This window comes from Methylobacterium sp. WL12 (assembly GCF_008039475.1).
Lineage (GTDB): Bacteria > Pseudomonadota > Alphaproteobacteria > Rhizobiales > Beijerinckiaceae > Methylobacterium > Methylobacterium cerastii.
On sequence record NZ_VRUW01000036.1, the window covers coordinates 1 to 46,088 of the forward strand.

The following is a 46,088-nucleotide window of genomic DNA, read 5'->3' on the forward strand; positions in this document are numbered from 1 at the left end:
GGGCGGGCGCCGGCGCGGCGGGGGCAGGCTTGCCCTGCGCCCGAACGGACCGGGGAAGCAGAAGGAACGCGGCACTTCCCAGAAAGAGCGCTCGACGCGACGCGCCGGATCGCAATTCGGTCGGCGGCGCGGATCGGGCTGGCGGCATGGAACCTCGTGACGACGGGGCGATCGCGCGGCATCCACGCGGGAATTCAGGGCCGCCGGTTGTAGCCGCCGCCCTCGCGCGGCGCCACCGTTTCGGGCCCGCAAGTTTTTTGCTGCGGCCTGTGCCCCGCATGCTATAGACCCGCCCTCCGGTGGCCGGACACGCGCCGGGCATCGGCGCTCGCGGGCGTGGCGGAACTGGTAGACGCGCTGGTTTTAGGTACCAGTGTCGCAAGACGTGGGGGTTCGAGCCCCTCCGCCCGCACCAGCACCGCCTTCGGAAACGGTAACGGCCGATCCCTGCGCGGACGCGGTCGGCCGGCTCCTCCAGCGGATGCCGTTCGCCTTGCGCGCGGGTCCCGCTTCCCCGTACCAAACCCGCGGCTCCGTCAGGCCTCCGATGAGGCCGCGCCCGGATTCTCGCGCACACGATCACACGGACTTTGAGAGCGACGACGATGCAGGTGACCGAGACACACTCCGAGGGGCTGAAGCGCACGTTTCAGGTGTCCCTCGCCGCGAGCGAGCTCGAGGATCGCCTGAACACCGAGCTGTCGGGCATGAAGGACAAGGTCCAGCTAAAGGGCTTCCGTCCGGGCAAGGTGCCAGTGGCGCACCTGCGCAAGGTCTACGGCCGCTCGGTGATGGCCGACGTGGTGCAGAACGCCGTCAACGAGGCGAACCAGAAGATCGTCGCCGACAACGGCCTCAAGCTCGCCCTCGAGCCGCAGATCGAGTTCCCCTCCGACCAGTCGATCGTCGAGAAGGCGCTCGACGCCAAGGCCGACCTCTCGTTCAAGGTCGCCCTCGAGGTCCTGCCGAGCTTCGAACTCGCCGACCTTTCCGACGTCAGCCTGACCAAGCAGGTCGCCACACCCTCGGACACGGAGGTGACCGAGGCGCTGGAGCGCATGGCCGGCCAGAGCCGTCCGTTCGCGGAGCGTGACGAAGGCGCGGCGGCCGAGACCGGCGACCGCCTCACCATCGACTTCGTCGGCCGCATCGACGGCACAGAGTTCGAGGGCGGCAAGGGCGAGGGCATCGACCTGGAGCTCGGCTCGAATTCCTTCATCCCCGGCTTCGAGGAGGCTCTCGTCGGCGCCAAAGTCGGCGAGCAGCGCCTGGTCAAGGCGACCTTCCCGGAGGCCTACGGCGCCGAGCAGCTCGCCGGCAAGGACGCCGAGTTCGACGTGACCGTCACCAAGATCCAGGCCCCGGGCGAGGCCAAGATCGACGACGAATTCGCCAAGGGCATGGGCCTCGACTCCCTCGACGCGCTCAAGGAGGCCGTGGCCAAGGCGATCGGCACCGACTTCGAGGCGGCCTCGCGCCGCAAGCTCAAGAAGGACCTCCTCGATGCGCTCGACGGCCGCTACGCCTTCGACCTGCCGCCCTCGCTCGTGGCGCAGGAATTCGCCAGCGTCTGGGCGCAGGTCGAGCAGGACCTGAAGTCCCGCGGCAAGACCTTCGAGGACGAGGACACCACCGAGGAGAAGGCGCAGGCCGAGTACCGCAAGATCGCCGAGCGTCGCGTGCGCCTCGGCTTGGTGCTTGCGCAGGTCGGCGAGAGCGCCGATATCAAGGTCTCCGACGAAGAGGTGAACCAGGCCCTCATCGCCCGGGTCCGGCAGTTCCCGGGCCAGGAGCAGCAGGTCTGGGATTTCTACCGGAAGAATGCACAGGCGCTCGCCGAGCTTCGCGCGCCGCTGTTCGAGGAAAAGGTCGTCGACCACGTCCTCGGTCAGGTCAAGCTGGTGGAGGAGCCCGTCTCGAAGGAGACGCTCTTCGCCGACGAGGAAGCCGACGACGCCTGGAACGAGAAGGCCGACGCCAAATCGGCCGACGCCGAGTCCACGGAGGCCGCGTCGGCCGGCTCGAAGGCCGACTGAGCCCGCGCTCGTCTCGAGGCGGCGGGCTTATGGTTAGGCGGCGTTAAGGAATGCCGTCGTTCGCTGACGCGCCCGGCCTCTCCGTGATTCGCGGAGGGCCGGGCCCCTTGGAGCCCTAAAGGCCATGATGAGAGATCCGGTCGACTATTATAACAGCGCGCTCGTGCCGATGGTGGTCGAGCAGTCGAGCCGCGGCGAGCGGGCGTTCGACATCTACTCGCGGCTGCTGCGCGAGCGGATCATCTTCCTCACCGGACCGGTGGAGGATTACGGCGCGTCGCTGATCGTCGCGCAGCTCCTGTTCCTCGAGGCCGAGAACCCGAAGAAGGAAATTTCCTTCTACATCAACTCGCCCGGCGGCGTGGTGACCTCGGGCCTGTCGATCTACGACACGATGCAGTTCATCCGTTGCCCGGTGACGACGCTCTGCGTCGGCCAGGCCGCCTCAATGGGCTCCCTGCTCCTCACCGCCGGCGAGCCGGGCCACCGCTTCGCCCTGCCGAACGCCCGCATCATGGTCCACCAGCCGTCCGGCGGGTTCCAGGGCCAGGCCACCGACATCCTGATCCACGCCCGCGAGATTGAGGCTCTCAAGAAGCGCCTCAACGAGATCTACGTGAAGCATACCGGGCGCGACTACGATTCCATCGTCCAGGCGCTGGAGCGCGACAACTTCATGACCGCCGACGCGGCGCGCGAGTTCGGCCTGATCGACGAGGTCATCCAGAAGCGGCCCGAGCCGGCCGCCGCCTGAGGAACCCCGCACCCGTCCCCGGCGGCACCGCGCCGCCGCGGGAGGGGTGTGGCGATCGCGGCCTTGATCCGGCCGCGGCCGCGTGTTTGCATCGGGGTTCGCAACGACTGGTTCGGGCCGGACCCCAAGGCAAAGACGCGCAGGTGACTTTTTCTTTAAGCGGATCCCCTTAACTGTGAACGATACGCGTGTGCCCCGGCTGGCAGCGCACGCACGAATCGGAGACCGATATGAGCAAGACTGGCGGCACCGACTCCAAGAGCACGCTGTACTGCTCGTTTTGCGGTAAGAGCCAGCACGAGGTCCGCAAGCTGATCGCGGGCCCGACGGTGTTCATCTGCGACGAGTGCGTCGAGCTGTGCATGGACATCATTCGCGAGGAATCGAAGTCCTCGCTGGTGAAGAGCCGCGACGGCGTCCCCACGCCGAAGGAGATCCGGCGCGTCCTCGACGACTACGTCATCGGCCAGGACTTCGCCAAGAAGGTCCTCTCGGTCGCGGTGCACAACCACTACAAGCGCCTCGCCCACGCGACGAAGCACAACGACGTCGAGCTGGCCAAGTCCAACATCATGCTGATCGGGCCGACGGGCTCGGGCAAGACTCTGCTCGCGCAGACGCTCGCCCGCATCCTCGACGTGCCGTTCACCATGGCGGACGCGACCACCCTGACGGAAGCCGGCTACGTCGGCGAGGACGTCGAGAACATCATCCTCAAGCTGCTCCAGGCCTCCGACTACAACGTCGAGCGGGCGCAGCGCGGCATCGTCTACATCGACGAGATCGACAAGATCTCCCGCAAGTCCGACAACCCGTCCATCACCCGCGACGTCTCGGGCGAGGGCGTGCAGCAGGCGCTTCTGAAGATCATGGAAGGCACCGTCGCCTCCGTGCCTCCGCAGGGCGGACGCAAGCACCCGCAGCAGGAGTTCCTGCAGGTCGACACGACCAACATCCTGTTCATCTGCGGCGGCGCCTTCGCCGGGCTGGAGCGGATCATTTCGGCGCGCGGCAAGGGCACCTCGATCGGCTTCGGCGCGACCGTGCAGGCTCCCGACGACCGGCGCACCGGCGAGGTGTTCCGCTCGGTCGAGCCTGAGGACCTCCTGAAGTTCGGCCTCATCCCCGAGTTCGTCGGCCGCCTGCCCGTGCTGGCGACGCTGGAGGATCTCGACGAGGACGCCCTCAAGAAGATCCTGCAGGAGCCGAAGAACGCCTTAGTGAAGCAGTACCAGCGGCTGTTCGAGATGGAGAACGTCGACCTGACGTTCCAGGACGAGGCGCTGTCGCTCGTCGCCCGCAAGGCGATCGAGCGCAAGACCGGCGCCCGCGGCCTGCGCTCCATCCTGGAGACGATCCTGCTAGACACGATGTACGACCTGCCGGGTCTCGACTCGGTCGAGCAGGTCGTGATCGGGCCGGAGGTGGTCGAGGGCAAGTCGCGCCCGCTCTTCATCCACGGCGACCGCAACAAGGAAGCGCCGGCCAGCGTCAGCGCCTGACGTGCGCCGGCGCACGCGCGCTAAGTCCTTGATGTCGCGGGTCGATCCTCGGTCGACCCGCGACGGGTGGTCACCTTGAAACGAGGTGCGGGGGGAGCCATCTGAGGCTCAGCGCAGTGGCCGCTGCCTCCTTCGAGGGGCGGTGCCGCGCCACCAGCCGCAAAGTCTCCAGAGACCTTTCCGACCCTCGCGGCCCGGTCGGCCCCTGGCAGGAAGCTTGCTCCAATTCGGAGGAGCGACCGTCGGGCGTCCCTCATGAGGAAGTCAACGATGACCCAATCGAAATCCCGCCAGCCGGTCGTCCCGGGCTCGACCGGCGCCTACGCCGTCTTGCCGTTGCGCGACATCGTCGTCTTCCCGCACATGATCGTGCCGCTGTTCGTCGGGCGCGAGAAGTCGATCCGCGCGCTCGAAGAAGCGGTGCGGACCGACCGCCACATCCTGCTCGCCACACAGATCAACGCCGGCGACGACGACCCGGCCACCGACGCGATCTACACGATCGGCACGCTCGCCTCCGTGCTGCAGTTGCTGAAGCTGCCCGACGGCACCGTGAAGGTGCTGGTCGAAGGCGGTGGCCGTGCCAAGATCACCGGCTTCACCCGCTCGGACGAGTATTATGAGGCCGAGGCTGAGGCCCTGGTCGATGAGCTCGGCGACAAAGTCGAGGCCGAGGCGCTGGCCCGCTCGGTGCTCTCGGAGTTCGAGAACTACGTCAAGCTCAACAAGAAGATTTCGCCCGAAGTCGTCTCGGCGGTCACGCAGATCGAGGAGCCCTCGAAGCTCGCTGACACGATCGGCTCGCACCTCCTCGTCAAGATCGCCGACAAGCAGGCGATTCTGGAGACGCCGACCGTGGCCGCCCGCCTCGAGCGCGTGCTGTCGCTGATGGAGAGCGAGATCTCCGTGCTGCAGGTGGAGAAGCGCATCCGGACCCGCGTGAAGCGGCAGATGGAGAAGACCCAGCGCGAGTACTACCTCAACGAGCAGATGAAGGCGATCCAGAAGGAGCTCGGCGACGAGGATGGCCGCGACGAGCTGGCCGAGCTCGAGGACAAGATCGAGAAGACCAAGTTCACCAAGGAAGCCCGCGAGAAGGCCTCGGCGGAGCTGAAGAAGCTGCGCCAGATGTCGCCGATGTCGGCCGAGGCGACGGTGGTGCGCAATTACCTCGATTGGATGCTCGGCATCCCGTGGAACAAGCGCTCGAAGATCAAGAAGGATCTCCTCGGCGCCCAGGTCCTCCTCGACGGCGACCATTTCGGCCTGGAGAAGGTCAAGGAGCGGATCGTCGAGTACCTCGCCGTGCAGCAGCGGGCGAACAAGCTCACCGGGCCGATCCTGTGCCTCGTCGGGCCTCCCGGCGTCGGCAAGACCTCGCTCGGCAAGTCGATCGCCAAGGCGACTGGCCGCGAGTTCGTGCGGATGTCGCTCGGTGGCGTGCGTGACGAGGCCGAGATCCGCGGTCACCGCCGGACCTATATCGGCTCGATGCCGGGCAAGATCGTCCAGTCGATGCGTAAGGCCAAGACCTCGAACCCACTCATCCTGCTCGACGAGATCGACAAGATGGGCATGGACTTCCGCGGCGATCCCTCCGCGGCGCTCCTCGAGGTGCTGGATCCCGAGCAGAACTCGACTTTCAACGACCACTATCTCGAAGTCGATTACGACCTGTCGAACGTGATGTTCGTGACCACGGCCAACACCCTCAATATCCCCGGCCCGCTGATGGACCGCATGGAAGTGATCCGCATCGCCGGGTACACCGAGGAGGAGAAGGTCGAGATCGCACGCAAGCACCTGATCCAGAATGCGCTGAAGAAGCATGGCTTGGACAGCAAGGAATGGTCGATCGACGATGAGGCCCTGCTGATGCTGGTTCGCCGCTACACGCGGGAGGCGGGCGTCCGCAACCTCGAGCGCGAGCTGTCGAACCTGATCCGCAAGGCGGTCAAGGAGATCCTGATCACGAAGGTAAAGAGCGTCGAGGTCGACGTGGAGCGCCTGCAGGTCTTCCTCGGCCCGCCGAAGTTCCGCTACGGCGAGATCGATGCGGATGATCAGGTCGGCGTCGTCACCGGCTTGGCCTGGACCGAGGTCGGCGGCGAGCTGCTGACAATCGAGGGCGTCATGATGCCGGGCAAGGGCAAGATGACGGTCACGGGCAACCTGAAGGACGTGATGAAGGAGTCGATCTCGGCGGCGGCGAGCTACGTTCGCTCCCGGGCCCTCGATTTCGGCATCGAGCCGCCGCTGTTCGAGCGCCGGGACATCCACGTCCACGTTCCGGAGGGGGCGACCCCGAAGGACGGGCCGTCGGCCGGCATCGCCATGGCGACCGCCATCGTCTCGACCTTCACCGGGATCCCGGTGCGCCGCGACATCGCCATGACCGGCGAAGTCACGCTCCGCGGTCGAGTGCTGCCGATCGGCGGTCTGAAGGAGAAGCTGCTCGCCGCACTCCGCGGCGGCATCAAAACGGTGTTGATCCCCGAGGAGAACGCCAAGGACATCGCCGAGGTGCCCGACAGTGTGAAGAACGGGATGGAGATCATCCCCGTCGCGATGATGGACCAAGTGCTGAAGCACGCCCTCGTGCGCCAGCCGGTAGCGATCGAATGGGAAGAGGTCATCCCGGTCAAGAAGACGACCGAGGACGGCGCCGCCTTCGTCGCCCACTAAAGCCCGAGCAAGGACGACGAGGCCCCGGAGCGCTGCTCCGGGGCCTTTCGCTTGCATGGTCCGCTTGTCGAAAGGGCCTCCATGCGCATCTTGGTGATCAATCCCAACACGACGGAAGCGGTGACCGAACGGGTCGTCGAGCATGTCCGCCGCATCGCTCCATCGGCGACGATCGTGCCGGCTACCGGCCGCTTCGGCGCGCGCTACATCGCCAGCCGGGCCTCGGCGGCGATCGCCGCTCACGCCGCCCTCGACGCCTATGCGGCGTTCGGCGCGGAGTGCGACGCGGTCTACCTCGCCTGCTTCGGCGATCCCGGTCTGCTGGCGCTCCGCGAGATCGCACCCGTGCCGGTGGTCGGCATGGCCGAAGCCGCCTGCCGCGAGGCGGCGGCCGCGGGGCGCTTCTCGATCGTCACCGGCGGGACGGCGTGGCGGCCGATGCTGAGCGAGTTCGTCACGCTCCTCGGCCTCTCTGACCGGCTCGCCGGCATCCGCGCGACGAACGCCACCGGCGGCGAGATCCACCACGATCCGGACGCGGCGCTCGCCGACCTCGTCGCCGCCTGCCGCGCCTGCGCGGAGGCGGACGGCGCCCAGACGGTGATCCTCGGCGGTGCCGGCCTCGCGGGCCTCGCCGAACGGATCCAGCCGGACGTCCCCGTTCCCGTGCTGTGCTCGGTGGAGGCCGGTACCCGCGCGGTGCTGGCGGCGGCAGCTCTACCGAGACCCACGCCGAGCCGCCACCCGCTGACCGACGCCACCGGCCTATCCCCTGCTCTTGCACGCCTGCTCGCCGGCCCATAGGCGCATGCTAAAAGAACCTGCGCTTGCCTCGAAGCCGCAGCATGCCGTACCACGCGGGCGCGGGCGGTTAGCTCAGTTGGTAGAGCGTCTCCTTTACACGGAGAGGGTCGGGGGTTCGAGTCCCTCACCGCCCACCATCGGGATTGATGATCCCGAACTCTCGGTCATCAAGGCGACACCCCGAGACGGGGAATTCCCAAATCGGAAGCCAACTCGCGGCCGCTCAGCTCTCCAGCTCGCTGTCCCAGTACAGGTAGTCGAGCCAGGTGTGGTGGTAGTCGCGGTGGTCGAATTCGGGTTGTCGGTGGTGCAGCTCGTAGCGGGTCGGGCGGCGCGGCTCGGTGAGCAGCGGCATCTCCGCCTCGTAGGGTGTGCGGTTGGCCTTGCGCAGGTTGCACGGGCTGCAGGCCGCGACGACGTTCTCCCAGGTGGAGAGCCCGCCGCGGGAGCGCGGGTTGACGTGGTCGAAGGTCAGGCCGCCCGAAGGCAGGCGCAGGCCGCAATATTGGCAGGAGAAGCTGTCGCGCAGGTAGATGTTGTAGCGGGTGAAGGCCGGGCTGCGGGCCAGTGTCACGTAATTCTTCAGGGCCACCACGCTCGGCACCCGAAGCGCCCGGCTCGGGCTGCGCGCCTCGACGTCGTAGCTCGCGACCAGGGTCACGCGGTCGAGGAACAGGGCGGTGAAGGCGTCCTTCCAGTTCCACAACGACAGCGGGTTGTAGGAGAGCGGCCTGTAATCCGCGTTGAGGACGAGGGTCTGGAGATCCATCATCGGCGCGACTCTTCGAACGAAAGCCATACGGGACAACGCGCGAGTTCGGGTTTGCGCGCCGTCCCGAGGACAAGGTCGAGGGGGTGATGGGGAGATCGTGTGCCGCTGCGTCGAAGGCGGGGCCCGGCGGGCGGCGCCGTCTCGGCCGGGCGCATGGAAAACGCGTGGCTTGCCGGGCGCGATCGGCGACCGGCTGGGGCGGATACATCCGGCTCGCGGCGGGGTCCGGATGCCAACCCGGTCGATCCCAGCCCTTCGCGAAATGACGAAAAGGCCCTCTCCATTGGGGCTTAGTCTAATAGCAGCGTGACAGCCTTGTGAAGCTCCGCCCTGTCGCGGCCCGCGCCGCACCCACAGCCCGCGTGGATCGACGGCTTTCGGAGTCGTCCGCTGCGTCGACGGGGCGCTTCAGCCCCAGCGCACGAACATCGCGACGAAGACGGCGACCATGCTCGCCAGCAGCAGCGGATAGCCCTCGACGAGGGCGAACAGGAACAGCGAGATCGCGCCGGTGGCGATGGCCAGCATGACGGCGACGGCAGTCGGGTTCATGGCAACAGGGCTCGCACTTCGGGGTCCCGATTCCGTTTCCGGCGGACCCCGTACCACGATCGACGGGGCGACGCGGCACCCGATCGATGCCGCGTCGCACACCCGTTCGATCAGTCGCCGACGACCTTGCCGTCCGGGCCGACCTTCACGGTCTGCTCGTGGTCGGCCAGCGCCACCTTGATCTCGTACTGCACCGACTTGCCCTCGCGCTCGACCTCCGCCTCGTAGGCCTTGCCGCCGCCGGCCTTGCGCTCGGCGATGGCGAGGGCGTCCTTCAGCGAGGTGGTGGCGTTCTGGAAGTCGGCGGGCTTGAGCCGGGTGAAGTACCGCTCGATCGGCTGGTTCTCGGTCTTGTAGAGCGCGCCGGTCTCGGCATCGATACCGTACTCGACGAGCTTGCCGTCCGGGTAGACGACCTTGATGCTGTAATGGGTCGGGTTCTTGCCGTCCGCCTTCTCGAAGTCCGCGTCGATCGCGCGGCCTTTCTCGCCTTGGGCCTCGGCCGTAGTCAGCGCCTGGGCGAGGCCGACCTTGCTGGTCTTAGCGATCTGGAACTCCTTCATTTCGGACTGGGCATTCGCGGCGGGCGCCTGGGCCAAGGCTGCCGTCAGGCCGAGCGGGGTTGCGAGGAGGCCCGCTGCGATCAGGCCGGCGGTAAGCGGGAGACGGTTCGACATGGCTTTGGCTTTCTGCCCAATTCGGTCGGTGGCCCGAACAACAGGCCGATCGCCGCCTTGGTTGCCTCCGCCTGGAAAGACGTACACGGCGGTCGTGCCGTAAGCCTGCGCGCGTTCGCAGCCATCGGTCAGCGCCGTCCGGCGCGATCGAGAAGGATCGCGACGAAGTTGGCCGTCGCGATGCTGCGCTCGCTGTCGTTGACGACGGTGGCGTCGGCCTCCGCCGGCACCGCGCGTGCCAGCCGCGCGCCGAGATCGCCGTCCTCGGGGCGGTCGCGGGCGGCGAGCCGTGCGGCTAGGGTCTCAGGGGCTGCCGTGATCGCGACGACGTGGACGCCGGGGAGCATGCGGCGCGCCGCCTCGATCACCCGGCGCGAGATGTTGCACACCACAATGCGCCCGCGCGCGGCTTCTTCCAGCGCATCGGGCGGGATCGCGTAGCCGAGGCCGTGGACGCGCCAATGCAGGGGGAACGCGCCGGCCGCGGCGGCACGCGAAAAATCTGCTTCGGCGATCTCGGCGTTGTCCTCGTGGGCGGAGGGCGGCCGGGTCACGAGGCGGCGCGGGAACACGAAGGGCGGGTCGCCGGCCAGCCGCGCGCGGGCGGCGGCGATCACCGTATCCTTGCCGGCCCCGCTCGGGCCGACCACGAGGACGAAGCCGCCGATCGGACGCTCTGCCATCACATAACCCGTGTGCCGGCGCGCCAGACCTCGCGGACGACGGGCACCCCTTGCGCCATCCGCATGCGGACGAGGTCGGCGCGCAGGCCCGGGGCGATCCGGCCGCGGTCGTCGAGGCCGGTGGCGCGGGCCGGGTTGGCCGTCACCGTGGCGATGGCGGCGGCCAGGTCGATGCCGGGCACGCGCCCGGGCAGCTGGAACGCCGCCATCAGCAGGCTCGCCGGCACGTAGTCGGAGGACAGGATGCCGAGTAGGCCGGCCTCGGCCAGTTCCTGCGCCGCCACGTTGCCGGAATGGGAGCCGCCGCGGATCAGGTTGGGCGCCCCCATCATCACAGTGATGCCGGCCGCGTGCGAGGCCTCGGCCGCCGCGTGGGTGGTCGGGAACTCGGCGAGCGCCACCGACTCGGCCTTCGACATCGCCACGTCGGCGAGCGTCGTGTCGTCGTGGCTCGCCAGCGGAATGCCGTGCGCGCGCGCCAGCGCCAGAAGGATCGGGCGGTTCCGGGCGTTCCGGGCGGCGCCGTCGCGGATCTTGCCCGCGGTGCCGGCCCGGATCGCCTCGATCGGCCGGCCGCCGCGTCCGGCATACTGGTCGTACTTCGCCATGTCGCGGAACTGCCGCTGGCCCGGCGTGTGGTCCATCAGCGAGATCAGGCCGACGGGGTGGCGGGCGACGAAATCGCGCACGGTGTCGATCACATCGGCGGAAGGAATCTCGCAGCGTAGGGGCGTCAGGTGCTCGGCCCGGAACAGGCCGGCGGCGCGGGCGTCGGCGATGGCCTGCGCCAGGGTGTCGAACTCGGAGCCGAGGCCGCCGCCGTCCGGGTCGGTGCCGGCGCGCAGCGAATCGAACACGGTGGTGATGCCGGACGCTGCGATCTGCGCATCGTAGGCGAGCACGGCGCCCAGCTGGTGCCAGCGCACGCGGGGGCGCGGCGCGTAGTGGCTTTCCAGGTGATCGGTGTGCAACTCGACCAGGCCGGGGACGAGGTGGTCGCCGGAGAGATCGACGCCGCGCCCGGGTGCCCGGCCCTCGCCGAACTCGGCGATGCGTCCGCCGGCCATCGCGAGCCAGCCGGCGACCACCCGATCGGGCAGGACAAGATGCGCGTTTTCGAGGATTTCGACTCGGTCCGCCATCGCTCCGCCGTCTCCGCTGATATCGCGCCTGTTTATTTCACCGCCGCGCGAAAACCCGCTACGTCCACGATCCGCGTCGCCGCCGCCTTGTGCATGTCTCCGGGATCAGCACTTGGTAGAACAGGACCTAGCCCTCCGCGAGCGGCGTCGCCTGATCGTCGGGGGGGTGGCCGTTGTCGAGCGTTCGCTCGAACATGGCATAGACGTCGGTCTTCGTGTCCCGGGAACGAATCCCGTCGCCCGGCGGCATTGCCTGCGGCGCCCCGCGCTCGCTACGGACCCTCGGCGCGGGCTGCGAGCGCCTGAGACAGGAGACCGGACGGATGACGGCACCCTCGGCCCGCCACGTGGTGATCATCGGTGCCGGCGCGGTCGGGAGCGTGAGCGCGCTCGAATGCCTGCGCGCCGGCCACCGGGTCACGGTGGTCGATCCGGGCGAGCCCGGCGGGGAGCAGGCGTCGAGCTACGGCAACGCCGGCTGGCTCTCGTCGCACTCGGTGATCCCGCCGGCGGAGCCTGGCATCTGGAAGCGCGTCCCGTCCTACCTCGCCGACCCGCTCGGACCGCTGGCGATCCGCTGGCGCTACCTGCCGCGGGTGCTGCCCTGGCTGGTGCGCTACATCTGGGCGGCGCGGAGCGGACGCCAGATCGCGGACACGGCGCGGGCGTTGCGCACTCTGCTCGTGGACGCGCCGCGCCTCCATGCCGGCCTCGCCGAGGAGGCCGGCCTCGGCCACCTGATCGAGCGGCGCGGCCTGCTCCACGTCTACCCCGACCGCGCCGCCTTTGCGGCCGACGCGGCCGCCTGGGCGATCCGCCATGCGGTCGGCGTGCGGTGGCTCGAGCTTTCGGCCGACGAGCTGCGCCAGCGCGAGCCGACCCTGCACCGCCGCTACACCTTCGGAGTCATGGTCGAGGAGGCGGGCCATTGCCGCGATCCGGGCAGCTACGTCGCGGGGCTTGCCGACCTCGCGCGTGCCCGCGGCGCCACCCACGCCCGCACCCGCGCCACTGGGTTCCGCCTCGACGAGGGCCGGCTCGTGGCCGTTGAGACCGAAGCCGGCGCGATCCCGTGCGACCGGGCGGTGGTCGCCGCTGGCGCCCGGTCGGGCGCGCTAACCGCATCCCTCGGCGACCGGCTGCCGCTGGAGAGCGAGCGCGGCTACCACGTGATGATCGCCGACGCCGAGGCCGGGCCGCGCACCCCGGTGATGGCCTCGGACGCCAAGATGGTGGTCAACGCCATGGCGGGCGGCCTACGCGCGGCGGGGCAGGTCGAGTTCGCCGGGCTCGACGCGGCACCGAACTGGAAGCGCGCCGAGATCCTGCGCGACCACCTGACCAGCATGTTCCCGGACCTGCCCGAGACCGTGCCGGCCAAGCGCATCCGGATGTGGCTCGGCCATTGCCCGAGCATGCCGGACGGGCGGCCCTGTATCGGCCGCGCCCGGCGGACCGCGGACGTGGTCTACGCCTTCGGCCACGGGCATGTCGGCCTCGTCGGCTCGGCACGCACCGGGCGCCTCGTCGCGCAGCTCGTCGGCGGAGAGGCCCCGGAGATCCCGCTGGCGCCGTTCGATCCCCGGCGCTTCCTGTAAGGCGGCGGTACACCGCACACGAGTTTCCCTCCCGCGCAGAGGGGGGAGGGAAGAACGTACCGGGCCGCTCCGCACCTTCCTGCCGATCAGCGGGAGCCGACGTTCGACGGCATCGCGAAGCGGTTCGCCGGAAGCCGCAATCCGTAGCGGTGCATCAGATCCTCGACGATGAGCATGCGTCCCGCCCGCCGCAAGCGACGCGCCGGGAGACCTGCCTCACGCGTCCGTAGGCGCGTGGCCGTGTCTCGGCGCCCGTCTACAGTTCGAACGGAAACCGCCGCACGATGCGGAACGGCGCCGCGCCGTGCTGGCGCAGCAGCGTGATCGCGTCGATCGTCAGGGAGAGCGGCGGGCAGCTTGCCGCCAAGCGGGCGCGCCAGGCCTCGCGGGCGTCGTCCGCGAGGCGGCCGGTCAGGGTCATGTGGAAACGGAACGCCTCGAAGACGTGCGCATAGCCCCAGCGATCGAAGAGCGCACGGCGGCGCGGGTCGAGGTCCTTGGGGCGGCGCCGCGCCCGCTCGGTCGGGGTCAGAGGCGCCCGGAACGGGTCGAGGGCGGCGACGCATTCGGCTGCGAACAGGCCAAGTTCCGGCGGCGGCGCGGTGGGCACCAGGGCGACGAAGTCCCCCAGCAGGACGACCGCGAGCGGCCCGATCGGCAGGAGAGAACGGGCCTGCACCAGGTCGGTGCAGGCCGCGACCAGGTCGTCCTCGCTTCGGCCGGGGGCGAGGCGCATCGGGGCCTTCAGCGTCGCGTGGAAGCCGTAGACCCGCGGCGCCGCGGTGACGGCGGCGAGCGCTGCGCGGTCGGCCGGATCCCAGTCCGGCGGGGGCGTGTCGCCCAGGATCGCGTCGCCGAAGGCGGCCAGCGCTGAGCCGGGTTCGGGCGTCACGTAGAGCGCGTAGCGGGTCGGGGCGTCCACGGGGCCACTCGCTGCGGGCGTGACCGGGGTCGCGGCCCGCCGCGGATAAAACCCGGCCGCCGCTTCGGCAAGGCGTGGCTGCTCAGCCCCGCGGGATCGGGCGGTTGCGGCAGGCGGCGCGATATTGCTGCCGGCGCAGGCCGCGCAGGTTCCGGCGGTCGGCTTCCTGGGTGCAGGCGATCTTGCGGTCCGCCTTGTTCAGGCTCTTCGTGCCGCTCGACGGCACGTCCGTCGGCGCAGGCGCGGTGTAGGATTGGGCGAGACCTGCCGTCGTCAGCAGTGCGAGAACCAAGCTGCTTGCCAAGACTGTACGCATGCGACGAACTCCTGATTGCCGATCGCGCCGGCGGGGCAATAACCGGGCCAAGCTTGGCCGGGGGTCGATGCCGATCGTTCAGGGGGCGCCCGCGGCCAGCGCGGCGACGACGCGGCCCGAATCCGAGACCCATCCGAAGATGCCGCCCTGCGCCACGATCATCGCGAGGCCTGCCGCGTGGAAGGCCGGAATATACGAGCCGCAGGCATCCGACACCACAAGGCAGCGGTAGCCGCGGTCGTTGGCCTCGCGCACCGTGGTGTGGACGCAGACCTCGGTGGTGACGCCGCAGACGATCAGCGTGGCGATGGCGCGCGCAGTCAGGATCTCCGCGAGGTCGGTGGCGTAGAACGCGCCCTTGCCCGGCTTGTCGATCACGGGCTCGCCCGGCAGGGGCGCGAGGGCGGCGACGATGTCGTGTCCGGGTTCGCCACGGATCAGGATGCGGCCCATCGGCCCGGGCGCGCCGATGCGGGCCGAGGGCGCGCCGCGCTCGATCTTGGCAGCTGGCGCGTCCGACAGGTCGGGACGGTGCCCCTCGCGGGTGTGGACCACGAGGAGTCCGGCCTGCCGTGCCGCCGCGAGCAGCGCCTGTGCCGGCGGCACGGCGACGGCCAGCAGCGAGACGTCGTTGCCGAGGCTTTCGCCGAACCCGCCGGGCTCCAGGAAGTCGCGCTGCATGTCGATGATGACCAGCGCCGTCGTCGCAAGGTCGATCGCCAGCGGTGCCGGCTCGGCGTCCACGGTCACCATGGCGAAGGGTCTCCCGTCGTGCGGCCGACTCGGCGGCGCGCGACCCCGACGATGTCGTCCGACGGCGGGAAACGCATCCACAAAGATTGTCCGGCGCTGCTTCAATAGTGTGCGGGCGCTGCCGCCGCGATGGGCGACGACCACGGAACGTGGCGGGCGCGGTCCCGTCGGGGCCGCGGTCGCGGCCGTCCCGCCTTGGCTCCCGGCCAAGCCGTCACGACACCCGCGAGAGCGGGCGCCACAGGTAGGCCGGCGAATCTGTTGCCGAATTATGACTCGGCCGGCGCGTCTGCCCCGGTTGGCACGCGCTGGCATATCGGTTGCTGCCTGCTCGACGGATTTTCGGCACGGAGACGGCAGCCATGATCGCTCGAACCCTCGTTGCAGCGGCCCTGTCGCTCGGATTTGTCCAGGCCGGCGCGGCGGCCGACCTCGACGCGAAGAAGGCCGCGGTGGAGGCACCCGCCAAGGAGGCGCCGTTCTTCCTCTTCGCCGACACGCAGTTCAGCTATCGCTACCAGTTCCCGACCGTGTCGCCGGGCGTGCAGATCCAGAAGGCCGACGGGAGCTTCCGCAGCCGCGAGGCGCCCAAGCAGATCTACAACATCTCGCATGCCGACGCCTGGGCCTACGGCACGAACTTCTTCTCGCTCGACATCCTGAAGTCGGGCTCGCAGTTCCCGGCCGGCACCACGAACCCGCCCGGCAGCGTCGGCGCGCCGTTCTTCGCCGACTACGGCAACACCGAAGCCTACGGCCTGTATCGCGGCACGCTGAGCCTCAACGCGATCACGAACTCCAAGGCGTTCACGCTGCCCGGCATCGTGAAGGACGTGTCCCTCGCCTTCGGGTTCGACGCCAACTCGCAGAACGACGCGTTCGGCTCGAAGAAGCGCGACGTGGTCGGCGGCCTCAACTTCTCGTTCGACGTGCCGGCCGGCTTCCTCAACCTGTCGGTCCATGCCTACAAGGAGTGGAACCGCAACGGCTTCAACCTGCAGCCCGACCGCGACCAGAGCTTCGACGTCGTGCCGGAATTCGAGCTGGTCTACAATTTCCCCCTCGGCTTCACCAACCTGCCGTTGAGCCTCACCGGCTTCAACAACATCGTTCTGCCCAAGGGCCGCGGCGTTCAGAACACCGCCGACTTCGCCTTCAACCCGAAGCGCGGCCTCGAATTCCTCTCGCGCACCAACCTGGTGCTCGACGTTGGCAAGCTCATCTACGACCAGCCCAACAAGGTCGATGCCTTCATCGGCTTCCAGTACTGGCTGAACAAGTTCGGCAACGTCGAGACGGCGACGTTCAAGGGAACGGAAGAGAAGAGCTTCCTCGCCGGCGTCGCATTCCACATCTTCTGATCGCGGCTGGATCGTCGGTCGAGCGACCGCAACGGAATGGGAGACGGCATGACGGGATCCGACGCGAAGCTCCGGCGCCTGTGGGTCCGCGATCCGCTGGCGATCCTCGCGGAGGGGGCGGCCGGGGGCGTCGTGGTCGAGGGCACCCGCGTCGTCGAGTGCGTGGCGGCCGGCGCCAGGCCGGCCGCGCCGGTGGACGAGACTTTCGACGCGGCGCGGCATGTGGTGATCCCGGGGTTGATCAACACCCACCACCATTTCTTCCAGACGCTGACGCGGGCCCACCCGCTGGCGATCAACAAGCCGCTGTTTCCGTGGCTGAAGGCGCTCTACACGGTCTGGGACAAGATCACCCCCGACGCGTTCCGCCTCGCCACGCGGCTCGCCTACACCGAGCTCCTGCTCTCCGGCTGCACCACGGCGGGGGACCACCACTACCTCTACCCGAAGGGCCTGGAGGATTCCGTCGACGTGCAGGTCGACGAGGCGCAGGCCCTGGGCATCCGCGCCTTCGTCACCCGCGGCTCGATGAGCCTGTCGGTGAAGGACGGCGGCCTGCCGCCCGAGTGCCTGACGCAGGACGACGACACCATCCTCGCCGACAGCGAGCGGGTGCTGAACCTGTTCCACGACCCCAAGCCCGGCGCGATGGTGCGGATCGGGCTGGCGCCGTGCTCGCCCTTCAACGTCACCAAGCGGCTGATGCGCGAGAGCGCGGGCCTCGCCGACCGCTACGATTGCCAGCTCCACACCCATCTCGGCGAGACGCTGGACGAGGACGCCTACTGCCTCGAGATGTTCGGCCAGCGCCCGGTCGACTACCTCGAGGAGGTCGGCTGGATGAGCCCGCGGGCCTGGCTCGCGCACGGCATCCACTTCAACGACGACGAGGTCCGGCGTCTCGGCAAGGCCGGCGTCGGCGTGTGCCACTGCCCGACCTCGAACATGACCCTGGCGTCTGGCCAGTGCCGCACCTGCGAGCTGGAGGCGGCGGGCTCGCCGGTGGGCCTCGGCGTCGACGGCTCGGCCTCGAACGACAGCTCCAACCTGATGGAGGGCGTGCGCCACGCCCTGATGATCAACCGCCTCACCTATGGCGCCGAGCGGGTGACGCATCTCGACGCCCTGCGCTGGGCCACCGAGGGCTCGGCCCGCTGCCTCGGGCGCGACGACATCGGCCGGATCGCGCCGGGCCGCGAGGCGGACCTGGCGCTGTTCACCCTGGACGAGTTGCGCTTCTCCGGCGCGCACGATCCCCTGGCCGCGCTGGTCCTCTGCGGGGCGCACCGCGCCGACCGGGTGATGGTCGCGGGGTCGTGGCGGGTGGTCGACGGCCACCCCGTCGGCATGGACACGAGGAAGCTCCGCGAGGAGCACGGCCGGCTCGCCCTCAGCCTCCTCGGCGACGCCTGATGGCGGGCGTGCCGTCGAACGCCGCCGGGACCGGCGTCGGCATCGGTACGAGCACCGACACCGGCACGACCACCAGCATCGGCACAAGCACAAGCATAAACAGCGGCACAACCACAAACACCGGCACAACCACCAGCACCAACACAGGCATCGGCACCGCGCCGCTCTACGGGGCCTACGGCGTCGTCAAGCGCTTCGGCGACTTCACCGCCAACGACGGCGTCGACCTCGAGATCCGGGCCGGCGAGATCCACGCGCTGCTCGGCGAGAACGGCGCCGGCAAGTCGACCCTGATGAAGATCCTCTACGGGCTGCTGGAGCCGACCGAGGGCGTCGTCACCCACCGGGGCGACATCGTGCGGCTGGCGAGCCCCGAGGCGGCCCGCGCCATCGGGATCGGCATGGTGTTCCAGCACTTCTCGCTGTGCGAGAACCTGACGGTGGCCGAGAACATCGCGCTGGTGATGCCCAAGGGCCTGTCGGGCAAGGCGCTGGCCGAGCGGATCGCGGCGCTCGGCGCCACCTACGGGTTGCATCTCGATCCCGGCCGGCCGGTCTGGTCGCTCTCGGCCGGCGAGCGCCAGCGCATCGAGATCGTGCGCTGCCTGCTGCAGGACCCGCGCCTCGTCATCCTCGACGAACCGACCTCGGTGCTGACGCCGGGCGAGGCCGAGCTGCTGTTCTCCGTGCTGGAGCGGCTGCGCGACGAGGGCCGGGCGCTGCTCTACATCTCGCACCGCCTCGACGAGGTGCGCCGGCTCTGCGCCCGCGCCACCATCCTGCGCCACGGGAAGGTCGTCGGCGCCTGCGACCCGCAAGGCGAGAGCGCCCGCTCGCTCGCCGCCCTGATGGTCGGGGCGCAGGTCGGCGCGGTCACCGGCCGCGCCGGCACGGCGCCGGGCCCCGAGCGCCTCGTCCTCGACGGGTTGTCCCTGCCGGCGCCGGGTCTGCACGGGACGGCGTTGCGCGACATCCGCCTGTCGGTCCGCGGCGGCGAGATCCTGGGCGTCGCCGGCATCGCCGGCAACGGGCAGGCGGAGTTCTTCGCCGCCCTCTCCGGGGAGACGACCGCCGCACGACCCGAAACCGTGGTCGTCGACGGCGCCGCCGTCGGGCGGCTCGGCATCAACGCCAGGCGGCGCCGCGGCGCGGCCTTCGTGCCGGAAGAACGCAACGGCCACGCGGCGGCGCCCGAGATGAGCCTGTCGGAGAACGCGGTGCTGTCGCGCCACGCCACCGCGCCGCTCGCGCGCCTCGGCCTGCTCCGGCGCGGGGCGGCGCGCGCGCTGGCGGCCTCGGTGATCGCCGCCTTCGACGTGCGCAAGGCTGGCCCCGACCCCGCCGCCGGGACGCTCTCGGGCGGCAACCTGCAGAAGTTCGTCGTCGGGCGGGAGATCCAGGCGGAGCCCGGCGTGCTGGTGGTCAACCAGCCGACCTGGGGCGTCGACGCCTCGGCCGCCGCCCGCATCCGCCAGGCGCTGATCGACCTCGCCGCCCGCGGCGCCGCGCTCCTGGTGATCAGCCAGGACCTCGACGAGCTGTTCGAGATCGCGAGCCGGGTCGCGGTGCTGCATGCCGGAACGCTCTCGGCCCCGGTGCCCGTCGGCGAGACCACCCGCGAGGCGGTGGGGCTGCTGATGGGCGGATCGGAGGCCGCGCATGTCTAGCGCCGCATCCGTTCGCTCATCCGCGGTCGCCGCGAAGTCGTTCGACGCGCGACGCGGCCCCCACTCCCGTTCGGGAGAGGGTCGGGGTGAGGGGTTCAGGTCTTTCCGGATGGGTCGCACCCCTCACCCTGGCCCTCTCTCGGACGGGCGAGGGGACCCGCGCATCCCCTCGCCCCGCCTGCGGGGAGAGGGCCGCGACGCCCTCGTCGTCGCGGCGAGGCGGCAGCCGACGGTGAGGGGGCTTCGACGGAGAAGCCTCAACCGGCACCACCCCCTCACCGCCGCTTCGGCTTCGCCTGCGCTTCCCGGCTGCACGACAAGGTGCAGCCGGGCCTCTCCCCGCCCGCGGGGAGAGGGGGGTCGCACTGCCCACTCCGAATTCCTGCAAGAATCCTCGGACGCCTGGCTCGTCGATGCGAGCCGGCCGCCGCGCATCCCCTTGCCCCGTCTGCGGGGAGAGGGCCGCGACGACCTCGTCGTCGTCGCGGCGAGGCGGCAGCCGACGGTGAGGGGGCTTCGACGGGTGAGCCTCAACCGGCACCGTCCCCTCACCGCCGCTTCGGCTTCGCCTGCGCTTCCCGGCCGCACGACGCGGTGCAGCCGGGCCTCTCCCCGCGTGCGGGGCGAGGGGGGTCGCACCGTGCACTCCGAATCCCTGGCGGCGATGTCTGGACCCAGCCTCTTTCCGGTCACCCCGAGCCTGCCATGCGCCTCGATCTGAGCCCGCGCGCCCGGCGCTCGGCCGTGCTGTCGGCGCTGTCGCCGGTGATCGCCTTCGCGGGGGCCGTGCTCGTCGGCGGGGTCGCGGTGGCGCTGCTCGGCGTCGCGCCGGGCGCCGCGTTCATGACCTATTTCGTCACTCCCTTAAGCGAGGTCTGGTCGCTGCAGGAGGTGGCGCTGAAGGCCGCCCCGCTGGCGCTCATCGCCACCGGGCTCGCCTTCTGCTTCCGGGCGAACCTATGGAACATCGGCGCCGAGGGCCAGTTCGTGGTCGGCGGCCTGGCCGGGGGCTGGATCGGCGTCGCGACGCAAGGGGCGGAGGGGTTCACCCTTTGGATCCTGCCGGCGATGCTGGCGGCGGGCACGCTCGCGGGCCTCGCCTACGCGATGATCCCGGCGATCCTGAAGGTCCGGCTCGGCGTCTCGGAGATCCTGACCAGCCTGATGCTGGTCTACGTCGCCGAATTGCTGCTCGACTACATGGCCCGCGGCCCCCTGCGCGATCCGGCCGGCTTCAACTTTCCGCAGAGCGTGCCGTTCGATCCGGCGGCACGGTTGCCCTACCTGATGGAGGGCGACACGCTGCATGCCGGGGTGCTAGTCGCGCTGCTGGCCGTGGTCGTCGCGACCGTGGTGCTCGCCCGCACCCTGTTCGGCTTCGAGGTCCGCGTCGTCGGCGCGGCGCCGCGGGCCGCGCGGTTCGCCGGCTTCAGCGATGCGCGGCTGACGCTCGCCGCCTTCGCGATCTCCGGCGCGGCGGCGGGGCTCGCCGGCATCGTCGAGGTCGCGGGCCGGATCGGCCAGCTCCAGCCGACGATCTCGCCGGGCTACGGCTTCACCGCGATCATCGTCGCCTTCCTCGGGCGGCTGTCGCCGCCGGGCATACTGGTCGCCGCCGGGGTGATCGCGCTGACCACGATCGGCGGCGAGGCGGCGCAGATCGACCTGAAGCTGCCGCTCGACCTCACCCGCGCGTTCCAGGGGCTGCTGCTCGCCTTCGTGCTCGGGGCCGACGTGCTCGCCCGCTACCGCATCCGGCTCGTGCCGGGCGGTCCGCGGCGGACCGCGTGATGGACCGTCTCTCGAAGCCCGTGCCCGCACTGCGCCTTCCGTCCCCCCGCTGCGGGCTGGGCGATCGCAGAGGGCGATGTGCCCTTCGGAAACCCGCCGGCAGCACCGCGTCATCCCGGGGCCGCGTAGCGGAGACCGGGATCCAGAACCGCAGGTCGCGCCGGACTTGGCACCGTCGGCGGCTCTGCATTCCGGGCTCGCCTGCGGCGCCCCGGAATGACGGCGCGGTGCCGTCTGCCATCGTCCTCCCCCGCTCCAGGGGGAGGGCGGCGCGCCGAGCGGGACGCGTGTCGCACCCCCGCACGGTGGCAACAGGAGTCCGGCGATGAGTCTCGACATCGTCCAGATGGTGCTCGTCACCGTGCTGACGGCGGCGACGCCGCTGATCCTGGCCGCGGTCGGCGAGCTGGTGGCCGAGCGCTCCGGCGTGCTCAACCTCGGCACCGAGGGGATGATGGTGCTCGGCGCCGCCGCCGGCTTCGCGGTGGCCACCGAGACGAACTCGACGCTTCTCGGCGCCCTCGGCGGGGCCGGCGCCGGGCTCGCGCTGTCGGCGCTGTTCGCGGTGCTCACGGTCGGGTTGGCGGCCAACCAGGTGGCGTCGGGCCTCGCCCTGACGATTCTCAGCCTCGGGCTCTCGGGCCTCGTCGGCACCGGCTATGTCGGGATGAAGCGCGATCCGGCGCCGCATCTGCACGTGGCGGGCCTGAGCGACCTGCCGGTCGTCGGCGACCTGCTGTTCTCGCAGGACGCCTTCGTCTACGCCGCGATCCTGCTGGTGCTCGGGGTGTGGTGGTTCCTCGGCCGGACCCGCGCCGGGCTGGTGCTGCGCGCCATCGGCGACGACCACACCGCGACGCACGCGCTCGGGCTGCCGGTGCGCCGGGTCCGGGTGCTGGCCGTGCTGTTCGGCGGCGCCTGCGCCGGGCTCGCCGGGGCTTACCTGTCGCTGGCCTACACGCCGTTCTGGTCGCCGGGCATGACCGCCGGGCGCGGCTGGATCGCGCTGGCGCTCGTGGTCTTCGCCTCGTGGCGCCCCTTGCGCGTGGCGGCCGGCGCGCTGCTGTTCGGCGGCGCGACGGTGCTGCAGCTCCATGCCCAGGCCGCGGGCCTGGGCCTGCCGGGGCAGGCGCTGTCGGCGCTGCCCTACCTCGCGACGATCCTGGCCCTGGTCTTGCTGTCCCTCGGGCGGCGCCAGGGCGGCTCGCTGGCGCCCGCCGCCCTGGGCCGCGAATTCACGCCACACCGCTGAAGGCGGGGGCCATCGTAGGGGTAACGACCTTGGGGATACCGACGACCATGCGGACGATCACGCGGACGATCACTGCCGCCATCCTTGCGGCCCTCCTGCTCGCACCCGCCGCGCAGGCCGACGACAAGCTCAAGGTCGGCTTCGTCTACGTCGGCCCGGTGGCCGATTACGGCTATTCCTACCAGCACGACCTCAGCCGCAAGGCGCTCGAGGCGGCGATGCCCGGTAAGGTCGAGACCACCTATCTCGAGAGCGTGCCGGAGGCCGACAGCGAGCGCTCGATCGAGAAGCTGGCGCGCTCGGGCGCCAAGCTGATCTTCACCACCTCGTTCGGCTTCATGGAGCCGACCCTGAAGGTCGCCAAGAAGTTCCCGAACGTGAAGTTCGAGCACGCCACCGGCTACAAGCGCAGCGCCAACGTCTCGACCTACTCGGCCCGCTTCTACGAGGGTCGCTACGTCTGCGGGAAGATCGCCGGAACGCTCTCGAAGTCCGGCACCGTCGGCTACATCGCCTCGTTCCCGATCCCCGAGGTGGTGAGCGGCATCAACGCCTTCATGCTCGGCGCGCAATCGGTGAACCCGAACATCAAGCTCAAGATCGTCTGGGTGAACACCTGGTTCGATCCGGGCAAGGAGGCGGAGGCGGCCAAGGCCCTGCTGGCGCAAGGGGCCGACATCCTGACCCAGCACACCGATTCCGCGGCCCCGCTGCAGGAGGCCGAGAAGGCCGGCAAGCTCGCCTTCGGCCAATCCTCCGACCAGGCCCGCTTCGCCCCGAAGGCGCAGCTGACCGCCATCACCGACGACTGGGACGGCTACGTGATCAGCGAGGCCAAGGCGGTGCTCGACGGGAGCTGGAAGAGCCACGACACCTGGGGCGGCATCAAGGACGGCATGGTCGTGCTCGCGCCCTTCGCCAACATGCCCGACAGCGTGAAGGCGATGGCCGAGGCGACCAAGGCCGACATCGCATCGGGCAAGCTCCACCCCTTCGCCGGCCCGGTGACGAAGCAGGACGGCACGGTGGCCGTGAAGGCGGGCGAGAGCGCGCCCGACACGATGATTTTGGGCATGAACTGGTACGTGAAGGGCGTCGACGACAAGCTGCCGCAATAGGCGGCGGCTCTTCCCTCCCCCCTCTCCGGGGGGGGGAGATGTGGGTCATGCCTTGAGGCCGGCGGTCCTCATCGGCGGCGTTACGCGCCTCAATAGCGCGGCGGTGGCGGCATCCGTTCGCCTGACGACGGCGTGTCGCCCTCGATCCCGCCCGTGCGCGGCGGCACGGGCACCGCGTCGCCGTCGCGGACGGCGTTCATTTCGTTGCGGGGGCCGGCGAGTCCTTCGGTGCCGCCCGGCGCCGTCGCCGGGTCGCTCCCCGCCGGGGCGCCCGTCGATTGGGCGAAGGCGGGTCCACTGAAGGCGGCGAGGGTCAGGGCGGTGAGCAGGACGCGGCGCATCGTCGGGGGTCTCCGTGGTCGAAGGGAAGTGGACGGCGGCTCAGCGTCGATGGCGATGGCGGCGCATCCGGCGCCGGCCGTAGGCGTCGCCGCTGCGGATCGCCTCCATCCGGTTGGCCGGCCCGGCCCGACCGATCGCGCCGCCGGGCGCCGTCGCGGCCTCGCGCCCGGCCGGGGCGCCGACGGACTGCGCGGACGCGGCGCCCGCGAGCCCGCAGCCGAGGCAGAGCGAGAGGATCAGGACGCGGGTCGAACGCAGCATGGGAGAATTCCTCGTCTGTCTGCGCCGTCAACGCGCGAGGGCCGCGCCGGTGCGCAGCCGGGAGGACGAATTTGGTAGACCCGTCAGCTGCCGCGATAGGTCTGGTAGCTCCACGGCGTCGCCACCAGCGGCACGTGATAGTGCCCCTCCGGGTCCGAGACGCCGAAGCGCAGCGGCACGACGTCGAGGAAGGGCGGCTCGGCGAGCGCGAGGCCCTGGCGCCGGTGGTGATCGCCGAGCGCGAAGCGCAGCTCGTAGACCGCGATCGGCACCGGGCGCCCGGCCACGAGCGGCGCGTCGGTGCGTCCGTCGGCGTTCGTCACCGCCCGCGCCACCAGGGCCGTCTCGGTCTCCGACACCACCTCGTGCAGGCTCACCGCGACGCCTTCCGCCGGCCGCCCGCTGACGGTGTCGAGCACGTGCGTCGAGATCCGGCCCGTGGTCCTGAGCGGTCCGTCGCCGGAGACCAGCGCGTTCAGGCGGATCGCGGCGATGCGGAACACTTCGGCTTCCGCCGTCCGCCGCTCCGTCGCGGCGTCGGATTCGAGGCGCGCGGCGAAGGCGGAGAGCAGCGAGGCCCGACCGTGCCGCCTGACGCACAGGATGAAGGGCAGCCCGAATTTGTCCTGGTAGGCCGCGTTGAGCGCCGCGAAGCGCGCGACTTCCGCATCCGACATCCGGTCGAGGCCGGCCGCGGCCTGCTCGGCCACCGAATCGGGGGCCATGGTGCCGTCCCGCGCGGCCCGTCCGGCGAGCTCGGGATGGCCCGCCAGCAGCGCGAGGCGGGTCGTGTCGGAGGCCGTCTCCACGGCGCCGCGCATGGCGGCATGCAACGCCGCGACGCTGGCGAAAGGCCGCGCGCCGGCCGCCTCTCGCGCCACCCAGGATGCGTGCTCGAACACCCCGCCGAGGGCCGCCACGAAGTCGGCCTCTTGCATCGTGTTCAGGTCGGCCAGGGGGATCGTCATCGGGCCTCGCGCGCATCGGGTCTTCCGGGCCGACGGTAGCAGGCAACGGGCCACGCGGTGCGATCGGCGGCCGCAGAGGCGCTGGCTCGGCCCTGGCACATGGCTTGCGCGGGAAAAAGTCCTGCGGCCGGACCGATCCGGCGGCCCCCGGAGCGTTCGCCGATGTCGAGCACCGCCCACCCGGATGTCCTGCCCGCGAGCGGACCGGTGCCGCTCGCGCCCGCCGTCGCGCCGGTCGCCCGGGTCGGCGCCCTGGCGCTCGCGCTGCTGGGCCTCCAGCACGTGCTGGTGATGTATGCCGGCGCCGTCGCCGTGCCGTTGATCGTCGGGCGCGCCCTCAAGCTGGCGCCGGAGCAGGTGGCGATGCTGGTGAGCGCCGACCTGTTCGCGGGCGGCCTCGCCACGCTGGTGCAGAGCTGGGGCCTGCCCGGTGTCGGCATCCGCATGCCGGTGATGATGGGCGTCACCTTCGCCGCCGTGACGCCGATGATCGCCATGGGCGCGAGCCCCGAGATCGGGCTCACCGGCATCTACGGCGCGGTGATCGCCGCCGGGCTGTTCGCGTTCCTGGTGGCGCCGCTCGTCGGGCGGCTGCTGCCGCTGTTCCCGCCGGTGGTCACCGGCACGATCATCCTCGTCATCGGCATCTCGCTGATGCGGGTGGGCGTGAACTGGGCGGCGGGCGGCGTCGGCAACCCGAACTACGGCGCGCCGGTCTTCCTCGGCATCAGCGCCTTCGTGCTGTGCGTGATCCTGGCGATCACCCGCTACGGCACCGGCTTCGTCGCCTCCGCGTCGGTACTGGTCGGCATCGTCGTCGGCACGCTGGTGGCGGGCGCCTTCGGGCTGGTCGACCTCTCGCACGTGGCGACCGCCGGCTGGTTCGACGTGGTGCGGCCCTTCGCCTTCGGGTGGCCGACCTTCGATCCGGTCTCGGTGGTGACGTTGTGCATCGTCATGGTCGTGGTGATGATCGAGTCGACCGGCATGTTCCTGGCGCTCGCCGAGATCTGCGCCGACCCGGTCGACGAGGCGCGCCTGACCAAGGGCCTGCGCGCCGACGGGCTCGGCACGATGATCGGCGGGGTGTTCAACACCTTCCCCTACACGTCGTTCTCGCAGAACATCGGCCTCGTCGGCGTCACCGGCGTGCGCACCCGCTACGTCGCGGTGGTCGGCGGCGTCATCATGCTCGGGCTCGGGTTGATCCCGAAGCTCGCGGCCCTGGTCGAGGCGGTGCCGCAATGCGTGCTCGGCGGCGCCGGCCTCGTGATGTTCGGCATGGTCGGCGCCACCGGCGCGCGCATCCTCGGCGCGGTCGACTTCGCGCGCAACCGCAACAACCTGTTCATCGTCGCCGTCTCGGTCGGCTTCGGGATGATCCCCCTGGTGGCGCCGAACTTCTTCAAGCAGATGCCGCACGCGCTGCACCCGCTGCTCGAATCCGGCATCCTGCTCTGCGCGATCGCCGCGGTGGCGCTGAACCTGTTCTTCAACGGGCTCGGCAGCACCGCCGACGCCCGCGACGCCGCCCTGCGCCAGGCCGCCGCCGCCGAGCACTGACGCGTCCAGACCCGAACCGGAGACCACCATGCCGCTCACCGCCTCGACCTACGGCAAGGGCCGCGTCCGGGTCATGCGGTTGACCCGCGCGGGCGACCACCACACCCCGCGCGAGCTCACCCTCACCGTGCTGATGAAGGGCGCCTTCGACGCCGCCTGGACGGCGGGCGACAACCGCGCCTGCGTCGCCACCGACAGCGTCAAGAACATCGTCAACGTCACCGCGGCCAAGAACCTGTCCCTCGACAAGGAGGGCTTCGTTGAGGCGGTCGCCGCCGTGTTCCTCGAGACCTACCCGCAGATCGAGGAGGTCACGATCGAGGGGCAGGAGACGCGCTGGCTCCGGCACGCCATCGGGCCCGAGCCGCACGGCCACACCTTCACGCTCGACGGCAACGGCACCGGATTCGTCCGGCTCGTGGCGAGCCGCGGTGCGAGGGTGCTGCAATCGGGCCTGCGCGACTTCACCTTCATGAAGACCACGCAATCGGGCTGGTCCGACTTCGTCGACGACGGCTACCGCACCCTGCCCGACACCACCGACCGCATCGCCGCCACCGCCATGGACGCGACCTGGACCTGGACGCGGGCGCCGGCCGACTACGCCACCGCCAACGCCGAAATCCTCGCGCGGCTGCTCGCGGTGTTCGGCACCACCTACAGCTTCGGCGTGCAGGACAGCATGTACCGGATGGGCGAGGCGGCCCTGGCCGCGATCCCGGAGATCGCCGAGATCGGCTTCGCGATGCCGAACAAGCATTACATCCCGATCAACCTCGCGCCGTTCGGCCTGGAGAACGCCAACGCGGTGTTCCTGCCCACCGACGAGCCGCACGGACAGATCGTGGCGACGATCGCCCGAGGGTAGAATTCCGCGCGTCGGGTGCCGAACCGCACGCTCTGGGAAAGAGGCGTGCCAAGTGCCGAATCTGCGGGCATGCGGCACTGCATCATCGGTTAAGACCCTGATTGGGAACGGATTTTTCGGCTATCTTCGTTGCCGCCGACCCACCGCGAGGCGCCCGCCCGCGGTATTGGCGAAAAATACGACCAAAACTTCAGCATTCGCAGCCCTTTCCAAAGGCAGCTCTGGTGAAAATCTAGGATCGATAAGATCGGCCGCCGTGGGCGGCCGACCGGACTCGAACCTCGGACGCCTCCCATGACCGCACGCCTGATCCTCGGCACCGCCCTCGGCCTCGCCCTCTCCACCACCGCCTTCGCGCAGAGCTTCACCGCCCCCGCCGGCATCCCGGCCGCCCTCGCGCCCGGCGGCCTCGAAGGCCGTGCCGCCGTCCCGAACGCTCTCGACGCCGCCGGCCACGCCCCGCGCGGCTACGGGCGCGACGTCTACGGCGCCGACGACGGCCTCGTCACCGGATCGCTGCGCGACGCCCGCGACGCGCGGGCCTATCGCGGCCGCTAAGGTCGGCCTCGAACGCCGCCGCGACCTTTGCCGAAAAGAGTCGCAGCGGCAGGACTGATTTTGAGCGACGAGGCCGATCCGATCGCGGGTCGCGCTCAGCCGCCGCGACGGCGGCGATGCCGAAAATCTCGGCTTCGCCGGTGTTGCGGCCAAGCCTAGACTTCGCCCCGCAATCGGGACGGAGCAGGCGGCCTTGGCAGATCACGCGGCAGACCATTCGCTTTCGCGCAGGCATCTCCTCGGGGGCGCCGCCGCCCTCGCGCTGGCGCCGCTGTCCCGGGCTCGCGCGGCCGGCACGCTCACCGCCGGCTTCATCTATGTCGGGCCGAAGGACGATTACGGCTACAACCAGGCCCACGCTCTCGCCGCCAAGGCCTTGAAGGGCATGCCCGGGCTCGAGGTCACGGAGGAGGAGCGCGTCCCCGAGACCAACGCCGTCGAGAAGACCATGGAGAGCATGATCGCCCTCGACGGGGCGAGCCTCCTGCTCCCGACCTCGTTCGGCTATTACAGCCCCTACATGGTCGCCGAGGCGAAGAAGAACCCCAAAATCCAGTTCCGCCATTGCGGCGGGCTGTGGACCGACAAGGACCCGAAGAACGCCGGCTCCTACTTCGGCTACATCGCGCAGGGGCAGTATCTCAACGGGATCGTGGCCGGCCACGCCACCAAGTCGAAGAAGGTCGGCTTCGTCGCCGCCAAGCCGATCCCGCAGGTCCTGAACAACATCAACGCCTTCCTGCTCGGTGCGCAGAGCGTCGACCCTTCGATCACCTGCCAGGTGATCTTCACCGGCGAGTGGTCGCTCGCGGTCAAGGAGGCTGAGGCCACCAACGCGCTGATCGACGGCGGCGCCGACGTCATCACCTGCCACGTCGACAGCCCGAAGGTGACGGTGGAGACCGCCGCGCGCCGGGGCGCCTTCGTCTGCGGCTACCACGTCGACCAGTCGCCGCTGGCGCCGCAGAAGTACCTCACCGGGGCCGAGTGGAACTGGCTGCCGATCTACAAGGGCTTCGTCGAGGCGATGCAGGCCGGGAAGGTGCCGGAGAACTTCGTCCGCGGCGGCCTCGCCGACGGCTACGTCAAGATGAGCCCCTACGGCCCCGGCGTGAGCGATGCGGCGCGAAAGAACGCGGACGCGGTCAAGGCCGAGATGATGAAGGGCGGCTACCAGATCATCAAAGGCCCGCTCAAGGACAATGCCGGCAAGGAGATCCTCGCCGCCGGCCAGGGCTACCCCGAGAAGGCGCCCGAGCTGGAAAGTACGAACTACCTCGTCGCGGGCGTGAAGGGCTCGGTCTGAGGGATCGTTTCCCGCGCCCGCGGAGGCGACACGATTCACACCTCGCCGCGTCTGGCGGTTCGCTTTGCGCGCATCCCCTTTCCCGCGCGGGGAGAGGGCTTTGCCGACCTCGTCGTCGGAAAAGCGAGGCGGCAGCCGACGGTGAGGGGGCCGAGCCGAAGGAGGCTCCTCCGTCGGCACCCCCCTCACCTCCGCTTCGGCTTCGCCTTTCGCTCCCCGGCTGCACGACGGGGTGCCGCCGGGCCTCTTCCCGCCCGCGGGGAGAGGGGGGGACCCGCGCGTGATCCGATGCCGTGACGAAATCGGCGAGGTGGGTAGCCCCTGCGTGAGAGGAAGCGGACGGCCTTCGATCCGACGGGGTCGGAGAAGCTGGCACGCTTCCTGCCGCAGGGTTTGCGGGATCGTGGAACCGAAGGACGGTGCGGGATGGTCGCGGACGCCGCTGTGGCACCGGTCGAGGTGATCGAGGGCCCTTCCCGGGGCCTCCAGGTCCGCGCCTGGCTGGCGCGGCGCTCGGAGGCGTTCCTGATCCCGGTCGGCGCGGCGCTCGCCGGCTTCGTGCTGTTCGGCCTGTTCCTGGCGGCGCTCGGCAAGTCGCCGCTCCAGTTCGTCGACATCGTCTATCGCGGCGGCTTCGGCTCGCCCTTCGCCCTCGGCAACAGCCTGCAGCGCGCCGCGCCCCTGCTGTTCGCCGCGCTCTGCGTCGCGCTGCCCGCCCGCCTCGGGCTCGTGGTGATCGGCGGGGAGGGGGCGATCGTGCTCGGCGGCCTCGGCGCGGCGGCGGCGGCCCAGCCGCTGGCCGCGTTGCCGCCCGCGCTCGCGATTCCGCTGATGGCGCTCGCCGCCGCCCTCGTCGGCGCGGTCTGGATCGGGGCCGTCGGCTTCCTTCAGGCCTATCGCGGCGTCAACGCCACCATCGCGAGCCTGCTCCTGTCCTATATCGCCATCGCGCTCTCCAACCACCTGATCGAAGGCTGGCTGCGCGATCCGGCGAGCCTCAACAAGCCCTCGACGTTGCCCGTCGGCGACGCCTTCATGCTGGCGCCGATGCCGGGGATCGGGGTGCATTGGGGCCTCGGGGTCGGCGTCCTGTCCTGCCTCGTCGCCTACGTGCTGATGGACCGCACGACGCTGGGCTTCGCCGCGCGGATCGCCGGCGGGAACGTGCGCGCGGCCCAGATCCAGGGCCTGCCGGTCGGGCGCCTGATCGTCGGCTTCACCGCGCTCGGTGGCGCCTTCGCGGCGTTGGCCGGGTTCTTCGAGGTGGTCGCGGTGCAGGGGACCGCCAACGGGACGCTGGCGGCCGGCTACGGCTACACCGGCATCCTCGTCGCGTTCCTCGCCCGCCAGAACCCGATCGCGATCATGCCGGTCGCGTTCCTGCTCGGTGGGATCGAGGCGTCGAGCGGGCTGATCCAGCGCCGGATGCAGCTGCCCGACGCCACCGTGCTGGTGCTCGAAGGGCTGCTGTTCCTCGTGGTGCTGGCCAGCGAGACGCTCTACGGGCGCCTGCACCTGTTCAGCCCGCACCTGTGGGCGACCAAGCGCGCGGTCGCCGCCCTGCCGGCGGGGGCGCCGGCATGACCACGGCGGGGAGCATGCGATGAACGGCGACCTCGGGCTCTGGAGCGTCCTGATCGCGGTGGTCGGCGGCGCGATCCGCGTCTCGACGCCGTTCCTGTTCGTCAGCCTCGGCGAGACCATCACCGAGCGCTCGGGGCGGATCAACCTCGGGCTTGAAGGCACCCTCGTGTTCGGCGCCATGTCGGCCTACGCCACCGCCGTGCTCACCGGCTCGCCCTGGGCCGGCGTCGCGGTGGCCGGCCTGGCCGGCGGCGCCTTCGGGCTGCTGCACGGGTTCGTCTGCCGCCTACCGCGGGTCAACGACGTGGCGGTCGGCATCGCGCTGATGCTGTTCGGCACCGGGCTGGCCTTCTTCTTCGGCAAGGCCTTCATCCAGCCCTCCGCCCCGCCGCTGCCGGCGATCCCGTTCGGGTTCTGGTCGGACGTGCCGCAGATCCAGGCGGCGTTGCGCGTCAACGTGCTGTTCCTGGCGGGCGCCGCGCTCTCCGTGTTCCTGTGGTGGGCGTTCCGCAACACCAAGGCCGGGCTGATCGTGCGCGTCGTCGGCGACAGCGCCGACGCGGCGCGCGCCATGGGCTACGACGTCGACCGCGTGCGCCTCTACGCGACGGCCGCCGGCGGCGTGCTCGCCGGGATCGGCGGCGCCTACCTGTCGTTGTACTATCCGGGCTCGTGGAACGAGGGGATCTCGTCGGGCCAGGGGCTGATGGCGGTGGCGCTCGTCATCTTCGCCCGCTGGAACCCGCTCGCGTGCTTCGCCGCCGCCCTGCTGTTCGGCGGCGCCGGGGCGCTCGGCCCGGCGCTGCAATCGGTCGGCGTCACGCAGGGCTACTACCTGTACTACGCAGCCCCCTACGTCCTCACGCTCGCCCTGCTGATCGCCACCTCGTCGCCCGACCGGGCGCTGACCGGCGCGCCGGGCGAGCTCTCCCTCTCGAAATAGGGTTTCTCATGAATGGTCTCGGCGGCCTGAACAAATCCCCGAACGGCGTCGTCCTCGGCCTGGTGCAGCTCAAGCTGCCGCGGATCGAGACGCCGGCCGACCTGGCGGCGCAGACCGACCGGATCGTCGCGATGGTGGCCAAGGCGCGGGCGAACCTCGCGACGATGGACCTCGTGGTGTTCCCCGAATACGCACTCCACGGCCTCTCGATGGACACGCGGCCCGAGCTGATGTGCCGGATGGACGGGCCGGAGGTGGCAGCCTTCCGCAAGGCCTGCGTCGACAACCGGATCTGGGGTTGCTTCTCCATCATGGAGTTCAACCCGCACGGCGCGCCATACAACACCGGCCTGGTCGTCGACGATACCGGCGCGGTGAAGCTGTACTACCGCAAGATGCACCCCTGGGTGCCGGTGGAGCCGTGGGAGCCGGGCGACCTCGGCATCCCGGTGATCGACGGTCCGAAGGGCGCCAAGCTCGCGCTGATCATCTGCCACGACGGCATGTTCCCGGAGATGGCGCGCGAATGCGCCTACAAGGGCGCCGAGATCATGATCCGCACGGCCGGCTACACCGCGCCGATCCGCGAATCCTGGCGCTTCACCAACCAGTCGAACGCCTTCTGCAACCTGATGGTCACCGCCAACGTCTGCCTGTGCGGCTCGGACGGCACCTTCGACTCGATGGGCGAGGGCATGGTCTGCAACTTCGACGGGGCGATCCTCGCCCACGGCACCACCGGCCGCGTCGACGAGATCATCACCGCGGAGGTCCGGCCCGACCTCGTGCGCGAGGCCCGCATCCACTGGGGCGTCGAGAACAACATCTACCAGCTCGGCCACCGCGGCTACACGGCGGTGAAGGGCGGCGCGCAGGATTGCCCCTACACCTACATGCACGACCTCGCGGCCGGCCGGTACAGGGTGCCCTGGGAGGACCAGGTCCGGACCGTGGACGGCACCGCCTGCGGCTTCCCCGCGCCGACCCGCTCCTACGGCGCCGGGCAGACGAGCCCGAACGCATCCGCCGCGCGGGAGGCGGCCGAGTGAGGGCCTCAGCCCTTCTTCAGCGCCGCCATCATCTCGCGGCGCAGGATCGCGTTGATGCGCGTCTGGTAGCCCCGCCCGGGCGCGCGCAGCCACGCCAGCACGTCGGCATCGATCCGCACCGTCGTGGAGGTCTTCACCGGCCGGTAGAACGGGTTGCGCACGGCGTTCGCCCAGAACGCCTCGGTCAGGGGCGGGATGTCGCCGTCGTCGATCGCCTCGTCCGGCATCGCCGCGCGTGCCTTAAGCTCCGTCTTCTGCGTCTCGGTGAGGGGCGGCGGGTTGGCGAGGTCGATCTCGTAGCTAACAAGCTTCGTCTTCATAGCTTCGCCTTTCCGAACGATCGGCCTTGCGGGCGGAGATGATGCGGACGACCTCGATCTCCTCGCCGGCTTCGGTCGCCTCACGGATCGTGTGGACGACGACGAGCACCCGGATCGCGTCCGCCATCCCGACGATCCGCCACCGCAGCTCCCGATCTTCGATCCGATCCGCCGAGGTGATCGCGAACGGGTCCGTGAAGACGCGCGCTGCCGTCTCGAACCGCACCCCATGCCTGCGCAGCTTGGACGCGGCCTTGTCGGGATCCCATTCGAAGCGCGTCGTCACGTCGAAATTGTCACGACAAAGCGGTTCGGCAAGCCAGTGCCCTGAGGCATCGTCATGAGCTTCGATCGTCCTCCTTCCGCCGACGCACGGCCCGGCACCACCATCCCCGCCGAGCCCTACCCCTGGCCCTACGACGGCGACCTGCGGCCGTCGAATACGGCGCTGGTCATCATCGACATGCAGACGGATTTCTGCGGGGCGGGCGGCTACGTCGACGCGATGGGCTACGACCTGTCGCTGACCCGGGCGCCGATCGCGCCGATCGCCCGCCTGCTCGCCGCGATGCGCAGCCGCGACTACCTGGTCGTCCACACCCGCGAGGGCCATCGGCCCGACCTCTCCGACCTGCCGGAGAACAAGCGCTGGCGCTCGCGCCGGATCGGCGCCGGCATCGGCGACCCCGGGCCCTGCGGCAAGATCCTGGTGCGCGGCGAACCCGGGTGGGAGATCGTCCCCGAACTCGCGCCGCTGTCCGGCGAGGTGGTGATCGACAAGCCCGGCAAGGGCGCGTTCTGCGCCACCGACCTCGAGCTGGTCCTGCGCACCCGCGGCATCCGCAACCTCGTGCTCACCGGCATCACCACCGACGTCTGCGTCTCCACCACCATGCGGGAGGCCAACGACCGCGGCTTCGAATGCGTGGTGCTGGGCGACGCCTGCGGCGCCACCGATCCGCAGAACCACATGGCGGCGCTCCGCATGGTGACGATGCAGGGCGGCGTGTTCGGCGCGGTCTCCGACACCGACGCCGTGATCGCGGCCGTGACCGCGCAGGCGGCCGCATGAGCACGCGCCGCGCCGTCGTCCACCGCATCGCCGTCGCCGCCCCCGACGACGTCTCCGGCCTGGAACGCGCGATCGCGGAGGGCCGGATCGTGCCGGGCGCCGTCGTCGCCATCTTCGGCAAGACCGAGGGCAACGGCCTGGTCAACGACTGGACCCGTGGGCTCGCCGCCCGCGCGCTCCGCGACCTGCTCCGACGGCATGCCGGCGAGGCGGCCGCCGAGCGGGTCTGCTTGGTGATGTCCGGCGGCACCGAGGGCGGTCTGTCCCCGCACCTGACGGTCTTCGAGGTGCGCGAGGCGGACGAACCCGCCGAGCCCGGCGCCCTCGCCATCGGCCACGCCCACACCGCCGACCTGGCGCCCGAAGAGGTCGGGCGCCTGGCCCAGGTCGAGTCGGTGGCCGAGGGCGTGCGCGCGGCGATGCGCGACGCCGGCATCGCCGACCCGGCCGACGTGCAGTTCGTCCAGGTGAAGTGCCCGCTCCTCACCTCGGAGCGGATCGCCGCAGCGCGCGGCCGGGGCGCGGATTGCGCCACCGCCGACACGCTGAAATCCATGGGCCTGTCGCGCGCCGCCGCCTCGCTGGGCATCGCCACGGCGTTGGGCGAGGTCGGCGCGCTGGAGGAGGGCGCGATCGGCCGGGATTTTGCGCTCGCTTCCTCGCGCGCCTCGGCGTCGGCCGGCGTCGAGCTGATGGGCCACGAGATCGTCGTGCTCGGGCGCGGCGCCGGCTGGTCCGGCCCGCTGCGGATCGACCACGCCACCATGGCGGACGCCCTCGACGTCGAGCCGGTGCGGGCCGCGCTGGCCCGGCTCGGCCTCGGCGCGGCCGGACAGCTGGCGCCGGCGCAGCGCGAACGGCTCGTGGCGCTGCTGGCCAAGGCCGAGGCCCCGTCGGACGGGCGCCTGCGCGGGCGTCGCACCACCATGCTCACCGATTCCGACCTCGCCGCGACCCGCCACGCCCGCGGCTTCGTCGGCGGGGTGCTCGCCGGCCTCGTCGGCCACGCCGAACTCTACGTCTCGGGCGGCGCCGAGCATCAGGGACCGGATGGCGGCGGCCCCGTCGCGATCATCGCCCACGCGCCGTGAGAGGCCGCCCATGACGTCGCCAGCCCCGGTCCCGATGCCCGTCCCGCCGCGCGCCATCGGCGTCGAGACCGTCGGCATGACGAAGCGCTTCGGCGCCTTCGCCGCCCTCGACGACGTGTCGATGAAGATCGCGGCCGGCGGCTTCCACGCGCTGCTCGGCGAGAACGGCGCCGGCAAGTCGACCTTGGTGAAGTGCGTGATGGGCTTCTACGCCCCGAGTGCCGGCACGGTGCTGGTCGACGGCCGCGAGGCCGAGATCACCAACCCGAAGGGCGCGCAGGGGCGCGGACTCGGCATGGTCTACCAGCACTTCACGCTGGTGCCCTCGCTCACGGGAGCCGAGAACCTCGTCATCAGCCGCGCCGACGCGCCCTCCGTGATCGCCTGGGGCCGCGAGCGCGCGCGGCTCTCCGCCTTCATGGCCGGCATGCCGTTCCGGCTGAACCTCGACCGGCCGGTGGCGGAGCTGGCGGCGGGCGAGAAGCAGAAGCTCGAGATCGTCAAGCAGCTCTATCTCGAAGCCCGCTTCCTGATCCTCGACGAGCCGACCTCGGTCTTGACGCCGGCCGAGGCCGAGGAGGTGCTGGGGCTGCTCCGCGCGATGACCGATCGCGGCGACCTCACCGTGCTGATGATCAGCCACAAGTTCCGCGAGGTCGAGACCTTCGCCCGGAGCCTGAGCGTGCTCCGGCGCGGGAAGCTCGTGGGCGGCGGCGCGGTCGGCGAACTCTCCCGCGACGACATGGCGGCGATGATGATGGGCGAGCGCAAGGTGCGCGTGCCGGCCGCCCGCGTCGGCGCGCCCGACGAAGCCCGCGAGGTCCTGCGCATCGCGGGCGTCACCGCCACCGACGCCTCGGGCCTGCGCCACATCGCGATCGACGCGCTCAGCGTTCGCGCCCGCGAGGTCGTCGGCATCGCCGGCGTCTCGGGCAACGGCCAGAAGGAGCTGGCCGACGTGCTCGGCGGGCAGGTCCGCGCCACCGGCGGCCGGGTGGTGGTGGCCGGCGCGCCCTATGCCGGCACCCGCGCCGAGAGCCGCGCGCGAAAAGTCCGGTTCATCCCGGAGGAGCCGCTGCGCAACGCCTGCGCGCCGCGGATGTCGGTGGTCGAGAACCTGGGCTTTCGCGCCTTCGACCGGCGCGGCGACGACCCCACGGCCAAGCCGACCTTCTGGCTCGACCGGGGGGCGATGGCCCGGCGCGGACGCGACCTGATCGAGCGGTTCAAGGTGAAGACCGCCTCCTCGGAGGCGCCGATCGCCACCCTGTCCGGCGGCAACGTGCAGCGGGCGGTGCTCGCCCGCGAGCTGACCGACCCGGTCGACCTGCTGATCGTGGTCAACCCGTGCTTCGGCCTCGATTTCTCCGCCGTCTCGGAGATCCGCAACCGGATCGTGGCCGCGCGCAACGCCGGCGCCGCGGTGCTGCTGATCAGCGAAGACCTCGACGAGATCCTGGAGCTGTCCGACCGCATCGTGGTGATGTCGGAGGGCCGCCTCGTCTACGAGACGCCGGCCGCCACCGCCGAGGTGGCCACGATCGGCCGCCACATGGCCGGGCACCACTGAGGTCGGGCGTCCGACAGGGACTGGGTGTCCGGCCACAAGCCCCTCGGGATCAGGGGGCGCGTAGCTGCGCGCGAAGGAATCCTCCAGCGATCGCGCGACAGCGAGGTGTTCGGATGCCGGCGCTTCGTGGAGCGGGCCGAAGGCTGACGCCCGACTGCATCCCTCGCGCGTGACGGTCTCGTGCGGGTGCCGCATCGCGACATCGCGACCGGAGCAAAGGCGCCAGATCCGAGTTCCCTTCCGTCGAGACGGCGCCGCGCCTGCATCCGGGCCGAATTCCGGCAGGATGCGAACAGCTCGATTCGGAAGGACGCATGGCGCAGGGCACGGATCTCACCGGCGAAGCGTGGACGCTCGCGAGCTTCACCGCGGCGATCCATCGGGGCGGCGTCGGCCTCTGGGCGTGGTCGCCGGAGCGGCGCCTCGCCCAGCTCGACGAACTCTGCCGCGCGTTCTGGGAGACGACGGAGCCGGTGGTCGGCATCGACGCCCTCTTCGCGCGGGTGAACGCCGAGGACCGCCCCGCGATGATGCGGGACTGGGCGGCGAGCGCCGTCGACCCGCACGCCTACAGCTTCGACTTCCGCATCGGCGAGGGCGCCGACGCGCGCTGGATCTCGGCGCGCGGCGTCGGCGGCGAGGCCGGCCGGGTCGGCGAATGGGTCCAGGCCATCTTCCTCGACATCACCGACCGCAAGCGGGCCGAGGAGGCCGAGCGGCTGCTGACCGCCGAGCTCGCCCACCGCGTCTCGAACATGTTCACGGTCGCCCGCGCGCTCACCGCCATCGTCGCAAGGGAGGCGACCTCGACGCCGAACTTCGCCGAGGACCTGTCGCAGCGCTTCGGCGTGCTGCACGAGGCGACCGCCCTGGCGATGCGCGCCAGTGGGGCCGACCAGGGCGACGTGCGCCTGCGCGACCTCGCCGAGCGCATCCTGGCGCCGTACCTGCGCGGCGCCGACATCACCGTGGACGTGGCGGACGCGGTCGTGGCGCCGCGCGACAAGGTCAACGACTACGCGATGATCTTCCACGAGCTCGCCACCAACTCCGCCAAGTACGGCGCGCTGGCGGGCGGCGGCACCCTCGACCTCGTGGCGCGGGTCGCCGACGACGTGCTGACGCTGGACTGGACCGAGGCCGGCGCGGCGTCCGGGATCACCAAGGCCGACGGCACCGGGTTCGGCTCGCGCCTTCTCAAGCAGACGATCGAGCGCAGCCTCGCCGGCCGCTTCGAGCGCACCATCGACGCCGCCGGGCTGCATTTCCGGATGGTGGTCCCGGCCCGGTGACGGGCCGGCGGCCGCGCCGCGCTCACCTCGCGACCGAACACGAAGGAGGGCGCCCGACTCGCGTCGGGCGCCCTCGAACGATGAACCTGTGCGGACGGGCGATGCCCGCCCGCGCGTCCGTTCGTCAGTAGCCGTAGGCCGGGTAGCCGTAGCCGTAGGCCGGGGCGTAACCGTAGGCCGGCGCGTAGCCGTAGCCGCCGTAATAGCCGACCGGGCGGCCGTAGCCGTATCCGCCGTAACCACCATAGCCGCCGTAGGAATTCGCGACGATCGCGCCGGCTGCGAGGCCGGCGATGCCGAGGCCGATGGCCGCGCCCGGGCCGATGCCGCGGCGGTAGCCGTAGCCGCGTCCGTATCCGCCGTAGCCACGGTATCCGCCGTAGCCGCCGCGGAAGCCGACGCCGCGATAGCCGTAGCCGCCGTGACCGTAGCCGCCGCCGTAACCCCAGCCGCGGGCCTCGGCGGGCGCCGACGCCAGCAGGCCGAGGCCGAGCAGCGCGGTGGAAGCGAGTGCGAGCTTGCGCATTCGAGTTCTCCTGTCGTGATGCGTATGGGACCTAAAACACCTTCGGCCCGATCGCGTTCCAACAGGGGATGATCGTTCGCTGCGTCGCAGCGTCCGGCGATGGAAATCCGACGCCGGGTGCCAGGAGTTCCTGCTCCTTCTCGGATGGTCCGGCGTGGAGGCCGGGCATCGGTTTCCGACCGCTCGGGATCGGCCTGCGGCGACCGTCCGCGATGCCCCCTGCGCCCCCCGCGTTGACCGGAGGCGATCGCCTGACGCATGAAGGCCGGCGGCATCACGGGCGTCCGGACGGGCGCTCCGCCGTCGCCGCGGACCGTTCGCGAACGGGTGTTCCGGGGCGGCGAGCCTCCCGGAACATGTCCCTGGAAATGGACGGCATGGACGACGAGATCGAGCGCCTGCGCAGCGAGAACCGGAGACTCGAGGCCGAAGTCGCGCGCCTGCGCGAGCGCAACGCCGCGCATGTGCGCCTGCCGCAGGAGGGCCAGCGCACCTCCGGGGCGGACGTCGACCTGCTGTTCACGGCGGCGGAGAAGACCCGCATGCCGCAGATCGTCACCGACCCGAACCTGCCGGACAACCCGATCGTGTTCGCCAACCGGGCGTTCCAGGTCCTGTGCGGCTACTCGGCCGAGGAGCTGATCGGCCGCAACTGCCGCTTCCTGCAGGGGCCGGACACCGACCCGTCCGACATCGCCAAGGTGCGCGACGCCATCGCCGCGCGGCGCGACGTGGTCGTCGAGATCCTGAACTACCGCCGCGACGGCTCGACCTTCCGCAACGAGCTCTACGTCAGCCCGGTCTTCACCCCCGAGGGCCACCTGCGCTACTTCTTCGCGAGCCAGCTCGACGTCACCCGGTTCCGCACCGAGGAGGGCATGCTCGCCGAGAGCGAGGCGCGCTACCGCACCCTGTTCAACGCGCTCGACGCCGGCTTCTGCGTGATCGAGCTGCGGTTCGACGCCGACGGCCGCGCGGTCGACTACCGCTTCGTCGAGGCCAACCCCGCCTTCTCGCGCCACACCGGCCTCGACGACGTGGTCGGCAAGTGGGTGAGCGAGGTGGTGCCCGACCTCGAGCGGAGCTGGCTCGACACCTACGGAAAGGTCGCCCTGACCGGCCGGGCCGTCCGCTTCGAGAGCGGGGTCGTCGCGCTCGGCCGCTGGTTCGAGGTCCAGGCCCTGCGCATCGGCGATCCCGTGCAGCACCGCGTCGCCCTGCTGTTCAACGACGTGACCGACCGGCAGAAGGCCGAGAGCGTCCTGCGCGACACCGCCCGCGACCGGACCACGGAGCGCGACCTGGTCTGGCGGGCCAGCCGCGACCTCCTCGTGGTCTGCGGCTTCGACGGCCTCTACCGCTCGGTCAACCCGGCCTGGAACGGGATGCTGGGCTGGTCCGCCTTCGAGCTCGTGCGCACCTCGTTCAGCGACTACGTCCACCCCGAGGACAAGGCGGCCGCCTCCGCCGCCTTCGAGCAGCTGCGCGCCGGCCAGGTGCTGGACAGCCTCGACGTGCGCATGCTCACCGCCGACGGCGGCTACCGCTGGGTGTCGTGGAACGCGATCCCGCAGGAGGACCACTTCTACGGCGCCGGCCGCGACGTCACCGAGCGCCGCGCCCTGGAGGAGCAGCTGCGCCAGTCGCAGAAGCTCGAGGCGGTCGGCCAGCTCACCGGCGGCGTCGCGCACGACTTCAACAACCTGCTGACGGTGATCCGGTCCTCGACCGACCTGCTCAAGCGCCCCGACCTGCCGGAGGAGCGCCGCCAGCGCTACATCGGCGCGATCTCCGACACGGTCACCCGCGCCGCCAAGCTCACCGGGCAGCTGCTCGCCTTCGCCCGGCGCCAGTCCCTGACCCCGGAGGTGTTCGACGTCGGCCGCAGCGTCGCCTCGGTCGCCGACATGGTCGGCACGCTCACCGGCGCCCGCATCCGCGTGGTCACCGACGTCGCCGCCAACCGCGACGGGCGCGGCAACGAGGTGCCCTACCTGATCGACGCCGACCCGAGCCAGTTCGACACCGCGCTGGTCAACATGGCCATCAACGCCCGGGACGCGATGGACGGGGAGGGCCGCCTCGACATCAACGTCCGCCGCGCCTCCGCCATCCCGGCGGTGCGCGCCCATCCCCGCGTCGCCGGCGACTTCGTCGCCGTCTCGGTCCGCGACACCGGCACCGGCATCGCGACCGCCGACCTCGACCGGATCTTCGAGCCCTTCTACACCACCAAGGGCGTGGGCCAGGGCACCGGGCTCGGCCTGTCGCAGGTGTTCGGCTTCGCCAAGCAGTCGGGCGGCGAGGTCGTGGTCGAGAGCACGCTGGGCGAGGGCACGACCTTCACCCTGTACCTGCCCCGCGAGGTCGGGCGCTCGGTGGCGGCCGAGGACGACGGCGAGCCCGAGCCCCTGGCCGACGGGCACGGCACCCGCGTCCTCGTGGTCGAGGACAACCAGGAGGTCGGCTCCTTCGCCACCCAGGCCTTGCGCGAGCTCGGCTACGAGACCGTGTGGGCGATGAGCGCGGAGGAGGCCCTGACGGTGCTCTCCGCGTCCCCGCGCTTCGACGTGGTGTTCTCCGACGTGGTGATGCCGGGGATGAACGGCATCGACATGGCGCGGGAGATCCGCCACCGCCAAGCCGGCCTGCCGGTCGTGCTCGCCTCCGGCTACAGCCACGTCATCGCCGAGCAGGGCACCCACGGCTTCCCGCTCCTGAAGAAGCCCTACTCGGTGGAGGACCTGTCCCGCACCCTGCGGCGGGCGGTCAACCGCGCCGGCGCGGCGGGGCCCTGATCCGTCCACCATGAGCCCCGCATGCCCCGCCGCATCCTGATCACCGGCGCCAGCGTCGCCGGCAACACCGCGGCGTGGTGGCTGGGGCGCTCCGGCTTCGACGTCACCGTCGTCGAGCGGGCGCCGGACTTCCGGGACGGCGGCCAGAACGTCGACGTCCGCGGGGTCGGGCGCGCGGTCCTGCGCCGCATGGGCCTGGAGCAGATCGCCCTCGCGCAGGGCACCGGCGAGGAGGGCACCGCCTGGGTCGACGGGCAGGGCCGGGCGGTCGCGGCCTTCCGGATGGATCCGAGCCTCGGCGACGGCCCGACGGCGGAGATGGAGATCCTGCGCGGCGACCTCGCGCGGCTGCTCTACGAGCCCGCCCGGCAGCGCGCGACCTACCGCTTCGGCGACCGCGTGACCCGCATCGACGACGCGGCCGACGCCGTGACGGTGGGCTTCGCGAGCGGGGCGAGCGCGCGCTACGACGCGGTCCTGATCGCCGAGGGCGTCGGCTCGAGCACGCGCGAACTGGTCTTCCCCGGCGAGGCCGACCCGCGCTGGATGGACCTGACCATCGCCTACTTCACCATCCCGCGCATCGCGGGCGACGACCGGATGTGGCGCTGGTTCAACGCGCCGGGCGGGCGCGGCATCTCGCTGCGTCCCGACCAGCACGGCACCACGCGCGCGATGCTGACCCTGCGCCAGCCCCCGGGCGGCGAGCAGGATTGGGACGCCGCCCGGCAGAAGGCCTACCTGCGCGAACGCTTCGCCGACGCCGGCTGGCAGGCCGCGCGCGTCCTGTCCGGCCTCGACGCCACCGCGGACTTCTACTTCGACGTGCTGCGCCAGGTGCGGATGCCGCGGTGGTCCGGCGGCCGCGTGGCGGTCACCGGAGACGCGGCCTGGTGCGCCACGCCGCTCGCCGGCATCGGCACGACGCTGGCCGTCACAGGCGCCTACGTCCTCGCCGCGGAGCTGGCCGCCGCCGACGACGTCGCCGCGGCCTTCGCCGCCTACGAGCGCGCGATGCGCCCGATGGTCGAGGACGGGCAGGGCGTGCCCAAGATCGCGCCGAAGCTGATGAACCCGAACACCCGCCTCGGCATCCGCCTGCTCCACGGCGCCCTGCGCATCGCGAGCACCAAGCCCGCCCGCCGCCTGGCTGCGCGCTTCACCGCCGGCCGCGCCAAGGAGCCGGACCTGAGCCGGTATCCGGTGCCGGAGGTGTGACACGGCCTCCGCGCGATCGAAGCGGAGGCCGCCTCTTCCGCGCGATCAATATTCGAGGGCGATCTTGCCGAAGTGATCGCCGGCCTGCTGCAGGCGGAAGGCCTCGGCGATGTCGTCCAGCGGGAAGCTGCGGTCGATCACCGGACGCAGGCCCGTCGCCTCCAGGCCGCGGATCATCTGCTGCTGGAGGCGGCGGCTGCCGACGATCAGGCCCTGAAGCCTCTGCTGGCGTGCCATCAGCGCCGCGGTCGGCACCGGGCCGGCCGGCCCGGTGAGCACGCCGATCAGCGCGATGTGGCCGCCGACCCGTGCCGCCACGATCGACTCGGCGAGCGTGCCGGCACCGCCGACCTCGACCACGTGGTCGACGCCGCGCCCGCCGGTCAGGTCGCGCACCGCCATGCCCCAGTCGGGCCGGGTGCGATAGTTGACGAGGTGGTCCGCCCCAAGCCCGCGGGCGCGTTCCAGCTTCGCGTCGGAGGACGAGGTGGCGATGACGGTCGCCCCCATCGCCTTGGCGATCTGGAGCGCGAAGATCGACACGCCGCCGGTGCCGAGCACCAGCACGCTGTCGCCCTCCTTGAGACCGCCATTCGCCACCAGCGCCCGCCAGGCCGTCAACCCAGCGGTGGTCAACGTCGCCGCCTCCGCGTGGCTGTAGCCGGCCGGCGCGCGGGTGAAGCCGCTGGCCGGCGCGACCACGACCTCGCGGGCGTAGCCGTCCACGCCGTCGCCCGGCGTGGTCGAGAAGTCGGCGACCGTGGGCTCGCCGTCGATCCAGTGCGGGAAGAACGTCGAGACGACGCGGTCTCCCACCGACAGGTCGGCGACGCCCGCGCCCACGGCCTCGACGATCCCGGCGCCGTCGGACATCGGCACGCGCCCGGGGGCGGTCTTCATGCGCCCGGTGACGACGGCGAGGTCGTGGAAGTTGAGCGAGCTGGCATGGATGCGCACGCGCACCTCGCCGGCCCCGGGCGCACCGGGATCGAGGCCGTCGACGATCGAGAGCCCGTCGAGGCCGAGCGCGCCGCCACAGGTGATGGTCTTCATCGAAACGTTTTCCTTCTTCAGGCGGCCGGCAGGGCGTCGCGGACCGCTTGCGCCAGCGGGGTGGTCGGGCGGCCGATCAGCCGGGAGAGCTGGCGGCCGTCGTCGAACAACGCGCCCTGCGAGGCGTCGACGTCCCAGGCGGCGAGCCCTTCGGCGAAGGCGTCGGGGATGCCGGCGCCCTTGAGGATGCCGGCATAGGTGTCCTGCGGCAGGTTCTGGTAGGGGATCGCGCGCCCGGCCGCCTTCGACAGCTCGGCGGCGAGATCGGAAAGCGTCACGGCGTCGTCGCCGGCGAGCTCGTAGGTGCGGCCTTCATGACCCTGGCCGGTCAACACCGCGACCGCGGCGTCGGCGTAGTCGGCGCGTGACGCCAGGGACAGCTTGCCGTCGCCGGCGCTGCCGACGAAGGCGCCGTTGGCGAGCGCCGGCGGGATCGAGGCGGTGTAGTTCTCGACGTACCAGCCGTTGCGCAGGATCGTGGCGGGGATGCCGGACGCGGCCAGATCCGCCTCGGTCGCGCGATGCTCCTCGGCCAGGCTGATCGGCGAGCGGTCCGCGTGCAGGATGCTGGTGTAGACGATGCGCCCGACGCCGGCACGCTTGGCGGCCTCAATGACGTTGCGGTGCTGCACGGCGCGCTGGCCGACCTCGCTCGACGAGATCAGCAGCAGCGTCTCCACGCCCTCCAGGGCGGCGGCCATCGTGTCGGGCTTGGCGTAGTCGAAGGCGCGGGCGGCGACGCCGAGGCCGGCCGCCTTGCCGGGCGAGCGGACGAGCGCGACGACGGCGTCGGCGGGAACCTCGGCCTTCAGGCGCTCGATCACGAGGCGCCCGAGCTGGCCGGTGGCACCGGTCACGGCGATGGTCATGGGTGTTCTCCGTCTTGGATCAGTTGGATCGGACGCGGGTCCGGCGTCGGCGGAGGTCCTCCGGGAGGAGGCCCGGTTCGGGGGCGCCGCCTGTCGCAAGCCGGGATATGGACCTTGCCGTCCGATGCGATAATCGACAATGTATGACGATCTGCTCACACCAGGAGTACGAGGTCGTGGCCGATCGTCTGACCGGCATGGAGGTGTTCGTCCGCGTGGTCCGCCTCGGCGGCATCTCGGCCGCCGCGCGCGAGCTGCGCATGTCCGCGGCCATGGCGACGAAGCACATCGATGCGCTGGAGGCGCGGCTGGGCACCGCGCTGGTCCATCGCACGACGCGGCGGGTCTCGCCGACCGAGGCCGGCGCCGCCTACCTGGAACGCACCGAGCGCATCCTGGCCGAGATCGGCGAAGCGGAGGGCGAGGCGGCTTCGCGCGCCCTGGAGGTCGAGGGGCTGCTGCGGGTGAGCGCGCCCGCGACCTTCGGCGTCCTCCACCTCGCGCCGCTGCTACCCGCCTTCCATGCGCGCCATCCGCGGGTGACGGTCGAGTTCGGCTTCACCGACCGCTACGTCGACCTGCTCGAGGAGAAGTGGGACGTGGCGGTGCGCATCGGCCGGCTCGTCGACAGCAGCCTGGTCGCGCGCAAGCTCGCGCCGATGCGGATCGCGCTGTGCGGCGCCCCCGGCTACCTGCGCGAACGGGGGACGCCCCGGATCCTCGCGGACCTCACCGCCCACGATTGCCTGGGCTACACCATCGTCTCGCAGGCCGGCACCTCGACCTGGAGCTTCGGGCGCGGCGGGGAGGTCGTCGTCCCGGTGCGCGGCAGCATGCACGCCAACAACGGGGAGGCGCTGGTCCGCGCCGCGGCGGCCGGCCAGGGCCTCGTCTACGGGCCGCGCTTCGTCGCCGCGGCCGAGCTGTCGCGGGGCGCGCTGGTCGAGATCGACCTCGACGTGCCGACTATGGATCTCGGCTGGGTGCAGGCCTTGACCCACCCCACCCGCCGCCCGGCCGCCAAGACCCGAGCCTGGGT

Annotated in this window: 42 protein-coding genes and 2 tRNA genes; 28 read left to right on the plus strand and 16 right to left on the minus strand. The window is 71.1% G+C overall.

Translation table 11 applies throughout. The annotated features are described in order from the left end of the window. Positions 1–330 precede the first annotated feature (330 nt). From FV226_RS14730 to FV226_RS14760, 7 genes are all read left to right on the plus strand, one after another. Positions 331–415, plus strand: a tRNA-Leu gene (locus FV226_RS14730). Positions 416–605: 190 nt separating this feature from the next. Then, positions 606–2,036 (plus strand): trigger factor, encoded by a 1,431-nt coding sequence (tig, locus tag FV226_RS14735; protein ID WP_147763499.1) that lies wholly within the window; start codon positions 606–608, stop codon positions 2,034–2,036. Positions 2,037–2,163: 127 nt separating this feature from the next. Then, positions 2,164–2,790 (plus strand): ATP-dependent Clp protease proteolytic subunit, encoded by a 627-nt coding sequence (locus FV226_RS14740; RefSeq protein WP_147752831.1) that lies wholly within the window; start codon positions 2,164–2,166, stop codon positions 2,788–2,790. Between the two features lie 230 nt (positions 2,791–3,020). Continuing rightward, positions 3,021–4,292: an ATP-dependent Clp protease ATP-binding subunit ClpX gene (gene clpX, locus FV226_RS14745; protein ID WP_147727615.1), complete on the plus strand. Its 1,272-nt coding sequence runs from the start codon at positions 3,021–3,023 to the stop codon at positions 4,290–4,292. Between the two features lie 270 nt (positions 4,293–4,562). Continuing rightward, positions 4,563–6,977: an endopeptidase La gene (lon, locus tag FV226_RS14750; RefSeq protein WP_147763500.1), complete on the plus strand. Its 2,415-nt coding sequence runs from the start codon at positions 4,563–4,565 to the stop codon at positions 6,975–6,977. Between the two features lie 81 nt (positions 6,978–7,058). Continuing rightward, on the plus strand, positions 7,059–7,781 hold the full coding sequence (locus FV226_RS14755) for an aspartate/glutamate racemase family protein (RefSeq protein ID WP_147763501.1): 723 nt from the start codon (positions 7,059–7,061) through the stop codon (positions 7,779–7,781). Positions 7,782–7,842: 61 nt separating this feature from the next. Beyond that, positions 7,843–7,918, plus strand: a tRNA-Val gene (locus tag FV226_RS14760). A gap of 86 nt (positions 7,919–8,004) precedes the next feature. Here FV226_RS14760 and FV226_RS14765 read toward each other — a convergent pair. From FV226_RS14765 to FV226_RS14780, 5 genes are all read right to left on the minus strand, one after another. Further along, positions 8,005–8,553, minus strand: a complete 549-nt coding sequence (locus FV226_RS14765; protein WP_147763502.1) for an HNH endonuclease — start codon at positions 8,551–8,553, stop codon at positions 8,005–8,007. Positions 8,554–8,961: 408 nt separating this feature from the next. Beyond that, a complete protein-coding gene (locus FV226_RS28020) occupies positions 8,962–9,105 on the minus strand; it encodes a hypothetical protein (RefSeq protein ID WP_187273707.1) in 144 nt (47 codons plus the stop codon). 110 nt (positions 9,106–9,215) lie between these two features. After that, complete coding sequence (locus FV226_RS14770) at positions 9,216–9,782, minus strand: PepSY domain-containing protein (RefSeq protein WP_147763503.1); 567 nt, start codon at positions 9,780–9,782, stop codon at positions 9,216–9,218. A gap of 128 nt (positions 9,783–9,910) precedes the next feature. Continuing rightward, the gene (gene phnN, locus FV226_RS14775) at positions 9,911–10,465 is read right to left on the minus strand and encodes a phosphonate metabolism protein/1,5-bisphosphokinase (PRPP-forming) PhnN (protein WP_147763504.1); all 555 of its coding nucleotides are present in this window, start codon (positions 10,463–10,465) and stop codon (positions 9,911–9,913) included. Beyond that, on the minus strand, positions 10,465–11,607 hold the full coding sequence (locus tag FV226_RS14780) for an alpha-D-ribose 1-methylphosphonate 5-triphosphate diphosphatase (RefSeq protein ID WP_147763505.1): 1,143 nt from the start codon (positions 11,605–11,607) through the stop codon (positions 10,465–10,467). Before FV226_RS14780 ends, phnN begins: the two co-directional genes overlap by 1 nt. A 323-nt stretch (positions 11,608–11,930) precedes the next feature. Between FV226_RS14780 and FV226_RS14785 the strand changes: the two genes are divergently transcribed. Beyond that, on the plus strand, positions 11,931–13,205 hold the full coding sequence (locus FV226_RS14785; RefSeq protein WP_147763506.1) for an FAD-dependent oxidoreductase: 1,275 nt from the start codon (positions 11,931–11,933) through the stop codon (positions 13,203–13,205). A 256-nt stretch (positions 13,206–13,461) separates the two neighbouring features. Here FV226_RS14785 and FV226_RS14790 read toward each other — a convergent pair whose 3' ends face one another. The 3 genes from FV226_RS14790 to FV226_RS14800 form a co-directional block, all read right to left on the minus strand. Continuing rightward, complete coding sequence (locus FV226_RS14790) at positions 13,462–14,127, minus strand: DUF1045 domain-containing protein (protein ID WP_147763507.1); 666 nt, start codon at positions 14,125–14,127, stop codon at positions 13,462–13,464. A gap of 82 nt (positions 14,128–14,209) precedes the next feature. Beyond that, positions 14,210–14,443, minus strand: a complete 234-nt coding sequence (locus FV226_RS14795; RefSeq protein ID WP_147752645.1) for a hypothetical protein — start codon at positions 14,441–14,443, stop codon at positions 14,210–14,212. Between the two features lie 78 nt (positions 14,444–14,521). Then, positions 14,522–15,196 (minus strand): isochorismatase family cysteine hydrolase, encoded by a 675-nt coding sequence (locus FV226_RS14800; protein ID WP_147763508.1) that lies wholly within the window; start codon positions 15,194–15,196, stop codon positions 14,522–14,524. Between the two features lie 362 nt (positions 15,197–15,558). On the opposite strand from FV226_RS14800, the gene FV226_RS14805 reads away from it, so the two are divergent. The 6 genes from FV226_RS14805 to FV226_RS14845 all read left to right on the plus strand — a co-directional run bounded on the left by FV226_RS14805 (position 15,559) and on the right by FV226_RS14845 (position 23,798). Next, positions 15,559–16,557 carry a hypothetical protein gene (locus FV226_RS14805; RefSeq protein ID WP_147763509.1) on the plus strand — a complete coding sequence of 333 codons (999 nt, stop codon included), beginning with the start codon at positions 15,559–15,561 and terminating at the stop codon, positions 16,555–16,557. Between the two features lie 48 nt (positions 16,558–16,605). Further along, positions 16,606–17,970 carry an 8-oxoguanine deaminase gene (locus FV226_RS14810; protein WP_147763510.1) on the plus strand — a complete coding sequence of 455 codons (1,365 nt, stop codon included), beginning with the start codon at positions 16,606–16,608 and terminating at the stop codon, positions 17,968–17,970. Beyond that, entirely contained in the window at positions 17,970–19,637 is a 1,668-nt protein-coding gene (locus FV226_RS14820) for an ABC transporter ATP-binding protein (RefSeq protein ID WP_187273706.1), read from the plus strand. Before FV226_RS14810 ends, FV226_RS14820 begins: the two co-directional genes overlap by 1 nt. A 705-nt stretch (positions 19,638–20,342) precedes the next feature. Continuing rightward, a complete protein-coding gene (locus tag FV226_RS14835; protein WP_147763512.1) occupies positions 20,343–21,428 on the plus strand; it encodes an ABC transporter permease in 1,086 nt (361 codons plus the stop codon). A gap of 325 nt (positions 21,429–21,753) precedes the next feature. After that, entirely contained in the window at positions 21,754–22,680 is a 927-nt protein-coding gene (locus FV226_RS14840) for an ABC transporter permease (RefSeq protein WP_147763513.1), read from the plus strand. Positions 22,681–22,727: 47 nt separating this feature from the next. Next, positions 22,728–23,798 (plus strand): BMP family ABC transporter substrate-binding protein, encoded by a 1,071-nt coding sequence (locus tag FV226_RS14845; protein ID WP_147763514.1) that lies wholly within the window; start codon positions 22,728–22,730, stop codon positions 23,796–23,798. 89 nt (positions 23,799–23,887) lie between these two features. On the opposite strand, the gene FV226_RS14850 is transcribed toward FV226_RS14845, so the two are convergent. From FV226_RS14850 to uraD, 3 genes are all read right to left on the minus strand, one after another. Further along, positions 23,888–24,139, minus strand: coding sequence for a hypothetical protein (locus FV226_RS14850; protein ID WP_147763515.1), 252 nt, complete (start codon positions 24,137–24,139; stop codon positions 23,888–23,890). Between the two features lie 40 nt (positions 24,140–24,179). Further along, positions 24,180–24,401 (minus strand): hypothetical protein, encoded by a 222-nt coding sequence (locus FV226_RS14855; protein ID WP_147763516.1) that lies wholly within the window; start codon positions 24,399–24,401, stop codon positions 24,180–24,182. A gap of 83 nt (positions 24,402–24,484) precedes the next feature. Further along, the gene (gene uraD, locus FV226_RS14860; RefSeq protein ID WP_147763517.1) at positions 24,485–25,369 is read right to left on the minus strand and encodes a 2-oxo-4-hydroxy-4-carboxy-5-ureidoimidazoline decarboxylase; all 885 of its coding nucleotides are present in this window, start codon (positions 25,367–25,369) and stop codon (positions 24,485–24,487) included. Positions 25,370–25,531: 162 nt separating this feature from the next. Here uraD and FV226_RS14865 point away from each other — a divergent pair, with 162 nt between their 5' ends. The 7 genes from FV226_RS14865 to FV226_RS14895 all read left to right on the plus strand — a co-directional run bounded on the left by FV226_RS14865 (position 25,532) and on the right by FV226_RS14895 (position 33,240). After that, on the plus strand, positions 25,532–26,932 hold the full coding sequence (locus FV226_RS14865; protein WP_147763518.1) for a nucleobase:cation symporter-2 family protein: 1,401 nt from the start codon (positions 25,532–25,534) through the stop codon (positions 26,930–26,932). A 28-nt stretch (positions 26,933–26,960) separates the two neighbouring features. Beyond that, positions 26,961–27,800 carry a factor-independent urate hydroxylase gene (pucL, locus tag FV226_RS14870; protein WP_147763519.1) on the plus strand — a complete coding sequence of 280 codons (840 nt, stop codon included), beginning with the start codon at positions 26,961–26,963 and terminating at the stop codon, positions 27,798–27,800. 294 nt (positions 27,801–28,094) lie between these two features. Continuing rightward, positions 28,095–28,358: a hypothetical protein gene (locus FV226_RS14875; protein WP_187275275.1), complete on the plus strand. Its 264-nt coding sequence runs from the start codon at positions 28,095–28,097 to the stop codon at positions 28,356–28,358. Positions 28,359–28,551: 193 nt separating this feature from the next. After that, on the plus strand, positions 28,552–29,664 hold the full coding sequence (locus tag FV226_RS14880) for a BMP family ABC transporter substrate-binding protein (protein WP_147763520.1): 1,113 nt from the start codon (positions 28,552–28,554) through the stop codon (positions 29,662–29,664). 426 nt (positions 29,665–30,090) lie between these two features. Continuing rightward, positions 30,091–31,248 carry an ABC transporter permease gene (locus FV226_RS14885; RefSeq protein WP_147763521.1) on the plus strand — a complete coding sequence of 386 codons (1,158 nt, stop codon included), beginning with the start codon at positions 30,091–30,093 and terminating at the stop codon, positions 31,246–31,248. 19 nt (positions 31,249–31,267) lie between these two features. After that, a complete protein-coding gene (locus tag FV226_RS14890; protein WP_147763522.1) occupies positions 31,268–32,191 on the plus strand; it encodes an ABC transporter permease in 924 nt (307 codons plus the stop codon). 8 nt (positions 32,192–32,199) lie between these two features. After that, the gene (locus FV226_RS14895; RefSeq protein WP_147763523.1) at positions 32,200–33,240 is read left to right on the plus strand and encodes a formamidase; all 1,041 of its coding nucleotides are present in this window, start codon (positions 32,200–32,202) and stop codon (positions 33,238–33,240) included. 5 nt (positions 33,241–33,245) lie between these two features. Here FV226_RS14895 and FV226_RS14900 read toward each other — a convergent pair whose 3' ends face one another. After that, positions 33,246–33,560 (minus strand): BrnA antitoxin family protein, encoded by a 315-nt coding sequence (locus FV226_RS14900; protein WP_147763524.1) that lies wholly within the window; start codon positions 33,558–33,560, stop codon positions 33,246–33,248. Next, a complete protein-coding gene (locus FV226_RS14905; RefSeq protein ID WP_147763525.1) occupies positions 33,541–33,846 on the minus strand; it encodes a BrnT family toxin in 306 nt (101 codons plus the stop codon). Before FV226_RS14905 ends, FV226_RS14900 begins: the two co-directional genes overlap by 20 nt. Positions 33,847–33,900: 54 nt before the next feature. Here FV226_RS14905 and FV226_RS14910 point away from each other — a divergent pair, with 54 nt between their 5' ends. The 4 genes from FV226_RS14910 to FV226_RS14925 all read left to right on the plus strand — a co-directional run bounded on the left by FV226_RS14910 (position 33,901) and on the right by FV226_RS14925 (position 38,585). Beyond that, positions 33,901–34,632, plus strand: coding sequence for an isochorismatase family cysteine hydrolase (locus FV226_RS14910; RefSeq protein ID WP_147763526.1), 732 nt, complete (start codon positions 33,901–33,903; stop codon positions 34,630–34,632). Beyond that, a complete protein-coding gene (locus tag FV226_RS14915) occupies positions 34,629–35,723 on the plus strand; it encodes a ring-opening amidohydrolase (RefSeq protein ID WP_147763527.1) in 1,095 nt (364 codons plus the stop codon). Before FV226_RS14910 ends, FV226_RS14915 begins: the two co-directional genes overlap by 4 nt. 10 nt (positions 35,724–35,733) lie before the next feature. After that, positions 35,734–37,293 (plus strand): ABC transporter ATP-binding protein, encoded by a 1,560-nt coding sequence (locus FV226_RS14920; protein ID WP_147763528.1) that lies wholly within the window; start codon positions 35,734–35,736, stop codon positions 37,291–37,293. A 314-nt stretch (positions 37,294–37,607) separates the two neighbouring features. Next, the gene (locus FV226_RS14925) at positions 37,608–38,585 is read left to right on the plus strand and encodes an HWE histidine kinase domain-containing protein (protein WP_147763529.1); all 978 of its coding nucleotides are present in this window, start codon (positions 37,608–37,610) and stop codon (positions 38,583–38,585) included. Between the two features lie 124 nt (positions 38,586–38,709). On the opposite strand, the gene FV226_RS14930 is transcribed toward FV226_RS14925, so the two are convergent. Continuing rightward, on the minus strand, positions 38,710–39,111 hold the full coding sequence (locus FV226_RS14930) for a hypothetical protein (protein WP_147752133.1): 402 nt from the start codon (positions 39,109–39,111) through the stop codon (positions 38,710–38,712). A 377-nt stretch (positions 39,112–39,488) separates the two neighbouring features. Here FV226_RS14930 and FV226_RS14935 point away from each other — a divergent pair, with 377 nt between their 5' ends. Both FV226_RS14935 and FV226_RS14940 read left to right on the plus strand, forming a co-directional pair. Continuing rightward, positions 39,489–41,909 carry a PAS domain S-box protein gene (locus FV226_RS14935; RefSeq protein ID WP_147763534.1) on the plus strand — a complete coding sequence of 807 codons (2,421 nt, stop codon included), beginning with the start codon at positions 39,489–39,491 and terminating at the stop codon, positions 41,907–41,909. 21 nt (positions 41,910–41,930) lie between these two features. Beyond that, positions 41,931–43,127, plus strand: coding sequence for an FAD-dependent monooxygenase (locus FV226_RS14940; protein ID WP_147763530.1), 1,197 nt, complete (start codon positions 41,931–41,933; stop codon positions 43,125–43,127). A gap of 45 nt (positions 43,128–43,172) precedes the next feature. Here FV226_RS14940 and FV226_RS14945 read toward each other — a convergent pair whose 3' ends face one another. Beyond that, entirely contained in the window at positions 43,173–44,180 is a 1,008-nt protein-coding gene (locus FV226_RS14945; RefSeq protein WP_147763531.1) for an NAD(P)-dependent alcohol dehydrogenase, read from the minus strand. Between the two features lie 17 nt (positions 44,181–44,197). Next, a complete protein-coding gene (locus tag FV226_RS14950; RefSeq protein ID WP_147763532.1) occupies positions 44,198–45,049 on the minus strand; it encodes an SDR family oxidoreductase in 852 nt (283 codons plus the stop codon). A gap of 176 nt (positions 45,050–45,225) precedes the next feature. On the opposite strand from FV226_RS14950, the gene FV226_RS14955 reads away from it, so the two are divergent. Then, positions 45,226–46,088, plus strand: an 863-nt coding sequence (locus FV226_RS14955) for a LysR family transcriptional regulator (RefSeq protein ID WP_147763533.1), incomplete at its 3' end; no start/stop codon positions are given.

Excerpts from the sequence above, each read along its gene's own strand:
- tig (WP_147763499.1), top strand. The coding sequence starts at position 606 with ATGCAGGTGACCGAGACACACTCCGAGGGGCTGAAGCGCACGTTTCAG.
- FV226_RS14740 (WP_147752831.1), top strand. The coding sequence starts at position 2,164 with ATGAGAGATCCGGTCGACTATTATAACAGCGCGCTCGTGCCGATGGTG.
- clpX (WP_147727615.1), top strand. The coding sequence starts at position 3,021 with ATGAGCAAGACTGGCGGCACCGACTCCAAGAGCACGCTGTACTGCTCG.
- lon (WP_147763500.1), top strand. The coding sequence starts at position 4,563 with ATGACCCAATCGAAATCCCGCCAGCCGGTCGTCCCGGGCTCGACCGGC.
- FV226_RS14755 (WP_147763501.1), top strand. The coding sequence starts at position 7,059 with ATGCGCATCTTGGTGATCAATCCCAACACGACGGAAGCGGTGACCGAA.
- FV226_RS14765 (WP_147763502.1), bottom strand. The coding sequence starts at position 8,553 with ATGATGGATCTCCAGACCCTCGTCCTCAACGCGGATTACAGGCCGCTC.
- FV226_RS28020 (WP_187273707.1), bottom strand. The coding sequence starts at position 9,105 with ATGAACCCGACTGCCGTCGCCGTCATGCTGGCCATCGCCACCGGCGCG.
- FV226_RS14770 (WP_147763503.1), bottom strand. The coding sequence starts at position 9,782 with ATGTCGAACCGTCTCCCGCTTACCGCCGGCCTGATCGCAGCGGGCCTC.
- phnN (WP_147763504.1), bottom strand. The coding sequence starts at position 10,465 with ATGGCAGAGCGTCCGATCGGCGGCTTCGTCCTCGTGGTCGGCCCGAGC.
- FV226_RS14780 (WP_147763505.1), bottom strand. The coding sequence starts at position 11,607 with ATGGCGGACCGAGTCGAAATCCTCGAAAACGCGCATCTTGTCCTGCCC.
- FV226_RS14785 (WP_147763506.1), top strand. The coding sequence starts at position 11,931 with ATGACGGCACCCTCGGCCCGCCACGTGGTGATCATCGGTGCCGGCGCG.
- FV226_RS14795 (WP_147752645.1), bottom strand. The coding sequence starts at position 14,443 with ATGCGTACAGTCTTGGCAAGCAGCTTGGTTCTCGCACTGCTGACGACG.
- FV226_RS14800 (WP_147763508.1), bottom strand. The coding sequence starts at position 15,196 with ATGGTGACCGTGGACGCCGAGCCGGCACCGCTGGCGATCGACCTTGCG.
- FV226_RS14805 (WP_147763509.1), top strand. The coding sequence starts at position 15,559 with ATGATCGCTCGAACCCTCGTTGCAGCGGCCCTGTCGCTCGGATTTGTC.
- FV226_RS14810 (WP_147763510.1), top strand. The coding sequence starts at position 16,606 with ATGACGGGATCCGACGCGAAGCTCCGGCGCCTGTGGGTCCGCGATCCG.
- FV226_RS14820 (WP_187273706.1), top strand. The coding sequence starts at position 17,970 with ATGGCGGGCGTGCCGTCGAACGCCGCCGGGACCGGCGTCGGCATCGGT.
- FV226_RS14835 (WP_147763512.1), top strand. The coding sequence starts at position 20,343 with ATGCGCCTCGATCTGAGCCCGCGCGCCCGGCGCTCGGCCGTGCTGTCG.
- FV226_RS14840 (WP_147763513.1), top strand. The coding sequence starts at position 21,754 with ATGAGTCTCGACATCGTCCAGATGGTGCTCGTCACCGTGCTGACGGCG.
- FV226_RS14845 (WP_147763514.1), top strand. The coding sequence starts at position 22,728 with ATGCGGACGATCACGCGGACGATCACTGCCGCCATCCTTGCGGCCCTC.
- FV226_RS14850 (WP_147763515.1), bottom strand. The coding sequence starts at position 24,139 with ATGCGCCGCGTCCTGCTCACCGCCCTGACCCTCGCCGCCTTCAGTGGA.
- FV226_RS14855 (WP_147763516.1), bottom strand. The coding sequence starts at position 24,401 with ATGCTGCGTTCGACCCGCGTCCTGATCCTCTCGCTCTGCCTCGGCTGC.
- uraD (WP_147763517.1), bottom strand. The coding sequence starts at position 25,369 with ATGACGATCCCCCTGGCCGACCTGAACACGATGCAAGAGGCCGACTTC.
- FV226_RS14865 (WP_147763518.1), top strand. The coding sequence starts at position 25,532 with ATGTCGAGCACCGCCCACCCGGATGTCCTGCCCGCGAGCGGACCGGTG.
- pucL (WP_147763519.1), top strand. The coding sequence starts at position 26,961 with ATGCCGCTCACCGCCTCGACCTACGGCAAGGGCCGCGTCCGGGTCATG.
- FV226_RS14875 (WP_187275275.1), top strand. The coding sequence starts at position 28,095 with ATGACCGCACGCCTGATCCTCGGCACCGCCCTCGGCCTCGCCCTCTCC.
- FV226_RS14885 (WP_147763521.1), top strand. The coding sequence starts at position 30,091 with ATGGTCGCGGACGCCGCTGTGGCACCGGTCGAGGTGATCGAGGGCCCT.
- FV226_RS14890 (WP_147763522.1), top strand. The coding sequence starts at position 31,268 with ATGAACGGCGACCTCGGGCTCTGGAGCGTCCTGATCGCGGTGGTCGGC.
- FV226_RS14895 (WP_147763523.1), top strand. The coding sequence starts at position 32,200 with ATGAATGGTCTCGGCGGCCTGAACAAATCCCCGAACGGCGTCGTCCTC.
- FV226_RS14900 (WP_147763524.1), bottom strand. The coding sequence starts at position 33,560 with ATGAAGACGAAGCTTGTTAGCTACGAGATCGACCTCGCCAACCCGCCG.
- FV226_RS14910 (WP_147763526.1), top strand. The coding sequence starts at position 33,901 with ATGAGCTTCGATCGTCCTCCTTCCGCCGACGCACGGCCCGGCACCACC.
- FV226_RS14915 (WP_147763527.1), top strand. The coding sequence starts at position 34,629 with ATGAGCACGCGCCGCGCCGTCGTCCACCGCATCGCCGTCGCCGCCCCC.
- FV226_RS14920 (WP_147763528.1), top strand. The coding sequence starts at position 35,734 with ATGACGTCGCCAGCCCCGGTCCCGATGCCCGTCCCGCCGCGCGCCATC.
- FV226_RS14925 (WP_147763529.1), top strand. The coding sequence starts at position 37,608 with ATGGCGCAGGGCACGGATCTCACCGGCGAAGCGTGGACGCTCGCGAGC.
- FV226_RS14930 (WP_147752133.1), bottom strand. The coding sequence starts at position 39,111 with ATGCGCAAGCTCGCACTCGCTTCCACCGCGCTGCTCGGCCTCGGCCTG.
- FV226_RS14935 (WP_147763534.1), top strand. The coding sequence starts at position 39,489 with ATGGACGACGAGATCGAGCGCCTGCGCAGCGAGAACCGGAGACTCGAG.
- FV226_RS14940 (WP_147763530.1), top strand. The coding sequence starts at position 41,931 with ATGCCCCGCCGCATCCTGATCACCGGCGCCAGCGTCGCCGGCAACACC.
- FV226_RS14945 (WP_147763531.1), bottom strand. The coding sequence starts at position 44,180 with ATGAAGACCATCACCTGTGGCGGCGCGCTCGGCCTCGACGGGCTCTCG.
- FV226_RS14950 (WP_147763532.1), bottom strand. The coding sequence starts at position 45,049 with ATGACCATCGCCGTGACCGGTGCCACCGGCCAGCTCGGGCGCCTCGTG.